Annotated in this window: 49 protein-coding genes and 1 other RNA gene (1 of these 50 running past the window's edge); 17 read left to right on the top strand and 33 right to left on the bottom strand. The window is 53.5% G+C overall.

What is annotated here, in order from left to right; genetic code table 11:
- Positions 1 to 735: the 3' portion of an ABC transporter permease gene (locus tag ACW8F6_RS12495; RefSeq protein ID WP_491576201.1), read on the top strand. It extends 243 nt beyond the left edge of the window; only the last 735 of its 978 coding nucleotides appear in the window; the start codon falls outside the window, past its left edge; its stop codon occupies positions 733 to 735.
- 69 nt (positions 736 to 804) lie between these two features.
- Here the strand turns inward: ACW8F6_RS12495 and ACW8F6_RS12490 are convergent, their stop codons facing one another.
- Positions 805 to 1,287, bottom strand: coding sequence for a YajQ family cyclic di-GMP-binding protein (locus tag ACW8F6_RS12490; protein WP_491576264.1), 483 nt, complete (start codon positions 1,285 to 1,287; stop codon positions 805 to 807).
- A 117-nt stretch (positions 1,288 to 1,404) separates the two neighbouring features.
- Between ACW8F6_RS12490 and ACW8F6_RS12485 the strand changes: the two genes are divergently transcribed.
- On the top strand, positions 1,405 to 2,358 hold the full coding sequence (locus ACW8F6_RS12485) for a hypothetical protein (protein ID WP_491576200.1): 954 nt from the start codon (positions 1,405 to 1,407) through the stop codon (positions 2,356 to 2,358).
- On the opposite strand, the gene ampE is transcribed toward ACW8F6_RS12485, so the two are convergent.
- The 3 genes from ampE to ACW8F6_RS12470 all read right to left on the bottom strand — a co-directional run bounded on the left by ampE (position 2,333) and on the right by ACW8F6_RS12470 (position 6,151).
- The gene (gene ampE / locus ACW8F6_RS12480; protein WP_491576199.1) at positions 2,333 to 3,205 is read right to left on the bottom strand and encodes a regulatory signaling modulator protein AmpE; all 873 of its coding nucleotides are present in this window, start codon (positions 3,203 to 3,205) and stop codon (positions 2,333 to 2,335) included. The two genes, ACW8F6_RS12485 and ampE, sit on opposite strands and share 26 nt — an antisense overlap.
- A complete protein-coding gene (gene ampD, locus ACW8F6_RS12475; protein WP_491576198.1) occupies positions 3,206 to 3,766 on the bottom strand; it encodes a 1,6-anhydro-N-acetylmuramyl-L-alanine amidase AmpD in 561 nt (186 codons plus the stop codon). It lies immediately after the preceding gene.
- Between the two features lie 78 nt (positions 3,767 to 3,844).
- The gene (locus ACW8F6_RS12470) at positions 3,845 to 6,151 is read right to left on the bottom strand and encodes a DUF1631 domain-containing protein (protein ID WP_491576197.1); all 2,307 of its coding nucleotides are present in this window, start codon (positions 6,149 to 6,151) and stop codon (positions 3,845 to 3,847) included.
- 233 nt (positions 6,152 to 6,384) lie between these two features.
- Between ACW8F6_RS12470 and ACW8F6_RS12465 the strand changes: the two genes are divergently transcribed.
- Both ACW8F6_RS12465 and nadC read left to right on the top strand, forming a co-directional pair.
- Positions 6,385 to 6,900 (top strand): retropepsin-like aspartic protease family protein, encoded by a 516-nt coding sequence (locus ACW8F6_RS12465; protein WP_491576196.1) that lies wholly within the window; start codon positions 6,385 to 6,387, stop codon positions 6,898 to 6,900.
- Between the two features lie 59 nt (positions 6,901 to 6,959).
- On the top strand, positions 6,960 to 7,826 hold the full coding sequence (gene nadC / locus ACW8F6_RS12460) for a carboxylating nicotinate-nucleotide diphosphorylase (protein WP_491576195.1): 867 nt from the start codon (positions 6,960 to 6,962) through the stop codon (positions 7,824 to 7,826).
- Between the two features lie 17 nt (positions 7,827 to 7,843).
- Here the strand turns inward: nadC and ACW8F6_RS12455 are convergent, their stop codons facing one another.
- From ACW8F6_RS12455 to ACW8F6_RS12440, 4 genes are all read right to left on the bottom strand, one after another.
- Positions 7,844 to 8,602, bottom strand: a complete 759-nt coding sequence (locus tag ACW8F6_RS12455) for a hypothetical protein (RefSeq protein WP_491576194.1) — start codon at positions 8,600 to 8,602, stop codon at positions 7,844 to 7,846.
- Positions 8,595 to 9,707, bottom strand: coding sequence for an acyltransferase family protein (locus ACW8F6_RS12450; protein WP_491576193.1), 1,113 nt, complete (start codon positions 9,705 to 9,707; stop codon positions 8,595 to 8,597). The genes ACW8F6_RS12455 and ACW8F6_RS12450 overlap by 8 nt, the downstream gene beginning before the upstream one ends.
- Positions 9,700 to 10,806 carry a hypothetical protein gene (locus tag ACW8F6_RS12445; RefSeq protein WP_491576192.1) on the bottom strand — a complete coding sequence of 369 codons (1,107 nt, stop codon included), beginning with the start codon at positions 10,804 to 10,806 and terminating at the stop codon, positions 9,700 to 9,702. Before ACW8F6_RS12445 ends, ACW8F6_RS12450 begins: the two co-directional genes overlap by 8 nt.
- Positions 10,807 to 10,928: 122 nt before the next feature.
- Positions 10,929 to 11,438, bottom strand: a complete 510-nt coding sequence (locus tag ACW8F6_RS12440; protein ID WP_491576191.1) for a pilin — start codon at positions 11,436 to 11,438, stop codon at positions 10,929 to 10,931.
- Between the two features lie 332 nt (positions 11,439 to 11,770).
- On the opposite strand from ACW8F6_RS12440, the gene pilB reads away from it, so the two are divergent.
- Genes pilB through yacG form a run of 5 tightly spaced genes read left to right on the top strand, consistent with a single transcriptional unit; the run spans position 11,771 to position 16,505 of the window.
- Positions 11,771 to 13,501 carry a type IV-A pilus assembly ATPase PilB gene (gene pilB, locus ACW8F6_RS12435; RefSeq protein ID WP_491576190.1) on the top strand — a complete coding sequence of 577 codons (1,731 nt, stop codon included), beginning with the start codon at positions 11,771 to 11,773 and terminating at the stop codon, positions 13,499 to 13,501.
- 5 nt (positions 13,502 to 13,506) lie between these two features.
- A complete protein-coding gene (locus ACW8F6_RS12430) occupies positions 13,507 to 14,739 on the top strand; it encodes a type II secretion system F family protein (RefSeq protein ID WP_491576189.1) in 1,233 nt (410 codons plus the stop codon).
- Complete coding sequence (locus tag ACW8F6_RS12425) at positions 14,739 to 15,626, top strand: prepilin peptidase (RefSeq protein ID WP_491576188.1); 888 nt, start codon at positions 14,739 to 14,741, stop codon at positions 15,624 to 15,626. The genes ACW8F6_RS12430 and ACW8F6_RS12425 overlap by 1 nt, the downstream gene beginning before the upstream one ends.
- Positions 15,623 to 16,213: a dephospho-CoA kinase gene (gene coaE, locus ACW8F6_RS12420; RefSeq protein WP_491576187.1), complete on the top strand. Its 591-nt coding sequence runs from the start codon at positions 15,623 to 15,625 to the stop codon at positions 16,211 to 16,213. The genes ACW8F6_RS12425 and coaE overlap by 4 nt, the downstream gene beginning before the upstream one ends.
- Positions 16,206 to 16,505, top strand: a complete 300-nt coding sequence (gene yacG, locus ACW8F6_RS12415) for a DNA gyrase inhibitor YacG (protein WP_491576186.1) — start codon at positions 16,206 to 16,208, stop codon at positions 16,503 to 16,505. The genes coaE and yacG overlap by 8 nt, the downstream gene beginning before the upstream one ends.
- A 128-nt stretch (positions 16,506 to 16,633) precedes the next feature.
- Here the strand turns inward: yacG and ACW8F6_RS12410 are convergent, their stop codons facing one another.
- From ACW8F6_RS12410 to rnpB, 21 genes are all read right to left on the bottom strand, one after another.
- Complete coding sequence (locus ACW8F6_RS12410) at positions 16,634 to 17,593, bottom strand: Nudix family hydrolase (protein WP_491576185.1); 960 nt, start codon at positions 17,591 to 17,593, stop codon at positions 16,634 to 16,636.
- A gap of 5 nt (positions 17,594 to 17,598) precedes the next feature.
- Positions 17,599 to 18,819 (bottom strand): bifunctional glutamate N-acetyltransferase/amino-acid acetyltransferase ArgJ, encoded by a 1,221-nt coding sequence (gene argJ, locus ACW8F6_RS12405; protein WP_491576184.1) that lies wholly within the window; start codon positions 18,817 to 18,819, stop codon positions 17,599 to 17,601.
- A gap of 138 nt (positions 18,820 to 18,957) precedes the next feature.
- Complete coding sequence (gene secA / locus ACW8F6_RS12400; RefSeq protein ID WP_491576183.1) at positions 18,958 to 21,654, bottom strand: preprotein translocase subunit SecA; 2,697 nt, start codon at positions 21,652 to 21,654, stop codon at positions 18,958 to 18,960.
- Positions 21,655 to 21,750: 96 nt separating this feature from the next.
- On the bottom strand, positions 21,751 to 22,683 hold the full coding sequence (locus ACW8F6_RS12395) for a peptidoglycan DD-metalloendopeptidase family protein (protein ID WP_491576182.1): 933 nt from the start codon (positions 22,681 to 22,683) through the stop codon (positions 21,751 to 21,753).
- A gap of 281 nt (positions 22,684 to 22,964) precedes the next feature.
- Positions 22,965 to 23,876, bottom strand: coding sequence for a UDP-3-O-acyl-N-acetylglucosamine deacetylase (gene lpxC, locus ACW8F6_RS12390; RefSeq protein WP_491576181.1), 912 nt, complete (start codon positions 23,874 to 23,876; stop codon positions 22,965 to 22,967).
- Positions 23,877 to 24,308: 432 nt separating this feature from the next.
- Positions 24,309 to 25,475 (bottom strand): cell division protein FtsZ, encoded by a 1,167-nt coding sequence (gene ftsZ / locus ACW8F6_RS12385; protein WP_491576180.1) that lies wholly within the window; start codon positions 25,473 to 25,475, stop codon positions 24,309 to 24,311.
- A gap of 86 nt (positions 25,476 to 25,561) precedes the next feature.
- Positions 25,562 to 26,794 carry a cell division protein FtsA gene (gene ftsA, locus ACW8F6_RS12380; protein ID WP_491576179.1) on the bottom strand — a complete coding sequence of 411 codons (1,233 nt, stop codon included), beginning with the start codon at positions 26,792 to 26,794 and terminating at the stop codon, positions 25,562 to 25,564.
- Between the two features lie 108 nt (positions 26,795 to 26,902).
- Complete coding sequence (locus ACW8F6_RS12375) at positions 26,903 to 27,655, bottom strand: cell division protein FtsQ/DivIB (RefSeq protein ID WP_491576178.1); 753 nt, start codon at positions 27,653 to 27,655, stop codon at positions 26,903 to 26,905.
- Positions 27,652 to 28,596: a D-alanine--D-alanine ligase gene (locus ACW8F6_RS12370; RefSeq protein WP_491576177.1), complete on the bottom strand. Its 945-nt coding sequence runs from the start codon at positions 28,594 to 28,596 to the stop codon at positions 27,652 to 27,654. The genes ACW8F6_RS12375 and ACW8F6_RS12370 overlap by 4 nt, the downstream gene beginning before the upstream one ends.
- 11 nt (positions 28,597 to 28,607) lie before the next feature.
- On the bottom strand, positions 28,608 to 30,029 hold the full coding sequence (murC, locus tag ACW8F6_RS12365) for a UDP-N-acetylmuramate--L-alanine ligase (protein ID WP_491576176.1): 1,422 nt from the start codon (positions 30,027 to 30,029) through the stop codon (positions 28,608 to 28,610).
- Entirely contained in the window at positions 30,022 to 31,095 is a 1,074-nt protein-coding gene (murG, locus tag ACW8F6_RS12360) for an undecaprenyldiphospho-muramoylpentapeptide beta-N-acetylglucosaminyltransferase (RefSeq protein ID WP_491576175.1), read from the bottom strand. The genes murC and murG overlap by 8 nt, the downstream gene beginning before the upstream one ends.
- Complete coding sequence (gene ftsW / locus ACW8F6_RS12355) at positions 31,088 to 32,359, bottom strand: putative lipid II flippase FtsW (RefSeq protein WP_491576174.1); 1,272 nt, start codon at positions 32,357 to 32,359, stop codon at positions 31,088 to 31,090. Before ftsW ends, murG begins: the two co-directional genes overlap by 8 nt.
- The gene (gene murD, locus ACW8F6_RS12350; RefSeq protein WP_491576173.1) at positions 32,356 to 33,699 is read right to left on the bottom strand and encodes a UDP-N-acetylmuramoyl-L-alanine--D-glutamate ligase; all 1,344 of its coding nucleotides are present in this window, start codon (positions 33,697 to 33,699) and stop codon (positions 32,356 to 32,358) included. The genes ftsW and murD overlap by 4 nt, the downstream gene beginning before the upstream one ends.
- 11 nt (positions 33,700 to 33,710) lie before the next feature.
- On the bottom strand, positions 33,711 to 34,793 hold the full coding sequence (gene mraY, locus ACW8F6_RS12345) for a phospho-N-acetylmuramoyl-pentapeptide-transferase (protein WP_491576172.1): 1,083 nt from the start codon (positions 34,791 to 34,793) through the stop codon (positions 33,711 to 33,713).
- A complete protein-coding gene (locus tag ACW8F6_RS12340) occupies positions 34,793 to 36,190 on the bottom strand; it encodes a UDP-N-acetylmuramoyl-tripeptide--D-alanyl-D-alanine ligase (protein ID WP_491576171.1) in 1,398 nt (465 codons plus the stop codon). The genes mraY and ACW8F6_RS12340 overlap by 1 nt, the downstream gene beginning before the upstream one ends.
- On the bottom strand, positions 36,187 to 37,683 hold the full coding sequence (locus ACW8F6_RS12335) for a UDP-N-acetylmuramoyl-L-alanyl-D-glutamate--2,6-diaminopimelate ligase (RefSeq protein ID WP_491576263.1): 1,497 nt from the start codon (positions 37,681 to 37,683) through the stop codon (positions 36,187 to 36,189). The genes ACW8F6_RS12340 and ACW8F6_RS12335 overlap by 4 nt, the downstream gene beginning before the upstream one ends.
- Positions 37,683 to 39,395 (bottom strand): peptidoglycan D,D-transpeptidase FtsI family protein, encoded by a 1,713-nt coding sequence (locus ACW8F6_RS12330; RefSeq protein WP_491576170.1) that lies wholly within the window; start codon positions 39,393 to 39,395, stop codon positions 37,683 to 37,685. Before ACW8F6_RS12330 ends, ACW8F6_RS12335 begins: the two co-directional genes overlap by 1 nt.
- A complete protein-coding gene (gene ftsL / locus ACW8F6_RS12325) occupies positions 39,392 to 39,694 on the bottom strand; it encodes a cell division protein FtsL (RefSeq protein ID WP_491576169.1) in 303 nt (100 codons plus the stop codon). The genes ACW8F6_RS12330 and ftsL overlap by 4 nt, the downstream gene beginning before the upstream one ends.
- Before the next feature lie 44 nt (positions 39,695 to 39,738).
- Positions 39,739 to 40,653 (bottom strand): 16S rRNA (cytosine(1402)-N(4))-methyltransferase RsmH, encoded by a 915-nt coding sequence (gene rsmH / locus ACW8F6_RS12320; protein ID WP_491576168.1) that lies wholly within the window; start codon positions 40,651 to 40,653, stop codon positions 39,739 to 39,741.
- A 12-nt stretch (positions 40,654 to 40,665) separates the two neighbouring features.
- On the bottom strand, positions 40,666 to 41,109 hold the full coding sequence (mraZ, locus tag ACW8F6_RS12315; protein ID WP_491576167.1) for a division/cell wall cluster transcriptional repressor MraZ: 444 nt from the start codon (positions 41,107 to 41,109) through the stop codon (positions 40,666 to 40,668).
- 319 nt (positions 41,110 to 41,428) lie between these two features.
- An RNA gene (gene rnpB / locus ACW8F6_RS12310) (RNase P RNA component class A) lies at positions 41,429 to 41,771 on the bottom strand.
- Between the two features lie 213 nt (positions 41,772 to 41,984).
- Between rnpB and ACW8F6_RS12305 the strand changes: the two genes are divergently transcribed.
- Entirely contained in the window at positions 41,985 to 44,372 is a 2,388-nt protein-coding gene (locus tag ACW8F6_RS12305) for a TonB-dependent receptor (RefSeq protein ID WP_491576166.1), read from the top strand.
- A 68-nt stretch (positions 44,373 to 44,440) separates the two neighbouring features.
- Here ACW8F6_RS12305 and ACW8F6_RS12300 read toward each other — a convergent pair whose 3' ends face one another.
- A complete protein-coding gene (locus ACW8F6_RS12300; RefSeq protein WP_491576165.1) occupies positions 44,441 to 45,325 on the bottom strand; it encodes an LOG family protein in 885 nt (294 codons plus the stop codon).
- A 353-nt stretch (positions 45,326 to 45,678) separates the two neighbouring features.
- Between ACW8F6_RS12300 and ACW8F6_RS12295 the strand changes: the two genes are divergently transcribed.
- Positions 45,679 to 48,333, top strand: coding sequence for a TonB-dependent receptor (locus ACW8F6_RS12295; protein ID WP_491576164.1), 2,655 nt, complete (start codon positions 45,679 to 45,681; stop codon positions 48,331 to 48,333).
- Between the two features lie 251 nt (positions 48,334 to 48,584).
- Here ACW8F6_RS12295 and rsmI read toward each other — a convergent pair whose 3' ends face one another.
- Complete coding sequence (rsmI, locus tag ACW8F6_RS12290) at positions 48,585 to 49,424, bottom strand: 16S rRNA (cytidine(1402)-2'-O)-methyltransferase (protein WP_491576163.1); 840 nt, start codon at positions 49,422 to 49,424, stop codon at positions 48,585 to 48,587.
- A 42-nt stretch (positions 49,425 to 49,466) separates the two neighbouring features.
- On the opposite strand from rsmI, the gene ACW8F6_RS12285 reads away from it, so the two are divergent.
- From ACW8F6_RS12285 to ACW8F6_RS12270, 4 genes are all read left to right on the top strand, one after another.
- Complete coding sequence (locus ACW8F6_RS12285; protein ID WP_491576162.1) at positions 49,467 to 51,356, top strand: penicillin-binding protein activator; 1,890 nt, start codon at positions 49,467 to 49,469, stop codon at positions 51,354 to 51,356.
- Positions 51,331 to 51,693 (top strand): YraN family protein, encoded by a 363-nt coding sequence (locus tag ACW8F6_RS12280; protein WP_491576161.1) that lies wholly within the window; start codon positions 51,331 to 51,333, stop codon positions 51,691 to 51,693. Before ACW8F6_RS12285 ends, ACW8F6_RS12280 begins: the two co-directional genes overlap by 26 nt.
- An 89-nt stretch (positions 51,694 to 51,782) precedes the next feature.
- Positions 51,783 to 52,370, top strand: coding sequence for an SIS domain-containing protein (locus tag ACW8F6_RS12275; RefSeq protein WP_491576160.1), 588 nt, complete (start codon positions 51,783 to 51,785; stop codon positions 52,368 to 52,370).
- Positions 52,370 to 52,945: a BON domain-containing protein gene (locus tag ACW8F6_RS12270; RefSeq protein ID WP_491576159.1), complete on the top strand. Its 576-nt coding sequence runs from the start codon at positions 52,370 to 52,372 to the stop codon at positions 52,943 to 52,945. Before ACW8F6_RS12275 ends, ACW8F6_RS12270 begins: the two co-directional genes overlap by 1 nt.
- 70 nt (positions 52,946 to 53,015) lie before the next feature.
- Here ACW8F6_RS12270 and ACW8F6_RS12265 read toward each other — a convergent pair whose 3' ends face one another.
- On the bottom strand, positions 53,016 to 54,197 hold the full coding sequence (locus ACW8F6_RS12265; RefSeq protein WP_491576158.1) for an acetyl-CoA C-acyltransferase: 1,182 nt from the start codon (positions 54,195 to 54,197) through the stop codon (positions 53,016 to 53,018).
- A 418-nt stretch (positions 54,198 to 54,615) separates the two neighbouring features.
- Between ACW8F6_RS12265 and ACW8F6_RS12260 the strand changes: the two genes are divergently transcribed.
- Together ACW8F6_RS12260 and ACW8F6_RS12255 are read left to right on the top strand one after the other, a co-directional pair.
- Positions 54,616 to 55,212: a LemA family protein gene (locus tag ACW8F6_RS12260; protein WP_491576157.1), complete on the top strand. Its 597-nt coding sequence runs from the start codon at positions 54,616 to 54,618 to the stop codon at positions 55,210 to 55,212.
- A 54-nt stretch (positions 55,213 to 55,266) separates the two neighbouring features.
- A complete protein-coding gene (locus ACW8F6_RS12255) occupies positions 55,267 to 57,132 on the top strand; it encodes a M48 family metalloprotease (RefSeq protein ID WP_491576156.1) in 1,866 nt (621 codons plus the stop codon).
- A 124-nt stretch (positions 57,133 to 57,256) separates the two neighbouring features.
- On the opposite strand, the gene ACW8F6_RS12250 is transcribed toward ACW8F6_RS12255, so the two are convergent.
- On the bottom strand, positions 57,257 to 57,671 hold a 415-nt coding region (locus tag ACW8F6_RS12250; RefSeq protein WP_491576155.1), incomplete at its 5' end, for a HEAT repeat domain-containing protein.

The following is a 57,671-nucleotide window of genomic DNA, read 5'->3' as shown; positions in this document are numbered from 1 at the left end:
ATTGCCCACCACCAATTGGATATGTTGATCGACGGCCAGCGCTACTGGGTAAATCCCAACAGTAAAAAAGGCCAAGTGCTGGAGGCATTGCTGCTGCGTCCCCTTGAGCGGCAAGAGGCGCAAGGCCAGGCAGTGCGCTACGTGGATTGGGTAGTACCCGGCATTTTGGGTATGAATTTAATGTTTTCCGGCCTTTGGGGTATCGGCTATGTGATCGTGCGCTACCGCAAGAACGGGGTGCTTAAGCGCCTGCAGGCGACCCCCACTCACCCGCTGGAATTTCTGGGCGCACAACTGGCTTCGCGCATGGTGATCATGCTGCTGGTGAGTAGCATTGTGTACCTCAGTTGCGACCTGATGCTGGATTTTTTAATGCTGGGCAGCTACTTGAATTTGCTGCTAGTGGCGCTCGCCGGCAACCTGAGCATGTTGGCCTTAGGTTTGGTGGTAGCCGCGCGCATTGCGAGCGAAGAATTTGCCAATGGCCTGCTGAACTTCATCAGCTTTCCACTGATGATGGTCTCCGAAGTCTGGTTTTCACTGGAGGGCGCACCCCAATGGCTGATAGCCCTGTCGAACCTGAGTCCGCTCACGCACATGGTTAAAGCCGCCCGCGCTGTTATGGTCGAGGGTGCCGGATTTTGGCAAATTGCCGACCACCTGGCGGTGCTGCTGGGCATGTCGCTGCTCTTGATGCTGTTGGCCGGGCGCCTGTTCCGCTGGCAAAGCAGCTAGCGCAAAGCGCCTGCCGGCCCACTTGCACCGGCCTCTGGCATCGGTGCTGAACCCATAATCGAGGCTGAACTAGTCGCGGAAATTTTCGTACTGGAGGGGCATGTCGATCTCCGATGCGCGCAACATGGCAATCACAGATTGTAAATCATCGCGCTTTTTGCCGGTCACGCGCACCTGATCGCCCTGGATTTGCGCCTGCACTTTCAGCTTTTTGTCTTTAATCATCTTGACGATTTTTTTCGCCAGCTCGCTTTCAAGCCCGGTGCGCACGGTAACCGGCATACGGGTTAACTTGCCGCTCATGACCGGGTCGCCCACCTCCAGGCAAGCGATGTCCACGCCGGCTTTATGCAGCGCACCCTGCAATATATCCAGCATCTGCTGCACCTGGAACTCCGCCTCGGCGATGAGAGTGACCACATAATCCTGCCGCTCGAATTTGGCATCTACGCCTTTAAAATCAAAACGGTTAGTAATTATCCGTGTGGCCTGGTCTACACAGTTAGTAAGGACTTGCTTGTCGACATCGGACACAATATCAAAAGAAGGCATCAGCATCAGACTCCAATAAACTCAGGGCGCGATCATACCAGAAGCTTCAAGGCCCGTAGCAGCTCTTGCCAAAGTCGCAATCTCAGCTATTTTTAGGTATCAGGCAGGGATTTCGCGATGACTAATAATTACAAACATTCAGACCTCCGGCTGCAGGCCCCAGAACCGCTCTTCAGTAGCGCCACTGACTATTGCGATGCGTTACAGGTCATCGGCGCACAGCGGGTGCCCGTGGTTGCCTTTGCGCTCTTCGAGCAGCAAATCCACCTGTTACTTAAAGCGCCCCCCGCTGAAGCCGAACATTTTTTAGGCCAACTGCTGAAGGCGTTTACTGGCGACGCCCAACACCCGTTGCACCAACACTGCCATATTATCGACCTGGCGCCCAATCAGCTGGTCGAGCGCGTATTACACCTGCATACACTGCCTCGCCACTATGGAGCCGCAGCCGACATCTACCCGTGGACAAGCCACGGTCACTATGCCGGCGAGCAGAATCGTTACAACTGGCTCGCAACTGACGATTTCTGGCAGCAGCTATGCCCCCGACGACAGGGGCGCGACAGAGCCTACCGACACTTGATGCATCGCAACATTCCGTTGCGGGCAGAGACTGCAACCCATCATGCCGCCGGCAGTTGCACTGCGCGTGTGCGCCTGGCGCAGCGAGAAAGCCTGGTATCCGATGTAATCGCCCGAGTGCTAAGTGATTTTCACTGCCCGCGCGCGCAACTTTTACACGCACGCATGCGCAGGCGGGCGACAGAACTCGCAGGTGTTGCCGCCGCCCTGTGTGAACTTTTGCAGTTAGAAGCCCATGAATCTATAGCCGAAGCCTTTGGGGTATCCCCTGGTTCGCTAAGGGGCTTTGGCAAGACGGCTTACCGACGTCATACACAATATATAATCCACACGGCAAATCAGCTAAAAACCACCCGAGAAGTCGTATCAGCTACAGCGGTTTCCACCACTGCCTTGGCTGTCGCGATGGAATCCCCCTTCCCACTGGAAACTTTCATTGGCCAGGTGGCCCAACAGCCGCTGATTAGCCCCCCACTAACAGAGCAATAAGCGCGGCTGCGCACACCCAAAGGATCAAGGCGCGCCCCATCAACCCCACCAGCTGATCAATTTCCTTCACGGCCTCCAGGTCGCCGCCGGCGACCTCGCGTACCAAGGCACCGTCTAGCCCTAGAGCGCCGCGATTGAAAGCCTCGACGACCATAGGCGTCGGGCTTTTCATACAGAGCCCCAACACCCGCCAGCGTTCTGCACAGGCCACAAAATCTCCCACTACAGCCACTGACAAATAGTAGAGTCGAGCCACGGGCCACTCCAAAATCCACAGAAGCCGGTGTGCCAAAGCGCGCGTTTCAGACTCAAATTCGGGCCTGCGCGCAGCGAGCGCGGCCAATCGATAAAAGAGCGCGCCCGGCGCGCCCAGCACCGCAAACCAGAATAGAACCGCAAACATTCGCTCGAAACCGCGATAGCTGATGGCCTGAAAGGCCTCGGCGTGAACACCCTGCCACTGCCCATCAGTTTGGCATGAGGCCTCACCGTCCAAACGCAGTGCATCCACTGCATCGCAGGCCGCCCCCTTGTCCTGATCGTGCCAAGCATCGGTGTAGTTTTGCACCAATAGGTCTAACCGGCCGCGCCCTAATGCGAACAACAGCACTGGAATATTGACCAACAATACAAATAGAGGCGACAAATAGTGCTGTAAGAGCAAGCATAAGCCGAGCAGCACCACTACAGGCACCACCACCACGGCCAAGGTCTGAAGGGCCGGTGACTTTACCCAGCGCTGTACGCCGTCGGCGAAAGCGAAGAAAAGGGCGTCGCGTTGCATCGGTCCACCAGACCCCCACCATTGCACCAATGCCAGCACACATAAAAGGCTGATAAACCCCATTTATTCTGCTCCTACAAGCGATCTGTAATAGTGCCAATCAAAGGCAGGGCCCGGGTCAGTTTTGCGGCCGGGGGCAATTTCAGAGTGGCCCACAATACGGGCCGGCGTCAACGCTGGGTACAAGGATAGCAACTGTCGGGTCACAACCGACAAGACATCGTATTGAGCCTGTGTATAGGCTAAATGATCGGCGCCCTCCAGCTCTATGCCCACCGAAAAGTCGTTACAATTTTCCCGGCCCTCAAAACAGGACACACCCGCGTGCCAAGCGCGCTGGTTGAGGGGAACAAATTGCACCAACTCGCCTGTGCGGCGAACAAACAGGTGGGCAGATACTTCGACACCGGCCAGCCCAGCAAAATAGGGGTGTGCACCAGTATCCAGTTGATTGCAAAAAAACGCTTCCACTTCGTCGCCACCGAATTGGCCTGGCGGCAAGCTGATATTGTGAATCACCAATAGTGAGACAGCGACATCCGCTGGCCGCGCATTGAAATTGGGCGACTCGCACCGACGCGCGCCGCTCAACCAAAGGTCTTCACTGGAATTTGTGGATATCACCGGCTGCCCTGCACTGATAAAAGGCGCTCGGGCCGATAAAGCCCGAGCGTGCAGAGAGTATATTAAGAAACGGGGCGATTAACGACCTCGGGTGGTGCGTAGATTGCCGATTACGGCTTCTAGCGCACGATCAAACAGCATACCGTCATCGAGCGATTGCAGCTCGCCATCTCTGAGTGCGTCGGCAAAAGCCTGAGCATTCATTTCAGCGACCTTCATACCGGCGCGATTCACGAAAATGTATTTACCCGTCGCTTTAATAATGGCAGCCAGGCGGCAGCGATAGTGTTGTCCGTCCTGGTGATGTTCAAACCAGCTACCGGGCGACATGCGCGCCACCTGTGCCAAAAACGGATTGCTGGCTTGCGCTTCCGGCTCGGGCTCCACCGCTACATCTTCTGGCAATGCGGCAATCACCGTCTCAACCATCGCTTGCGGTGTAGGCTCGGGCTCGGGCGTGGGCTCGGGTTCCCGCGCGGATTCGACAATTTCAGAAGTGGGCTCGTTGGCAGCGAGTGTTGCGGGGCCAGGCGTTTCTGCCACCTTCACCACAGGCGCCTTTAGACGCTGCAAATGCACTGCCTGCAATTGCTTGAACAGCTGAGTCATCTCAAAGGGGTTGTATGACACACTTTCCAAGCCCGCCCGCAAACGCTTGAGCAAGTCGGGCACTAATTGCAACATGCGCGCACGCGCGTCCTTGTCCAATTTGGCACTCACACTCCAAACCAGGTCTGCAGCGGTTTGGAGCGCATCTTTCCACTCATCACTGTCGGTGTCGTGCTTGAGGCAAATCAAGAATAAGACGTTGCCCCAAGCATCTTGCAATAGCTTCTGCACAGCCCCCGGCAATTCGCGATCGCCAACCAGCGCGGCGACACTTTGATTTACCAGTGCCCGGGCGCGTTCCGCCTTGGCCTTGCCATCTTCGGCATCCAAGGTTCGCTGTTCTAAAATAGACGCACGGCGCTTTTCTTTTTCCGTAAAAGACACGAAATCGGCCAGCATGTCATTAAAAATCGATACATCGCTGTCAAAATCGGTGATTAATTTTTGTACTATGCCGTCGATTTTCTTGTAGAGGGTATCCTTTTCACCGCCATCGCCCTGCCAACCCAATGCCGCTGTTGCCAGTTCATTCAATAATCGACGCGCCGGGTGCCCGCCTTTTGAAAAAAATGTTTTATCGGCGATGGCAACTTTTAAGAGCGGAATTTGCAAGCGACCCAGTAACGCTTTCATGGGCGACGCCAAGTTGCGGTCGTCCAGAATGAACTCAAACATCATATTGACCAAGTTGATGATGTCATCATCTAACTGGCCCAGCTTTTTGCCATCTTCGCGGGCTCGCAATACGTGGTCTAACACAGACTTCACGTTGTTCTGCCCACCGGGCAGACCGCGCTGCTGCAGTTGTGAAAGCAGCCGCATGACGTCGTTGGTCCCTATCGTGGGGCCGCTAAACTCTGGCGCCAGCTGATCGCCACCGTCGCCACGCTGTTGTGCCAACAGTTGCTGCAAGGTAGACAGCACCTCGTTGTTGGCCTCGCTATCGGCGGACTCATCGTAGCGCCCTGCCGCCTCATATCCACCACCGCCTTGGTTGCCGCCACCAGCTGGCGCGCGACCGGCGGGGCTCGCCCGCCGGTTTGCGCGCAACTGCCCCTTCAGAGAGGGCAGCACGTTGTGATCCACCAGGGTTTTGTTAGCTTCGTCGTACACTTTGCCAAGCTGGGTAACCACCAGCCGGTCAAATAACTTAAAAAGCACCAGTCGCGCTTTAATATCTAGGCTCATACAACCGGTAGCGGCAACGAAGCCGGCACACAAGACGTCAGGGCCCAAGGGGTTGTTCTTCTGATACACCTTCACGGGCACCAAACTGTCGATTCGAATGGCCAGATGTTGAATCGGTTCGGCAAAGCGCTCATTGGCTTTCTGAATCATTGAGTCAGTGGCCACCAACTCCTCCAGCTCATCATTTTGCACCAGCGACAGATTGTCCATGGACAGGTCGTCCGCGTAGCTGTCTTCCTCTGGTTGAGACTGCGCTTCCTGCGAGGCCAGGCGTGCAAAGGCGCCGTCGATGTGGTCGGCAAACTGGGTTTCTACATTCCGACGCTTAAGCCTAACTTCGCGCATAGACTCAAAAAACAGGTTTTGATCTTGGTTATTGACCGCGCGGTCGGCCAGCTCGAAGAGGGAGTCATCGGCCTTGTCGAACAGCGTGCGCAGTAGGCCGGCCAGCAGCTGCTTACCTTTGAGCTGTACCGCGTGTACAGGCGCAGGTAGGCGTGCCAACAGGGCGCGATCGACCCGCTTGGCATCAACTCTGGTATCTGGCTTTAATGGCACTACTTTCGCCCCTTGGGGTCCCGTCGACATGATTACACTCCAACGATAATCGCGCGTGGTTCAAATAGATCCCTGCTGAATACCCATAACGGAGTTTCAGCGGAATCTTAGTATAATCATTGTCCCAAACATACCCAGTGGCAGCTGCTCACTTCGAGAATTCCATCACACCGTGTTATAAGTAAAATGTCGTATTAGAACAAATGTACCCAGTAGATGCGCTAATTCAACGCATTAGGCTATAAAATCAGGACCCCACACCCATGGACTCCCCAAAAACCGCCCGAATGGGCCGCCACATGATTATTGCCGGCTGGATTGCCGCACTGGCACTACTGACGTTGATATTTGGCCGCTGGGAAGATACCCAGATAAACCCGAATCACCGCCCTGACAGCACCACAAGCGCCGCTCAAACCCGCGTGGTACTTGAGGCCAACCGTCAACACCACTATGTTGCAACTGGGACAATCAACGGTATAACCGTCACTTTTTTGCTGGATACCGGCGCAACACACGTCTCGGTACCGGCACATTTAGCCGACAGACTACAACTCGAACGTGGCAGACCTATGACATCCCAGACGGCCAACGGCCAGGTCACCGTCTACGCCACACACATCGAAGCGCTCAGCCTGGGCGGCATTCAATTGAAGGACTTGCGTGGCGCGCTGAATCCAGGCATGACAGGCGATGAAATACTGCTCGGCATGAGCGCGCTCAAACAAGTGGAATGGCACAGAAAAGGCAGCCAGCTAACGCTGATCCAGCACCACTAACCTGGCCATACTGGTACAATGCGCCCAACTTTACGATTCGACACCTGATACCCGTAAGCATGACTAACAACAAAACACTCGAACAACAAATTGCAGAAGACCGCATCCAGTCCGTTCGCCAGGCTTTGGCCGAAGACATTGGCACAGGCGATATTACCGCCCAACTGATCCCTGCGACACAGTCCGCCAAAGCTCGCATCATTACGCGTGAGGACTGCGTGATTGCCGGAGCAGAATGGGTCGATGAAGTCTTTCGGCAACTAGATCCATCTGTCACAGTAACCTGGCACACCCAAGATGGTCAAAAAGCCAAGGCAAATGATCTGCTGTTCGAGCTCGAGGGTAACGCCCGCTCGCTCATGACCGGCGAGCGCACTGCCCTAAACTTTCTGCAACTGCTATCAGGCGTTGCCACCAAATGCCGCGAATACGCAGACCTGGTTGCCGGCACCGGGGTCAAACTTTTAGACACCCGCAAAACAATTCCGGGATTACGCACAGCACAAAAATACGCCGTGACCTGCGGTGGCTGCTACAACCACCGCATCGGCTTATACGATGCATTCCTAATTAAAGAGAATCACATTATGGCGTGCGGCGGGATCGAGCAAGCCATCAACGTTGCCCATAAAATAGCACCCAGCAAACCGGTAGAAGTGGAAGTTGAGAACCTGGAAGAATTCGCAATTGCGCTGCGCGCCGGAGCGGATACTATAATGCTGGATGAATTTACGGATTCCGACACGTTAAAAGCTGTAGAAATCAACCGACGAAACACCACCTGCGCCAAACTGGAAGCCTCTGGTTCTATCACCCCCGAAAATTTGCGCAATATCGCAGGACTTGGGGTGGACTATATTTCTATAGGTGCATTGACGAAGCATTGCAGGGCAGTTGATCTGTCGATGAGAGTAGTTATTGCCTAACAGCGCTAGCTGAATCACTACATAGCAGCTATCTTCAAATAGCCTTTAGGGAAGCCTGTTTCAGCGTCCAACAAAACGACCCATTCATTTTCGCCACTAAATATTGGAAGCCATTTACAATTTCGACAAGCATTCAATACTTCAGTATGCCGCTCCTCGACAATCAAACTCATTCTAAGCAATTGTTCAATAGGGCGCGCAGCACTTTTCACTTCTTTAACATTATATTGAGTATAATATTTTGGCATAAGGTCTATATCTACACCCTCCAATGCCGAAAACAGAATCGCGTTCATTTCCTCTGCGTCATCCGGAAACCTAACTGAAATAAATCTAGGGCCAACGCCATGCAACCGATCGCCTAGATCAGCAGCTAGATCAATGGCGTCCCGCACTGCCCCATAGGCCACCACCTGAAATCGATCTTTTACAAAAATCACAAATTCTGGCTTGGCCATATAGGCCGTAAATACTCCATATATTAATGCCCCGCACTGAACAATCACAATCAGTACGTAATCCCTTACCAATTCTTCTTTCTTTTTTCTCGGGGAATATATAACAAGTGAAACAACAGGACCAAGGATCAGCTCAACCAACACCAATATGAAAAAAATATTTGAGCCACCAGCCAAATCAGAGTACACATTCGGGTACCAGACGCAGAATACCAGGAGCGCGACCACCCCAACTATCACAGCAGAAATCAGCAAATGAAGCAGACCTGCAAATAGCTTCGCTATTATAAGTGAGCGGACGTGTACATCTTTAAACACGATTCTTAATCTCTAAAAACGGCTTCTCAATTAACAAATGAATCACGCATGCGACTAGAAGTGACAACATTATATAGACAAAAAAATAACCAAAAAAACCACCCTCGATCAATCCTGACAGATAAACTGCAAGCGGAATCATTGGAACGTGCACCAGATAAAGGGCGTACGAAAGCTTTGCAATCAATCGCAAACACACCGAACCTAGCATGGTGCAATCCAAAACATTTGAGCTAACGCAAATTAATACGACGCAGGCAGAAATGACTGAAAACCCTAACTGAACAGCATCTACCAGATGCCAGACGCCCACCCCAGTCCAGTTAGCCCCTATCAAGAATAGTAAAAAAATAGCTCCAGAAAAAGCAATTCCGAACCTATTGCTACCAAAGGCGCTGAGATCAGGGCTACGAATCTTAACAACCGCTATCAACAACCCCAACAATATCGGACAAAGCGCATACCAAAACGGCGCCCGAAATAGCCAAAAATACTCGCTATAGGTCGCCACGCTCCCCATAAGCGTCCACTTTATCAAATAGACCGATGCAACAAAGAAGCATACTATACCAACCATCCGTCGCCAGTTCGGAAGTTTAATAAACAACAATATTAGCAGCGGAGCAATTAGGTAGAACTTCTCTTCTATCGCTATAGACCACAATGGCACAAGAATATTCGAGCCATAAAACTCTTGCAAAAAAAGCAGATAAACCAATAAATCCGAAGCACCCATTTCTGCCGGTTTCTCATAAAACGGAACCAGATCAAACCAAACACAACCAATTACAAAAAAATATAGTGGCAATATTCGCAACGCCCGTTTTAGATAAAATCGTTTCAAATAGCCTGACACTCTTTCTTTGGGCCAATGCAACAACAAATGATAGGCGATTAAAAAACCACTTAACACAAAAAATAGATCCACCCCTAACCATCCATTTACCCAAATATTGTAAACCGACCCCTCGGGCGGGTTAGGATGAAAATGGACCGCATGCCGCAACATCACCAAAACAATCGCAACAGCTCGCAATCCATCCAGCGCAGGAAAAGGGCCAGGAGGACCAGCCAGATTAAAGTAATCCTTTTGTAACCTAGACATAACGTGAAACCGAATTTGCCCTCAACTTCCATATTAACGAGTCGACAATATAGTGATGGAAGTTTATCGCCGCATAAATCACAACAGCCATTTCAAACAGGTTATCGGTAAAAAACTTATTGATAGAATAATCAACGCCCGAATAGACAACATACGTCACAAGCACAAAAAAGCCAAAGTAGATAACTCCTCGCCCGCGCTGACTTAGATAGGAAATTAGTCGCGAACCAGGCTCTACCCCTTGTCGATATCTATTACTATTAAACAGCCATACAAACATAATATACTGCGCGTTGTGCCAAATATTAATACAAAGCCACCCACTGTTTATCCTGTCAATCCACACATACGCCACTAAATAGATCAAATAGTGGCCAACCCCGTAGATAAATAGAGCGACTGAAGCTCGGCCAGAAATCCACTCACACCACCTTCGGTAGAGCCAAAAAATCGACAGCAATAATGCAACCGATAACATTGCCTCCGCAAATGTTTGGGATAGAGGCAGCACCCAGATCGGCATAAACAAGAACTCTGACTCGCCCCTAGACAACATATACATAAAGGTTGCCATTGGTAGCGCGTAAAAGGAGATTGCGTCTATCCTCTCGAACTTAACGAAGCTGCTCGTCTTCTTACTGTACGCCTTTGAGATTCCTTCACTTTGCCGCGTATAATGAAACCACTGCCAGTAAAGATATAGCGTTGCAATTGCTGCCACTCCTGCCACTTTCGTTAACACCATGACTCCCGCACACACCAATAGCGGTAGAATTGAAAGCAACCATATATGGCGCCTCCGCGCCTCTGCATCCATAACAAGGCGACTAAATGTGGCGATAACGTGGTGATAGCCTAACAACCACAAATCGATTAATAGTACCAACTCAAAATATACCGGGTAGACATATACGACCACACCCGAGAATATTGCCAACAGCGGCAATAAGACAAGAAAAGTGAAATCGCTCGCGCGACTTGCAAACAACCCACTCCAACCACTAATTGTTGACGCCATTAAAAACCCTTCCCAACTTAAAACTGTGGTGCCAAGGTACGCGATCACCTCAGCCTGCCCTACCATTACTACCGCCGGCACTCAATCAACTTTATAACCTGCGCCAAACAAACTTCCAGCCCAACTCCCGAACGGAGGCTGCAGCACTCTTCTACTCAAAAAAAAAGGCTGCATGAGCAGCCTTTTTTAACTTCGCGAAACGATTATGGCGCAGCAGCAGGACGGCAGTTAGCTGGACGATACTTAGCTGTCACTGTACCCCCAGTTGAGCAGCTCCAAAAGATCTGGTTGCCGGCTGACGCAGCAGCACTTAGATCAAGCGCAGCATTCGCACTTGTCAGCGGGGAGATCAGCAGTGTATTGGCACCTGCTGGCAACACGGCTGGCTTATAAGTAATGGTGATAATACCTGTACCATCGCTCGTGATAGAGGCAACATTCTTGTTGCTAGCCATAGTGCCCGCATCCATTGGCGAAGCACCTATTGCCGCACATGTAGCTGCATCGGTACAGGCCATTGATTGAGGACCCGCACTCTGAAAAGTCTCAGATATAGCGGTCTTCAGTGCAGACGACAAAGTCAAACCTTCAGAAACTTTAGCTCTGATTGTGTAATCTTGATATGCAGGCAGTGCCACCGCCGCCAGGATACCGATGATCGCAACTACGATCATCAATTCAATCAAGGTAAAACCTTTTTGTACGCTTTTCATAAAGTGTCTCCACAGACTTTTAGGGAAAAAGGTATTAATCGGAAAGCAATCTATGTGCCAACCTTAAAATTGTCGACACCAAAGCCAAGTTTAGACTGCCAGAGCGTATTTTTCGATGTCGTTGCAACCGATCAAGCGTCCAACTCAAAATACATCCTGTCACAAGGTGACAAAATTCGTCACTTTTTATTCGCAGAATAGCACTATAATGTTGGTTGACGATATTATTCAGCCTGCAATCACTAGAATAGGCTTGTTTTACAGAGGCTTATAAGCCAAAGTTAAGACAATTTTCAACTTTTGCTTAGATAATTTCAGGGCGATCTAATTCCATGAATGCACCCTCCCCCCAAATTAGCGGACTCGCACGCCGACTGGTTAAAGACGGGCTTTTAACGGAAGACCTTGCCAAAAACGCCATTAGCCAAGCAGCCAAGGAAAAGAAAGCGCTGGTACAGTACTTGGTTGCCAGCGGCACACTTGATGCCGATGCCATCGCCAATGCCGCCTCCGAAGAATTTGGCACCCCCCTGTTTGACCTAGCTAGCCTAAACGTTGAAGCAATTCCAAAAGATGCCATTGATCGAAAGCTAATCAACAAACACCAAGCACTTCCCCTTTACAAACGCGGAAATCGCTTGTTCGTGGCTATGGCGGACCCCACCAACCTACACGCGCTCGACGAAATAAAATTTCAGTCTGGTTGTAGTACAGAGGCAATACTAGTTCACGGTGACAAGCTCAGCATTGCCATAGAAAAGTTTCTAAATGCACAGGAAGAGTCAATTGGCGACGCCTTAGGTGGTCTCGATGACGACGATCTAGATGACTTAGATATTCAAGCAGTAGAAGAGGATGGGCAAGGTGACGACAAGCCAGGCAGCGAAGCAGATGAAGCGCCCATTGTAAAATTCATTAATAAAGTGCTCTTGGATGCCATTAAAAGCGGCGCCTCGGATATTCATTTTGAACCCTACGAGAAGGCCTATCGAGTCAGGTTCCGCACTGACGGCATATTGCAAGAAGTCGCCCGGCCCCCTGTTAACCTGGCAACCCGTTTAGCAGCACGCCTGAAAGTGATGTCGCAGATGGACATTTCCGAGCGTCGCGTACCGCAAGATGGCCGGATTAAGATGAAGATTTCTAAGACCCGCGCCATCGACTTCCGAGTGAATACGCTGCCAACCCTGTTCGGCGAGAAAATCGTTTTACGTATTCTCGACCCTTCCTCAGCCAAACTCGGCATTGATGCCCTGGGCTATGAAGACAGCCAGAAAAAGATCTATATGGATGCCTTAGCCCAGCCCCAGGGCATGATTTTGGTAACGGGCCCAACGGGGTCCGGTAAAACAGTGTCTCTCTATACCGGCCTAAATATACTTAACACGCCCGAGATTAACATCAGCACTGCTGAAGATCCGGTGGAAATCAACCTTGAAGGTATCAACCAGGTTCAAATGAACACCAAGGTTGGACTGACCTTTGCCGAGGCATTGCGCTCGTTTTTGCGCCAAGATCCGGACGTGGTCATGGTGGGTGAAATCCGAGATTTAGAAACCGCCGAAATTGGCATCAAGGCGGCACAAACAGGCCACCTCGTACTTTCCACCCTACATACTAACAGCGCGCCTGAAACCCTCACCCGTTTGCTTAATATGGGCGTACCGGCTTTTAACGTAGCCACCACTGTCAGTGTCATTATTGCTCAGCGACTCGCTCGTCGACTGTGTAGCAATTGTAAAAAGCCCGCCACTGATATACCCGATGAAATATTGAGTGAGGAAGGTTTTGACGATATTGGCATTCCAAGAGCAGAGTTTGAGCTCTACCACCCCGTGGGCTGCCCACAATGCAATAACGGTTACAAAGGTCGCGTTGGGGTATATGAAGTAGTTCGCATCACCCCAACCATCTCCAGCATTATAATGGAGGGCGGCAACGCCCTAGATATTGCCAAGGCCGCCAAAAAAGAAGGCTTCAATAACCTTAGAATTTCAGCGCTTAGAAAAGCCGCCTGGGGTGTTACCAGTCTGGCAGAAGCAAACCGCGTCACCAAGGATTAATCACTATGGCAACGGCAAAAGCCTCAGCACAAGCCAAACCCTCTGTTTTTATATACAAAGGTGTCGATAAAAAAGGCAAAAAAATATCTGGCGAGCTGGATGGTAGTAGCGCCGCACTCGTTAAGGCACAACTGTTAAAACAAGGCATTAAGGCCTCAACCGTTCGCAAAAAGCCTAAGCCTCTGTTGGGAGGCGGGAAAAAGTCAATAAATCCGCAAGATATCGCCATTTTCACACGCCAAATGGCCACCATGATGAAAGCGGGTGTGCCGCTTGTCCAAAGCTTTGAAATTGTTGCAGACGGCCAGGAAAACCCAACCCTTAGAGAGCTTATCCTGGCCTTGCGAGAGGAAGTCGCTGCCGGTAATGGCTTTGCCGTAGCGCTATCCAAGCACCCCAAGTATTTTGATGAGTTGTTTTGCAATCTCGTCGAGTCCGGAGAGCAATCCGGTGCACTAGAGACCATGTTAGATCGTATTGCGACCTACAAAGAAAAAACAGAAAAAATCAAAGCAAAAATTAAGAAAGCCATGACTTACCCAATATCTGTAGTTGTGGTGGCAATCATAGTGACAGGTATTCTACTCGTAAAAGTTGTACCACAGTTTGCTGAAACGTTCAGCTCATTTGGTGCAGACCTACCAGCTTTTACACTATTTGTTTTAAATCTATCTGAAGTTGTACAGGAGTGGTGGTTTGTAATTGTAATTGTCGCCGTAGGAAGCGTATTTCTTTTTAAAGAAATTGTGGCACGCTCTGAAGCAGCGGCGTATCAAGTAGATCGACTTGCGTTAAAACTTCCCATTGTCGGGGCCATATTGTACAACTCCATTATTGCCCGTTTTGCCAGGACTTTATCTACAACTTTTTCTGCAGGCGTCCCACTAATTGATGCATTAACGTCCGTCTCTGGGGCAACTGGCAATATGCTATACAAAGACGCAGTTATCAAAATAAGGGAGGAAGTCTCAACGGGCATTCAGTTAAATGTTTCACTGCGGGCCTCAAAGATGTTTCCTCCTATGTTGATACAAATGACTGCAATTGGCGAAGAGTCAGGTGCATTGGACGAAATGCTCGATAAAGTGGCAGAATTTTATGAAGATGCCGTGGACAATATGGTTGACAATCTTACATCTCTGCTAGAGCCCATGATCATGGCCGTTTTGGGTGTATTAGTCGGCGGCCTGATGATTGCCATGTACCTCCCTATCTTTCAGATTGGTCAAGTGGTGTAATGGCGCAATCCGAGTTTATTCGCGCCCTGCAGGAGCCTTATTTTTTTATCCCCGCAGTAACCATCTTGGGGTTAATGATTGGTAGCTTTCTAAATGTCGTCATTTACCGCCTGCCGTTGCAGCTTAAGCGCGGCTGGCGAGCAGAGTGCTGCGAATTAATGGGACTGGCGCCAAAGGAGAATCCAGAAGAATTTAATCTTGCATTTCCCAATTCCCATTGCCCTAAATGCAAAGCACCGATCAAGCCCATTCACAATTTGCCAGTAATTAGCTATCTACTGCTGAAGGGACGCTGCCACGCCTGTAGCACACCGATTTCCATGCGCTACCCGATCATAGAGGCAGTAACTGCGGCGCTGAGCTGTGCCATTGCCTGGCAATTTGGCCCGACTGTGACGATGCTGCTGCTACTGCCCTTCACCTGGTCTTTGATTGCACTCACTGTCATAGATGCAGACACAATGCTGCTGCCCGACGATATTACGCTCCCCCTATTATGGGCTGGATTGATCGCTAACAGCTTTGGCCTCATTACCGATTTCCAAAGCGCCTTCTGGGGTGCGGTTGCAGGTTACGGCCTTCTGTGGGGCGTATTTTGGCTGTTTAAGCTGGTGACTAATAAAGAGGGTATGGGCTACGGTGATTTCAAGCTACTGGCGGCCATGGGCGCCTGGCTTGGCTGGCAGGTACTACCACTCATTATTCTCTTGTCGTCTTTAGTCGGTGCGGTTATCGGTATCACTTTGATCGTAGCACGAGGACAGGACAAGCAAATCCCCATCCCCTTTGGCCCTTACCTGGCTATCGCTGGCTGGATTGCGCTCATGTGGGGCGAGCAAATTACCAACTATTACTTGACCGTGTCGGGTATCAGCCAAGCGTTATGAGAGTGTTTGGATTAACCGGCGGTATTGGCAGCGGAAAATCGGCGGCCGCGCAAGCGTTTAGGTCACTGGGCGTGCCTGTAATAGACGCAGACCAAGCCGCCAGAGATGTCGTTGTTCCCGGCTCTCCCGCATTAACGGCCATAGCAGAGCACTTCGGAACAGAGATTCTTTTGGAAGACGGCACCCTCAATAGAGCCGCTCTGCGAAGCATCATTTTTTCCGACACTAATGCTAAAACATGGCTGGAAAAACTATTACACCCAGCCATTCGAACATTGATTATGGCGCGATTGCGGCAGCCCACCCCTTCACCCTACTGCCTACTTGAATCGCCACTGCTGCTGGAAACCGACCAGCATCAACTGGTGGAGGCAATTATCCTGGTCGATGTCAGCCCAGAAACTCAAATACAACGCGCCATGCAGCGTGACAACGCGAGCCGCGAGCAGATCGAGGCCATTGTACAAAGCCAGTTGTCCAGACAGGAAAGGCTGGCCAGAGCCGATTATGTTTTAGATAATGACGCTTCGCTAGACGCCTTGTATCGCCAAATTAATCAACTGCACACCGCGCTGTGCAATGGTTAGCGAACGCACTATCCGTCCGGTGCCGTCCTATACCCGACCAACATCCAACCACCTGATTGCTATGACAGACAAGACACAGAATACCCTTAGTTTACCCTGCCCCATTTGTAAAAAGACGGTGCTTTGGAACGATCAATTTCCCGCACGACCTTTCTGCTCTGAGCGCTGCCGATTGATTGACCTCGGCGAGTGGGCTTCAGAGTCGCACCGCATCGCCGGCGATCCTGCCATAGATGATTTAATGAGCGATGATTTAAGCGGTGAACTCGACAGCTTTAATAAGCCTCATTAGGCGTGCAAAATTAGACTAACGCACAGACAGCCGCCAACAACATTTACCGCAGGTGTGTCGTGTAACCTGAACACCGCGAATAATTTGCCCCCCTTGCAAGCTACATCGCTACTGTATTAATCGCCACGCTAAGGCCACCACGCCCGAACCATGGCGATACCCTGACCGCCATGTTGCAGGCAGTCGCCCAAATCGTCTGGCCCAAGGCCACCCAGGCCATAGACTGGGAGCTTTACCGCACGAGCCAAGGGCGCAAAACCTGTCCATCTCAGCAAGGCTTCTGGCGGGTAGGTTTTGGTTGGCCGCACAGGAGAGAGCATTGCGAACTCAGCGCCAATACATTCGGTCGCTTGTAATTGCTCTGCGTTATGACAAGAAACGCTTAAAGGAACCTCTAGCTCACTAAAGGTACTTGCACTTTCGATCATCGCAGACGGAAGGTGCAAGCCCGCACCGATTTTCTCGACAAAGTTTATCGCCTTTAGCAAATTCCTCTCAAAAAAATCCGCATGCCAGAACCAGCGAATCTCGGTGAAATTTGCAAAAGACTCTAAGCCTTTTAACAGAGCCTTTGGACAACAGGGTAGATCCCACCGCCAGGGACGCAGGACCACCAGATTACTGCCGTTGTCGACGCCTTTAAGGCGGTCGAGATAGCCGGATAAACTAGGCGCATCTCCCGTGACGTAGCAGAGGTCTGGCAGCCTAGCGGCTTTAACAATCGGTAAATTAGCGTCGGGAAAACGGTAGCTAACCAAGGCATTGGCATCAACCCAACGGACTTCCTGCCCCTCTCGTCCAACGGCCTCGCCAGAAAAGCTACGCACGCGCCACACATCCAACAGCACCGACTTATCGGGATAATGGTGAAGCACTTGAATCAGTGGCGTGGCCTGGGATACCTGGATGGCCAGCTCCTCGTCTAACTCCCGCGCTAGCGCCACTTCAACGGGCTCATTGGCCTCTACTTTCCCACCGGGAAATTCCCAATAGCCGCCCATGTGCACGTGATCAGGTCGTTTGGCAATGAGTATTTCGCCCGCCGTATTATGAATAACAGCCGCAGCCACATGAGTAATTTTGCCCAAGCGGTTTAGCTCCGATAATCGGCATTAATCTTGATGTAGTCGTAAGAAAGATCCGTGGTCCAAACAGTGTCAGCGCAGCCTCCCATCCCCAAATCAATATTAATATCGATATAAGCCTGATTCATGACCGCCTGGCCCTGCGCCTCGGTATAGCTGGCAGCGCGGCCTCCCGCTTCAGCGATCAACACATCATTCAGGTGCACCCGAACTTTTTCAGCACTCAGCTGATCGACGCCAGCATAACCTATGGCCGCAACAATTCGGCCCCAGTTCGGATCGCTGGCAAACAACGCAGTCTTAATGAGCGGCGAGTGCGCCACTGCGTAGCAGACCTTGGTGGCATCTGCGCGACATGCAGCGCCAGTCACATTCACAGTAATAAATTTGGTCGCCCCCTCACCGTCGGCGACGATAGCCTTTGCCAATTGTTGATGAACTTCCAGCAACGCGCTACGCAATAAATGGTACAGGTCTCCCTCGGCCGCCGTAATTTCCGGCAAAGCGGTCTTTCCAGTGGCAACTAGCATCCCTGAATCATTGGTTGAAGTATCGCCATCAACAGTAATGCGATTAAATGACAAATCCGTCATTTCTTTTAGCAGTGATGCAAGCACCGGCTGGGCCACCTTGGCATTGGTGGCCACGTAACCCAACATTGTCGCCATATTGGGTTTAATCATGCCAGATCCCTTGGCAATTCCGGTCACTACGATTGTTTCACCCTGAAATTCGAAAGCTACACTGGCTCCCTTTGGGCGGGTATCAGTTGTCATAATACCTTGCGCGGCTGCCTCCCACCGATCTGGGGCCAGCGCCGCAACCGCGTCTGGAAGGGCAGCCAAAATCTTGTCTACCGGCAAGGGCTCGCCAATGACGCCCGTTGAAAATGGCAGTACCGTGTCCAGTGATACACCCAATTGCTCCGCTACAGCAGTGCACACGCGATTGGCATTGTCCAAGCCGGCCTGCCCAGTACAGGCATTAGCATTGCCGGTATTGGTTATCCAAACCCTTGGTTGCCCCTGTGCCAGTCGCGCTTTACACAAAGTCACTGGCGCAGCGCAAAAGGCGTTAGTGGTAAACACCCCCGCAATTCTCGCACCTTCCTCGGCCACCATGAGGACGACATCTCGCCGACCGGGCCGTTTTATACCTGCACTGGCAACGCCCAATTGAAATCCGGGTACGACGTGCATTTCAGGAAATTGCGCTTCTCCAACCGCCATGCTGATCACCTGCAATAAATGAGTGTATAGGGAAAGTTTAACGCACTTTTTTACAATAAAGCGCAATTTATCGGTGTTGTTTTGCCTTGCACAATAAAAAAGGCTGCCTGCGGCAGCCCTTTTTCATGCAGCGATAAGCTAAGACAATTTACCGTGGCATTGCTTGTACTTTTTGCCAGATCCGCAGGGGCAATTGTCATTGCGACCCACTTTCTGGCCAGCGCGAACAAATGGCTGAGCTTGACTTGGCGCCTCAGGTGCATCGCCCATGGCACTCATTTCGGCATGCTGAAGTTGCATTTTCTGCTTGGCAAGCGCTTCGGCACGTCGACGCTCCATTTCTTCAACCTGCTCCTGGGTAATGGGCTCAACGCGGGCAAGTATTTTGATCACTTCCAGCTTAATGGTGCCCAGCATACTCTGAAACAATTCAAAGGCTTCACGCTTGTACTCTTGTTTAGGATTTTTCTGCGCATAGGCACGCAATCCAATGCCCTGGCGCAAGTGATCCATACTCGCCAGGTGCTCCTTCCACTGCATATCGAGAACCTGCAGCATAACCTGGCGCTCAATATCCTTGATCACCTCGCCAATACGTGCCGACTTGTCGTCGTAAGCCGCTTGCGCCTGCGCTAGTACGCGCTCGCGAATGGTCTCTTCATGCACATTTTTGTCTTCGTCCAACCACTGCTGAATAGGTAATTTCAGGCCCAGCTCTACGTCTAGATTCGCCTCTAAGCCCGAAATATCCCATTGCTCTTCCATGCTTCGTGGCGGAATAAATCCGTCGATAATATCGTTGACAACATCGGCGCGAATCGCCGTGATCGTATCACTTATGGTTTCAGCCTCTAACAGACCATTGCGCTGCTGATATACGATTTGGCGCTGATCATTGGCTATATCGTCGTATTCCAATAACTGCTTACGAATATCAAAGTTGCGACCTTCTACCTTGCGCTGGGCCTTTTCGATGGCATTGGTAACCATTCGATGCTCAATCGCTTCGCCCTTCTCCATACCCAGCGCTTTCATAAAGTTGCGCACACGATCCGACGCAAAGATACGCATTAAATTGTCTTCCAGCGACAGATAAAAACGCGACATGCCCGGATCGCCCTGGCGGCCGGCGCGACCGCGCAACTGGTTATCTATTCGACGAGATTCGTGTCGCTCTGTACCTATGATGTGCAAGCCGCCTGCTTCAATGACTAAATCGTGGCGCTTTTGCCAGTCTTCCTTCAATGCTGCCACTTGGGCTTCGGAGGGATTATCCAAGGCCGCCAACTCAGCTTCCCAATTGCCGCCCAGCACAATATCTGTACCACGTCCAGCCATGTTGGTTGCGATGGTTACCGCGCCAGGGCGTCCCGCTTGCGCAATAATTTCGGCTTCCTTCTCGTGAAACTTCGCGTTCAATACCTGATGTTTAATACCCGCTTTTTTAAGCCGCGCAGACATCATTTCAGAGGTTTCAATGGACGCCGTACCCACCAAAACCGGCGCCTGCTTTTCGATGCACGACTTCACATCTTCTACGATTGCATCGTATTTTTCGTCTACCGTTAAGAAAATCAGGTCGTTCAAATCTTTGCGCTGAATGGGCTTATTGGTAGGAATAACTACTACATCCAAACCGTAGATTTGGCGGAATTCAAAGGCTTCGGTATCTGCGGTTCCCGTCATGCCCGACAGCCCGGAATAAAGTCGGAAGTAATTCTGGAAAGTAATGGACGCAAGAGTCTGACTTTCGTTTTGAATGTTGACGCCTTCTTTGGCCTCAAGCGCCTGGTGTAAGCCTTCAGACAAACGACGGCCCGGCATGGAGCGCCCCGTGTGCTCATCAATCAGCACCACTTGGTTGTCTTGCACAATGTAGTCTACGTTTTTCTGAAATAGCGTAAAGGCTTTCAGCGCTGCGTGCACATGGTGCAATAAACTGAGATTAGTTGCCGCGTAGAGACTATCTTCTGGCTCTAGCATGTTGGCCTTGACCAGCATGTCCTCAATGGCTTGATGCCCCTCTTCCGTCAGTTCTACCTGACGAGCCTTCTCATCTAACTGGTAGTGACCTGGATGCTCTTCTGTGGGCGGCTGCAATTTTGGAATCATGCCGTTCATCAGGCGATACAACTCGGAACTGTCTTCTGCAGCACCGGATATAATGAGTGGCGTGCGCGCCTCATCAATCAAAATGGAGTCGACTTCGTCAATCACGGCAAAATTCAAGCCGCGCTGAAACCGATCCTCCTGGCGCAATGCCATGTTGTCACGTAAATAGTCAAAACCAAACTCGTTATTGGTGCCGTAGGTGATATCAGCAAGGTAGGCTTGCCGTTTCTCTTCCGGATCTTGCATGGAGCGAATAACGCCCACGGATAAACCCAAAAAGTTGTAAAGCGGCGCCATCCAAGCGGCATCACGCGCAGCCAGATAGTCATTCACCGTGACAATATGAACACCTTTACCGGAAATGGCATTGAGGTAGGCGGCCAATGTCGACATCAGCGTCTTTCCTTCACCCGTGCGCATCTCCGCAATGCGCCCCTCGTGGAGGGTCATACCACCGATAAGCTGTACATCGAAATGGCGCATGGACATCACCCGGCGGGATGCCTCCCGACACACGGCAAAAGCCTCGGGCAACAAGTCGTCGAGCGTGGCGCCATCGGCATGGCGCTGTTTGAATTCTGCAGTTTTAGCGGTCAGCTGCTGGTCGTCAAGTTGTTGCAGCTGTTCTTCCAGGTCGTTAATTTTCTTAACAACCTTATTCATGCGCTTGAGTTCACGGTCGTTCTTTGTGCCAAAAATGGCCTTTAGCATCTTGCTAATCATGATATTTCCGAAGTACGTACAGGTTTTCCGCCAGCCGGCAGTTAAAGGGTGTCAAGTAAACAGAAAGGAGCCCTCGAACGCAAGGGCCTGGGGGCCTCAGCGGGCCGCGCGATGGATATAGGCAGCGGGGTCGACCGGGCGGCCGTGCTTGTAGACTTCAAAGTGCACATGGGGGCCGGTGGAGCGGCCGCTAGTGCCCATCAGAGCGATCACTTGTCCTTTTTTGACAATATCGCCCACTTTGACTTTCACATCAGAATTATGGGCATAGCGGGTAGAAAAGCCGTTGCCGTGATTGATCTCAACCAGGTCGCCGTACCCGTGACGCTTACCTGCCCAGGTAACAACCCCGGCTGCCACAGAGATTACGTCCGAGCCCATTTTGCCGGCGAAGTCCACGCCCGAATGCCAGGCCACGCGGCCAGAAAAGGGATCGGTTCGACGCCCATAGCGGGAGGACATCCAGCCCTTAGTCACAGGCCGGCCAGCGAGAAATACGTCATTTTGGATTTTACGTTTTGCCAGCAAGGCCTCTAGAATTTCAAGCTGCTGTTCCCGACTCTCGATTTGATCGGTTAATTGATCAATGGCATCAATAAACTCTGGCGCGGTGAAAGCGTCACCCAATGAAGCGGATTCCGGGCCACCCAGGGCAGGGGGCTGACTGAAGTCAAACTCCCCCTCGTCTAATTTGGCAATGGTTGTTAGGCGTTCACCTAGCGCATCAAGCCTGACCAACCGCGCCTGAAGCTCGGCCATACGCAGAGTGATGGCCGCCAATTGCTGCTGCGCATGGCGGCGTGTTTGCTCAATCTGCTCTTTTTGCTCAGCTAAATCCTGGTTCCAGGTTTTAGCAGTACCGGCGGTAAACAGGTCTGCGCCATCACCCCTAGACCATTCCAACCCTGCAACCACGCCAACGCCGGCCGGCAAGCCAATTAGGCAGGCGGACAACAAAGCACGGGTCCACCCACCCAGCGTAAAACTGCGGGTGCTGCCGTGACGTTGACTGACCAGGATTACTTTCATCAGGTCCACTTGGTTTGCATTAACAACGGTGAGTCGTCTTGTTGTTATGGGTTAAGGCTCATAACGCAAGTTAAGCACACAGCCCCAGCAAAGGCTCGGGGTGGCGCATTCTAGCGCGCCAGTACTCAGACTTCCGTCTATGGCATCACAATCACCGTAGGCGCTCAACTAAAGTACTAGTTGAGACACCCAAGCATGCCATATCTCAATTTTCGTAAATTGAAATATGGCATATAAATCAAGGAATTACCAATGGTACGCGAGTGACTACTTTAAAGGAACTACATTGCCAAGATAGGCTTGATATAGGAAATCGGCGCCACTTTTTCATCTTCAAAGGTGACTACTTCCCAGGCATCTTCCTGTGCAATGAGTTGACGCAACGACTTATTGTTTAACGCATGACCAGATTTATGGGCCTTAAATTCACCAATCAGGCTATTACCCAGCAGGTACAAGTCGCCGATGGCATCCAGTACCTTATGCTTCACAAATTCGTCTTCGTAGCGCAGGCCGTCTTCGTTCACAACCCGGTAGTCGTCCACAACAATGGCGTTATCGACGCTGCCGCCCTTGGCCAAGCCTTTAGAGCGCAGGTACTCGATTTCGTGCATGAACCCGAATGTGCGCGCCCGGCTCACTTCTTTTACAAACGAAGTACTGGAAAAATCCAAGCTTGCATTCAGGGTGCGCCCATTAAATACGGGGTGGTCAAAATCGATACTGAAGGTCACCTTGAAGCCGTCAAACGGCAGGAAGGAGGCCACTTTATCGCCCTCTTTAACAACCACAGGGCGCTTGATGCGAATAAACTTCTTGGCCGCATTTTGCTCCTCTATGCCAGCGGACTGGATCAAGAACACAAAAGGTCCGGCCGAACCGTCCATTATTGGTACTTCAGGCGCTGATACTTCCACCACCGCGTTATCAATGCCCAGGCCCGCCATGGCACTCAACAGGTGCTCAACGGTAGAAACCCGCACATCGCCCTTCACCAGCGACGTCGACAAGGTGGTATCGCCCACGTTGGCGGCCTTGGCCTCAATTTCAACAATGGGGTCCAAATCGGTTCTGCGAAAAACAATTCCGGTATCGATAGGTGCCGGCTTTAGCGTCAAATAGACCTTTTCACCGGTATGCAGGCCCACGCCTGTGGCGCGAATAGGGTTCTTTAAAGTGCGCTGTTTAATCATGTGTCACCGTATCTCAAAAAATGTTGATGGCGCATCCATTTCGCACGGTCGCCAGAGTCCAAATGCCCGTAGAGCAAGCATCCTAATTGTTGCAAGCACACACCGCGTGCCCGGCAACCCCTCAGTAACAGAGGGGAAGAGGAGTCACCTGTGAATCAGCTGCCCTTTTCCTAGCCTTGGAACTCTGGCACAAGCCCCTTTTTGGCCTGTTACAGCTAAGCATAAAATTCTGCACTCAGCTAAACACGCTCCTATCTGGGCCTGTCGAGAAATTCAGTACTGCGTTTCGGTCAAACGCTCGGGTCAATCTGGCCAAACCACCGAAACTACTGGAAAGCGGCGAATATTACCAAAAATATGACACTTAAACCAACACTTAAGTTCCAAACCTATTTTGGCAAAACCGCCTTCTTTCTCAACAGCTTACCGACCTCAATCGGCCTGACGACGCAGAAAAGCCGGAATATCGAACAACTCCATATCCTTTTCCTGAGCCGCCACCGCCGTATTGCCACCGCCAGCCGCCGCTTGTTTGCGACGCTGGTAGGTGGGTGTATCGAAGTCTTCCGGCGCATTAGCCTTTTGGCGCGGCGTATTATCCACCACTACCGACGCCTTGGGCTTAGGCGCCTCTTGCTTTACCACCGGGCCCAAGCCTGTTGCCACTACGGTTACCCGCAGCTCGTCCTTCATTTCTGGATCGATGACCGTGCCTACCACCACAGTTGCATCTGCCGAGGCAAATTCACCCACGGTATCGCCCACCTCAGTGAACTCGCCAAGCGACAGATCAATGCCCGCCGTAATGTTGACCAGGATGCCGCGAGCGCCCTGCAAATCCACGTCTTCCAACAGCGGACTGCGTATGGCGGCCTCTGCGGCCTCGCGCGCTCGATTTTCACCAGAGGCAACGCCAGTGCCCATCATCGCCATGCCCATTTCAGACATCACTGTGCGCACATCGGCGAAATCCACGTTGATCATGCCGGGGCGAATGATCAAGTCGGCAATACCCTGCACTGCGCCCAGCAACACATTGTTTGCAGCTTTAAAGGCATCCAGCAAACTGGTTTTGGTACCCAGTACTGACAACAGTTTTTCGTTAGGGATGGTGATTAAAGAATCCACCCGCTCAGACAGCTCGCGAATACCAGCGTCGGCAATGGCCATGCGCTTCTTACCTTCAAACGGAAAGGGCTTGGTAACCACTGCCACGGTTAAGATACCCATTTCACGGGCCACCTCTGCCACTACAGGTGCACCGCCAGTGCCCGTACCGCCGCCCATACCCGCCGTCACAAAGACCATATCAGCGCCTTCCAAAATTTCTGCAATGCGCTCGCGATCTTCCATGGCAGCCTGGCGACCAACTTCTGGATTGGCACCGGCGCCCAACCCCTTGGTCATGGAATTACCCAGCTGCAATACCGTCTTGGCATCGACATCTTTTAATGCCTGTGCATCCGTATTGGCACACACAAACTCGACGCCCTCGATATCGCTGGCAATCATGTGCTTAACGGCGTTACCGCCGCCGCCACCAACACCGACAACTTTAATAACCGCGTTTTGCGGTACGCTATCTACTAACTCAAACATGGTTTATCCCCTCTGTTGTAGCGATTTCCAAATCAATAAAATATGCCGTGCGCTTAAAATGCTTTTTCTTCATACAACACCACACACTAAAAATTTTCTGCAAGCCAGGCTTTCGCCTTGGCCCACCAACTGACGCCCTGATTTCTACTTGATTGCACAGATCTCCCTTCCTGTTGCTTCATGCCATAAAAAAGCAGCCCAACACCGGTTGAATAAATGGGATTATTCACGATATCGCTGAGTCCACGAATATTCTGCGGCGCCCCCAAACGAACGGGCATATGAAATATTTCTTCCGCCAATTCCACAACACCTTCCATTTTGGCGGTGCCACCCGTTAGTACAATGCCCGCGGCTACCAGATCTTCGTAGCCACTGCGACGCAATTCTGCCTGCACTAACGTAAACAACTCGTCGTAACGAGGCTCTACCACCTCGGCTAATGCCTGGCGAGATAACTCCCTAGGTTCTCTATCTCCCACGCTGGGCACTTTGATAGTTTCATCTGCACCCGTCAGCTTGGCCAAGGCACAAGCATATTTAATTTTAATTTCTTCAGCATGGGCCGTGGGTGTACGCAAGGCCATGGCAATATCATTTGTAACCTGATCGCCTGCGATGGGGATAGACTTGGTATGGCGAATGGAGCCATCGGTAAAAATTGCTATATCGGTGGTACCGCCACCAACATCGACGAGGCAAACACCCAGGCTTTTCTCATCGTCGGTAAGCACCGAATAGCTGGAAGCCAGTTGCTCCAGAATAATATCGTCCACTTCCAAGCCGCAGCGCTTAATACACTTTTCAATGTTTTGTGCCGCATTCACCGCACAGGTCACCAAGTGCACTTTGGCTTCTAAGCGCACACCTGACATACCAAGGGGCTCACGCACGCCCTCTTGATTGTCTATTAGATATTCCTGCGGCAATATGTGTAGTATTTTTTGGTCGGCCGGAATCGCCACTGCCTGTGCGGCGTCAATTACCCTATCGACATCCTGGGTAAAAACTTCGCGATCTTTGATGGCTACGATTCCGTGTGAGTTAAGACTACTAATGTGGCTCCCAGCAATCCCGGCATATACGGAGTCAATTTGGCATCCAGCCATGAGCTCAGCTTCTTCTACTGCGCGCTGAATCGAGTGCACCGTCGATTCGATGTTCACGACCACGCCTTTTTTCAAACCAATGGACTTATGCGAGCCAATGCCCACAATTTCCAGGTCACCATCGCCGGACACTGCGCCCACGATGGCCACTACTTTTGACGTGCCAATGTCCAGGCCAACAATCATGCGGCTCTCGTTTACCGGGGGCATAGTGTTAACCTCGTATTAGTCGTTGCCTGTTTTATCATGTCACAGCCTATAGTCATGCGTTCATCCTGAAATGCGCGAAGGCGCCATCCCTTACTCTTGAATCTTCCATTAACCTTTACTACGCCAACCAACGGCAGCGCCATTGTTATAGCGAACATCGACACTGGCGACGTCCGACCAATGATCGGCCAAACGCAAGTCATATACCTTTGCAAACAGCCGCATGCGCTCCTGTAGGCGGTGGCGGCCAAAAAAGACCTTTACGCCATCCCATAAAGTTACCCGCCAGCTTCCTCTGGCATCCAAGCGAATATGGGCCAATCGCAAATTTCTGCTACCCATTAATTCGGCAATAGTTTGATAGTTTTGCATTAACTTGCCCAGGGCACGATCCTCTGCTTCCAACATCGGCAGGTGATCTAACTTGCCGGCTACATTTGAGACCAGTATCAATTCGGCGCGGTTATTTACAAAACCTCGCTCACCCCAGCGCGCAATGGGTGTTTGCTCCTGCACTTCAATGACCAGCTTGTCTGGCCAACGGCGCCGAATAGCCACCGAGGCAATCCAAGGGTCCGACTCAAGCACTAGCTGTAGCGCCTGAATATCAATCTTCCAAAATCCCGTATGAATATTGTCAGCCAACAATTCGGCTATTTTTTCCCGCTCGATCAGCGCGAATTCACCTTCGATAGCCACCTCTTTCACCGGGCGATCCCACAGATCGATTGCGCGTGCAGAAATCAATGGCGCAAGCCACACCAAAACACCCGCCAATACGCTGAGTAAAAGTAAACGTCGAATTAACCCAGGTTTAGCCTGAGTCGTTGCTTTTTTCTTAGCGCCCCGTGCTGTGGTCACGATGCCATTGACTCCATCAGTATTTTGGCCACGAGGTTTTCAAAACTAAACCCAGCGGCTTTTGCGGCCATAGGCACCAGGCTATGGTCGGTCATACCCGGCACCGTATTTACCTCCAGCATGTAAAATTGCCCCTGCTGATCGGCCATCACATCTACCCGACCCCAACCTTTGCAGCCCACTGCTTTAAAACCTGCCATAGCTAAAGCCTGTAATGCCTGCTCGGCAACCGTTGGTAATTCGCATGGGCAGATATAGCGAGTCTGATTAGAGACATACTTCGCATCGTAATCGTAGAAAGAATTTGAAGCCTCTAAGCGAATCGGTGGCAATACCTGATCCCCTAAAATTGCCACAGTATATTCGGCACCCACGATTAACTGCTCCAGTATCACGGTGGTGTCTAAGGCCGAGGCTTTCTCGATGGCCTTGGCTAACTCACCGACATTGGTCACTTTTGACATTCCAATACTGGAGCCTTCATGACTGGGCTTAACCATCACTTGGCCACCCAACTGCTGCAGCACCATGGGCAGGTCCATACCAGGCTGCGCGATAACATACTCAGGTGTCGATAACCCTTCGCCGCGCCAGATCTGTTTAGTGCGCCACTTATCCATAGCGATAGCAGATGCTTGTACACCACTGCCGGTATAGGGAATTCCCATAAACTCCAGTAACGCCTGCATGCGTCCGTCTTCACCACCCGGGCCGTGCAGGGCAATAAAAGCGCGATCAATTCCCGCCGTCTGAATTTTTCCTATAGCATCGTGCTGTGTGTCAATTTTAACCACGTCAACACCCTGTGCCTGCAATGCAGCGTGAATCGCATTGCCCGAGCGCAGACTCACTTCGCGCTCCGACGAATTGCCGCCCAGCAGCACGCCCACGCGTCCTACACCCGTTAGATCTAACTTTACTTGCGGATTAAAATCTGTCATTCCGCGTTTCCCTACCATGTCATCGCTGAAAGCTCAGCGGAAAGTTGCCCAACATTGCCCGCACCTTGGGTTATAACAATGTCGTTGGGCTGAATTAGGTGTCGCAAGGCTTCGGCAACACCGTCTACTGTCTCGACAAACACGGGCTCCACGACGCCGCGGGTACGAATACTCCGACTTAAGCTGCGGCCATCAGCGCCGGTAATGGGGTCTTCGCCGGCGCTGTATACCTCTAACAACAAGAGCGAATCCACACCGCTCAGCACTTCGACAAAATCCTCATAAAGGTCGCGCGTACGGCTATAGCGATGCGGCTGATAGATCATTACCAAACGACGATCCGGCCAACCTTTGCGCACGGCTTTAATCGTGGCGGCCACTTCTCGAGGATGATGCCCATAGTCGTCAACCAACAGTGCACTGCCTTGCGCTCCCACCGGCATTTCACCGTAAACTTGGAACCGCCGACCAACCCCTTGAAATCCGGCCAAGCCCTCTTGAATGGCAATATCTGCCACGCCCTCGTCCGTAGCAACCGCAATTACAGCCAGCGCATTCAGCACATTGTGCTCGCCCGGCATATTCACAGTGACAGCCAGCGGTTCCAGATGATTGGCTCGAATGACATCGAAACTGGTGGTCATTTTGTCCTGGCGAATGTTAACCGCCCGCACATCGCAGTCCTCTTGCAGACCATAGGTCAATACAGAGCGCGATATCTGCGGCAGCAATTCGCGAATAATGGGATCGTCGCCACACAATACTGCCAACCCGTAAAAAGGCAGATTGTGCAGAAACTCCAGGAACGTTTTTTTCAATACATTAAAATCGCCACCATAGGTATCCATATGATCGGCGTCAATATTGGTCACTACCGACACCATCGGCTGCAGGTGCAGGAATGAAGCATCGCTTTCGTCCGCCTCCGCAACAAAGTAACGACTCTCGCCTAATTTTGCATTGCTGCCGGCGCTATTCAGCAAGCCGCCAATGACGAAAGTAGGGTCGCGACCATCCGCCGCCAAAACCGATGCCATCAAGCTGGTGGTCGTGGTTTTACCGTGGGTCCCAGCGATCGCAATGCCGTGGCGATAACGCATCAGCTCACCTAACATTTCCGCGCGCCGCACAACGGGTATACGCTGCTCTTTGGCCGCAATTAGCTCTGCATTATCCGCTTTAACCGCTGTGGAATTTACCACCACATCCGCACCGATCACATTTGTAGCGCTGTGTCCAATAAACACCTGTGCGCCCTTGGCCACTAGGTGATGCGTGGTTTGCGAGGCACGCATATCCGAACCCGATATCTCGTACCCCATATTCAGTAGCACTTCGGCAATTCCGCTCATCCCCGCGCCGCCAATTCCTATAAAATGTATGCGACGTATACGGCGCATTTCTGGAATTTGATACAGCTTCGACTTAACCATTGCATACCTCTTGGCAAATATCTGCCACTGCTTGCGCGGCGCCCGGCAAAGCCTGCGCACGCGCCTTATTGGCCATGTCAAGCAATCGCGCGCGATCGCTTGTCAAAGCTTGAATGAGCCCCGTCACCACGGTGGGCGCTACTTGATCTTGTTGCATGACCCAGGCCGCGCCGCAATCGGCCAACCATTGTGCGTTGGCGGTCTGGTGATCATCTATGGCGTGCGGAAACGGAATAAACAATGCTGCCAATCCAGCCGTAGAAACCTCAGATACTGTGAGAGCGCCGGCGCGACAAATCACCACATCGGCCCAACCGTAGGCCTCGGCCATATCGTCGATGAATGGCACCACCGAAACTTGGTCCGACGACACATCGCCATAGGCTGCTCGGCAGTCAGCAACAAGTTTTTCACCGGCTTGGTGACGAATGCAGATGGCGCCTCTGGGCAACTGACGAAACACGGCGGGCACTAATTCATTGATAAACTGTGCACCTAAACTGCCGCCCAGCACCAATAGACGCAAGGGGCCCTGACGACCGGCGAAACGTTCGGCGGGTACAGGCAAAGCAGCAATGGCCGGGCGCACGGGATTGCCCACTCGCTGGGCATTCGGCAGGCCCGCATCAAACGCTTCCAAAGTGCGTCGCGCACATTTTGCCAACCAACGATTGGTGGTGCCGGCTCGTGCATTTTGTTCGTGAATCACTAGCGGTTTACGCAGCAACCACGCGGCAAGCCCCCCTGGGCCCGACGCAAAACCGCCAAATCCCACCACCACACTTGGACGTACACGAGCAACCACACAGACTGCCTGCCATAAGGCAAAAACTAATTTAAAAGGTGCCCACACGAGTTGTGCCTTGCCCTTGCCCCGCAATCCTTGCACGCGCACTGTGTTCAACACGATGCCCGCTGCTGGAACAATACGCGCTTCGATGCCACGTGCAGTACCCAGCCATTGCACGTGCACACCGCGCGATTGCAGCTCTTGCGCCACGGCCAAGGCAGGAAATACATGACCACCGGTGCCTCCAGCCATGATCAATGCTACAGGCTTAACCATTGACGGCCTCCTGTGGCTTAGTACCAGGCTTAGCCATCACTTTTGTGGCTTTGCGCTTGGCTGTTTTTACGGTGGAACGCACCACCTGCACTTCAGACTCCCAATCCACGCGTAGTACCAGCCCCATCAACGCACAGCACAACAACAGGCTGCTGCCGCCGTAGCTGATAAATGGCAACGTAAGCCCCTTGGTCGGCAAGAATCCGGAGGCAACGCCAATGTTGATGAATGTTTGAACGGCAAACAGTACCGCAATACCAAACACCAACAGTGCAGCAAAACAATCGTTGTGCGCCATCCGGCTCTTGCAGCGTCGCAGTAACTCGAAGATAAACGCGGTAAAAACCAGAATAACCAGCAAACCGCCAAACAGCCCAAACTCTTCTGCCACCACGGCAAAGACGAAATCCGTATGAGCCTCCGGCAGGTAGAGCATCTTTTGAATGCTGTTACCTAACCCTTGACCGAACCATTGTCCATTACCAAAGGCAATGAGCGATTGAGTGAGCTGGTAGCCCGTATTAAATTGATCCGCCCAAGGGTCCAAAAACGTTACCAACCGCTGCAAACGGTACGGCGATAACAAGGCAACCGCAGTAAAGAGCCCGCCCCCGACCGTCATTAAACCGAGCATGACCCACAAGCGCAGTCCGGTAAAAAACAACATGCCCATAACCGTGGCCACAATCACCACCGAGCTGCCAAAGTCGGGCTCTAGGAGCAGCATAACTATAAATACGGCAAGTACCGACAATGCCCGCAATAGGCCCTTATTGTGTCGACTTAATTCCGGGCCGCGCTTGGTAAAATAGGCGGCAAAGAAAACGATGACGCAAAATTTCACGACTTCCGACGCCTGTAAGGTTAGCGGCCCCAAAACTAACCAACGCTGGCTGCCATTCACGCGACGGCCAATGCCGGGCACTAACACCAGCGCCAGCAACACAAAGGCCAATACGAGCAGCACCCAGGCATACTTTTGCCACACCGCCAGTGGAATCAACGCCACCGCTGTACAGAGCGTGAGACCCATGCATAAAAAAATCAGGTGTCGACGGGCAAAATACCAGCCATCGCCATACACCGAATCTGCAAATCCCACTGAAGAGGATGCCACCATGATAACGCCAAAGGTTACCAATGCCGCCCACAGCAACACCAACCGCGAGCTCAGCAGGCGCAACAGATCCGGACGCAATTGCGCCAACAACTCCGGCTGCCAGTGGTCGGCCAGCAAGGGTTTCAAGGCGACGCTAAGGCTCATCCCATCAACCCCCTTACGGCGGCAACAAATTGCTCGCCGCGATCGGCGTAATTTCTAAACATATCGAGCGACGCACAGGCCGGCGACAGCAATACCCTGTCGCCCGATTGCGCGAGACTGTGGGCCTGAGCAACGGCATCGCACATATCGCTGGCAAAACACACCTGCACATGATTTGCCGGCAAAGCAGCCAAGGCCTTGGCATCCTTCCCAATTACAACCAGCGCGCGTAGATGCGCATCGAAAGCCGCCTTTAAGGGACTAAAGTCCGCACCCTTGCCATCGCCGCCGGCTATCAACACCAACGCATTGGGGGCTGTGGCAAAACCTTCAATGGCCGCCAGCGTGGCACCCACATTGGTACCTTTAGAGTCGTTGATGTAAGCCACGCCGCGCACTTCTGCCACCCACTCACACCGATGAGGCAGGCCGGTAAATCCCTGCAGTGTCTGCAGCATACTGGGGATGGGCAGACCGGCGGCTTTGCCTATGGCGAGCGCCGCCAAGGCATTGGCCATGTTGTGACGCCCACGTATTTTTAAATCACGGGTTTTTAGTAGTGGTTCAAACTGAAAGGCCAAATACTCTTCGTCTGCACGGCGCATAACGCCGAACTCGTTAAAATCTGGCTTGCCCAGGCCAAAGCTCGATACCTTCATGGTGGCCGCCAGCGGTGGCCGGGTCAGCGGATCATCCCGGTTGACAACAACGCTGTCGGCGCCGTAGTAAATTCGTTGTTTGGCCGCATGATAAGCGGCAAAATTTTCGTAACGATCTTGATGGTCATCACTCAAATTTAAAATACTGGCCACTTTAGCGCCCACCCGCGCCGTAGTTTCCAGTTGAAAGGAGGATAGCTCCAAGACATAGAGTTCGATATCGTCCTGCAAAAGATCGAGCGCGGCAGTACCCAAGTTGCCGCCGACGCCTACTTTTACGCCAGCGTCGGCTGCCATCTCGCCCACCAGAGTGGTGACAGTGCTTTTGGCATTTGAGCCGGTTATCGCCACAATGGGTGCACGGGCATGTCTAACAAATAATTCGATATCGCCAATTACGGCAACACCTTTTTCCAGAACAGCTTGAATGGGCGGCAGTTTCAGCGACAACCCCGGGCTCAAGACGACTTCATCAAATTCTGACAGTAGGGATTCATCCAGCGGCCCCAAATGAATTTCTACATTGGGAAATTCCGATTTAAAGGTCTCTAGCTGAGCGGGCGCCATGCGCGAATCGAACAAGGCAAACGGGCTGCCCTGCTCTTTCAAAAAACGCGCCACAGAGAACCCGGTTATACCCAGGCCCACAACAGCGGTAATTTTACTCTTCGCGATTAACATTCAGTGATCCATTAACGAAGTTTTAGCGTGGCCAATCCGACCAACACCAGCATTACGGTAATAATCCAAAAGCGCACGATGACCCGCGGCTCCGGCCATCCTTTTAATTCAAAGTGGTGGTGCAGTGGCGCCATGCGAAATATCCGCCGCCCGGTAAGCTTGAACGATCCCACCTGTAAAATGACCGATACCGTCTCCATGACAAACACACCGCCCATGATAAAAAACACAATCTCATGGCGGATAATCACGGCTATTACACCCAGTGCCGCACCCAGTGCCAGCGCACCCACATCGCCCATGAATACCTGTGCGGGGTATGTGTTAAACCACAGAAAACCCAGACCTGCGCCCGCCAAGGCACCACAGAAGACAACCAATTCACCGGCACCGGGAACGTAGGCAATGTGGAGGTAGTTGGCAAACTCCACATGACCGGCAAGATACGCGATGATCCCTAGGGCGCCACCCACCATGACCGACGGCATGATGGCCAGGCCATCTAGACCATCGGTTAAATTCACCGCATTGCTCGAACCCACAACCACCAGGTACGTCAACACAATAAATGCGGGCCCCATAGCAATAGCCACGTCTTTAAAAAATGGGACGTAGAGCTGGGTTTCAGCGGGCAGAGTGGCGCTTTGATATAAAAAGACGGCGGCACCTAGGCCACCCACGGACTGCCAGAAATACTTCCAGCGCGCAGGCAATCCCTTCGAATTGGATTCCACCACCTTGCGGTAATCATCTACCCAACCCACCGCGCCAAATACGAGCGTGACCAACAACACCACCCACACATAGCGGTTGGTGAGATCTGACCACAGCAACGCACTGGTAAAAATGGCGGCCAGTATCAAGGTGCCCCCCATAGTGGGCGTACCCGATTTGCTTAAGTGTGTTTGTGGGCCGTCATCGCGAACGGATTGGCCAATCTGCAAATAATTGAGCCGACGTATCATCCAGGGACCCACTAACAGCGAAATACCCAGCGCCGTTAATACACCCAGAATTGCGCGCACTGACAGGTAGTTTACAACGCCAAAGGCATTAAAATATTGCTGTAAATAATCTGCTAGCCACAATAACATCAGGCATTCCTCTGGTTGTCATTCAAGGCCTGCACAATTTTTTCCATCTGTGCACTGCGCGACCCTTTTATAAGAATATTTATGCGCCCTACCTGGTTCGCAATGTGTCGCTGTAAAAACGCTACCGCAGCAGCGTGATTTTCAAAGGTGTGTCCACGGCCAAAACTTTTCGCAGTCAGGGCGCTGAGCGGACCCACGGTTGCAACACCGTCTAAGCCCGCCTGACGGGCATAGTGCCCAACGTCGGCGTGCATCGCTTGGGCATCATCGCCCAGCTCGCCCATATCGCCCAACACCAGCCAACGCGCGCCCTCAAACTGCATTAAGGTGTCGATGCCAGCTTTAACGGCTCCTGGGTTGGCGTTATAGGTATCGTCGATCAAGGTGAGCGAATCATTTAAACGCAGTACATTGAAGCGACCCTTTACCGCCTCAAAAGACGCAAGCCCTGCAGCGACATCCGCCAGTGATATACCCGCGCTTAGCGCGCAACACGCCGCCGCCAAACCGTTGGCCACATTGTGCAAACCGGAAACAGGCAGCGCTACGCTTACTTGCTCTCCCCTAGCGGATAACATAAATCGCGCGCCAGATTCGGTTAATACGATATCGCTGGCGGAGACACTCGCGGCAGTTGCACTTAATCCAAAAGTTATTCGATCACGCATGGCATTCTGATCAATAAAGCGATCGGCGTAACGATCATCCAAATTAATCACGGCAATGCCATTGCTAACTAAACCGTCGTAGATGGCGGATTTTGTTTGCGCTACACCATCAACACTGCCAAACCCCTCAACGTGCGCTGCCATCACGTTGTTGACGAGCGAGACTGTGGGCCTCGCCGTTGCCGCGAGATGTGCGATTTCACCAGGACCACTTGCACCCATTTCAATAATGGCGAAGCGGTGTGTGGGTGTTAGCTTCGCAAGCGTTAGGGGCACACCAATGTGGTTATTTAAATTACCTTGCGTCGCTAGCACGGCCTGCTCACCCAGTGATTGGCGAGCAATAGCGGCGAGCATTTCTTTCACTGTTGTTTTGCCGCTGCTACCGGTAATGCCGACCACTGGCCCATCGAACAACTGGCGAACGGCTTTGGCGATGTCCGTTAGCGCCACCAGAGTGTCTTGCACGACCCACACTGTGTGATGAGCTAGCAGTGAAGTATTCGCCGCAACCCAACTCTCTTGTAACACCAACAAGCCAGGCTGCTTGGGCAGAATGTCGGCAACAAAGGTATGGGCATCGTGCTTTTCGCCCACAAGCGCAATAAAAGTTTGCCCCGCTTGAACCTTGCGGCTATCGGTGCATATTTCACCCAGACTGAGGTGCCCATCACCCAAGTGGCGACCGCCGTAGCGCTGCACTAGCTGCTCGACCGTTAATGGCATCATTGGGCAGCCTCCGCGCGTTGCGCCAACGCTGTCAGTGCGTGGGATTTATCGCAGAAGTCAATTTTTTCGGTGCCAATGATCTGGTAATTTTCGTGCCCTTTACCGGCAATGACCAGCAGATCGCCCGCCTTTGCTTGGCGCACCGCCAATTGAATCGCTTGGCTGCGGTCAACTATTTTCTGTACCCGTTCCGGCATTTTAAAGCCGTGCATTATGTCTTCCAATATTGTTTCAGGAGGCTCGGTACGCGGGTTATCACTGGTAACTACACAGTTGTCTGCGAGCTGTTCGGCCACCTCAGCCATTTGCGGACGCTTGCCCTTGTCGCGATCACCGCCACACCCAAATACGCACCAAAGCTGACCCGAGCAGTGCACACGCGCGGCCTTCAATACCGCGCGCAGAGCGTCGGGCGTGTGGGCATAGTCCACCAGAACTTGAATGTCTGTCGCGCTGGGTATCCGTTCCATGCGGCCAGCCACCGGCTCAAATGTTGCCGCCGCCGCCAGCACTTCTGCCAACGTAAAACCTTCCGCACAGGCCGCTGCAACCACCGCCAACAGATTTGCTAAGTTAAATTCGCCCAGCAGACCTACTCGCAGCTCGCCACGTCCCCAGGGCGTCACTAACTCCGCTTGAATACCCGACTCTAAATACTGAACTTGCGTGGTGTAGACGTCGGCCTGACTATTGACGAGGCTGTAGGTGTAGAGCGCCACAGATTTGGGCACGCTCGCCACAATGCGCGCGCAAAACTCATCGTCGTAATTCACGACACATTGCTGCAGGCCCAGGTGCTTGAACAGTTGCAACTTGGCGTCGCCATAGGCAGCCATGGTGCCGTGGTAGTCCAAGTGATCGCGCGTTAAGTTGGTAAAAATCGCAGTGCGAATAGGCACCGCCGCCACCCGCCCCTGTGACAGCGAATGGGAGGACACCTCCATTGCCAGATGGCGCACCTGCTGCTCGTGTAAATCGCACAATATTCGCTGCACACTGATGGCGTCTGGCGTCGTCATGCCCGTATCGATTAAAGCCTGTCCAATGGCGCCATAGCCCAGGGTGCCCAACACCCCACTGCGCTCGCCAAGCGCGTGATAAAGCCGGGCCAACAATTGCGAACAGGTGGTCTTGCCATTGGTGCCGGTGATCCCCGCAATGTGCATAGCTTGTGCCGGCATACCGTAAAAGCGCGCCGCCACTTCACTCATCTTTTGCTTTAACGACGGCAGCTGTACCACCGGACCGCCAGTTGCCGCGAGCGACACCTCGAAGCTGTCACCCTCCACCAAGGCAAGCAAGGCGCCCGCTGTAAACGCCTGCGAGAGAAAATCGCGCCCCTTGTGCTGGACACCGTCAAGGGCAAAAAACAAATCGCCTGCACGCACTCTGCGGCTGTCTAAACTCAAGCCGGCAACGTGTTTGTCTGCCCATTCCATTGGCCATTGAATCTCTGGCAATAGCAAGCGCAACGGCAGCGACCTAGTGACCATCACCGCGACCCTCCGCGCGCTGCCACCAGGGCTTTTGCCTCTGGCGGCACTTGCAACATACGCAGCGCACCCTCTGTAACCCGCGCAAAAACAGGCGCGGCCACATCGCCGCCAAAATATTTGCCAGCGCCCGGCTCGTCAATCACCACCACGATGGCCAAGCGGGGATCATTGGCTGGCGCCATGCCAGCAAACAATGAGCGATATCGGCTAGCTTCGTAACCGTTTGGCCCAACTTTGTGTGCGGTACCCGTCTTGCCCGCTACGGTGTAACTATCGAGCTTGGCGCGCGTGGCTGTGCCGCCCGGCTCAACCACAGTCTTTAACATGTCAATGAGCTGCCGGGTAAAGGGGCGAGCAATTACCTGTTCGCCCTCGGTGCGCGTATCGGCTTTCAGCAGCGACACAGGGCGCAACACGCCACCACCGGCCACAACTGCGTAGGCCTGGGCCAACTGCACGGCGGTTACCGTTAAGCCGTAGCCAAAGGCATAGTTGGCTTGCACGATGGGCTGCCAGCGACGGTGATTTGGCAATTGCCCCGCACTTTCACCGGGGAAACCGGACTCAGAGGTTTTACCGAAGCCCAGGCGCACATACATATTGCGAATTTCCTGTGGCTCCATTTTTAACGCCACCTTGGTCAAGCCTACCTGGCTCGACTTGGTGATAATTTTAGTCACGTCTATCAACCCGTAATTAACAGGGTCTAGTAAGGTTTTTTTGCCCACGCGAATGTAACCAGGCGCCGTCTCAATGGGCGTGTGAGCTTGCACGTAACCTGCCTCAAGGGCGGCCATTACCGTTAAGGGCTTTACCGTCGAGCCCGGTTCAAACTGGTCGATCATTGCGCGATTGCGCATGGCGGCAGGCTTGAGGTTAGTGCGATCATTGGGGTTGTAGCTGGGCTGGTTTGCCATCGCCAATACTTCGCCACTGGCCACATCCACAACCACTATCGACCCGCCGCGCGCCTGATGCGCCTGCACCGCGGCCTTCAGTTCGCGGTACGCCAGATACTGTAAGCGCAGATCTATGCTCAACGCCAAATCATTGCCCGGCTCAGCGGCACGCAACAACTGCAACTCTTTAATATTTCGTCCGCGCAAATCCCGCTGTACTTGTTTGGCACCGGGCGTGCCGGTTAGCCACTGGTCATACGCCAATTCCAGCCCTTCCTGGCCGCGCTCATCGACATTGGTAAAACCCACCAGGTGCGCAGTTACCTCGGCGGCCGGGTAGTAACGGCGGTATTCGAGCTCGGCACTGACACCGGTAATATCGAGCGCCAACACGGCATCGGCATCCTGCGGCGGCAAATGACGCTTCAAATAAATAAACTCGCGCCCCGCGTTGGCACTAATGCGCTTCGCCAAGTCCGCCGCGCTAATACCCAAGGCGCCTGCCAGGCGAGGAATCTCATTTTCTGCAATTAGTTGAGGGTTTAACCAAAGTGACTTTACCGGCGTACTGACGGCCAATGGCTCGCCATTGCGATCGGTAATCACGCCGCGATAGGCGGCAATGCGCTCCTCGCGCACAGTGCGTGCCTCGCCCTGGTGCTGCAAAAACTCAAAGCCCTTTTCTTCACCGGGCATGACTTGCACGCGTGCGAGATGCCACACCATAGAGAGCACCAACGCCACTAAGACTACTATGGCAAAGTAAAAACGCCAGGGCGCCAACTGAAAGGGTTTAGCCAGCTTTTTCACGGCGCCACCATCACAATTTCAGCAGGCTCTGGCACGCGCATGTTCAATTTTTGTTGAGCCAGCTTCTCAACGCGGCTGTACGCCGCCCAGGTACTTTGCTCTAACAAATACTGACCGCGCTGCACCTCCAGCTCTGCAGCTTCCCGGCGCAAAGACTCCAGCTGAAAATACGACAGCCGGGCGCCATGAGTGGTATTAACCACCAAAAGCGCAGACGCAGCCACCAGCACCCACAAAACCACCGTCGTAATCAGTAGTGTGGCGCTGGGCTGCGACTTGACTGCAAGCGTATTTTGCACTCTTTGCCCCTGTTTTATTGTGTTAGCTCAATAGTTGCCGGCACTTAGGCCAGCTTTTCTGCGCACCGCATAACAGCGCTGCGCGATCGCTGGTTCTCTGCCAGCTCTTGCGGGCTGGCTTTGATAGCCTTACCCAGACTCTTCAGTCTTTTGTTCAAATCTTTATCCATGACCGGTAGACCTTTAGGTAGCTGCTGGCCCCGTTCGTGATTGCGAATAAAGCGCTTCACTAAACGATCTTCCAGGGAGTGGAAGCTAATGACCACCAAGCGACCACCGACCTTTAGCGCTTCGAGTGCAGCAGTTAATACCCGCTCAAGATCCTCCAACTCGCTATTGATAAATATGCGAATACCTTGAAAGGCGCGCGTAGCCGGGTGCTTGCCTTTTTCCCAGGCCGGATTTGCCTCGGTAATAATTTTTGACAGTCGGCCCGTGGTGGTAATAGGTGCAAGTTCGCGCTCGCGCACGATGGCCGCAGCCATCCGCTTGGCAAAACGCTCTTCGCCAAATTCCTTTAATACAAAGGCGATATCCTCGGCATCTGCGTTCGCCAGCCACTGGGCCGCACTCTGACCCCGGGTGGTATCCATTCGCATATCCAGCGGCCCGTCCTGCATAAAACTAAAACCGCGTTCCGCCTGATCCAGCTGGGGCGACGAGACACCCAGGTCCAGCAATACGCCGTCCACGGAGCCGGGCGCCACCCAGGTCAACAAGTCGGCAAAAGAACCGTGCTGAATGGCAAAGCGCGCATCCGCAGCCGCCAGCGTGTTGGCCTCGGCGATCGCCTGTGGGTCTTTATCAATCCCCACAAGTCGCCCGGCATCGTTTAGGCGGGCCAGCACGGCGCGGCTGTGACCACCGCGACCAAAGGTGCCATCCACATAGATGCCATCGGGTGCAGACACCAGTGCATCTACCGCCTCGTGCAATAACACCGTGTAATGAGCGCTCAAGTTGGCACCCAGCTACAGGGACAAGGATTGCATTTCATCTGGCATCTCACCGTCGTCGTCATCGTTGTCCAGCCAGGTGGCCCAGCTCGCTTCACTCCAGAGTTCCAACTTCTTACCCTGGCCAATTAACATCAATTTCTTATCCAGCTGGGCATAGTCGCGCAGTGTCGGCGGCAACAAGATACGACCATTGCCGTCCACTTCCAGCGGCGTGGCATAGCCGATTAACAGCCGCTGCGTTCTGCGGGCAACTTTATTAAAACTGGGCAGTGCTTCTATTTTGGGAAGAATTTCAAGCCACTGAGGCTCCGGATACACCAGCAGGCAGCGCTCTTCGGTGTGCGCAGTGATCACTAACTTGCCGGCACACAGCTCCATCAACGACTCGCGAATACGCGCCGGTATCGCCAGACGCCCTTTGGCGTCCATGCTGATGGAATGACTGCCGAGAAACACTATTTCCCACTCGCCCTATTGCTCATACCACTAAATTCCACTTTTACCCACTTTTTACCACATTCACACACTATAAATCCGCGCCCTTTAAAGTCAAGAGAACTGACGCGAACTTGCCTGCAAAATCAGTAATTTAGAGTGGAACTCGCAGTTAAAATTCAGAAAGCGGAACAGTAGCAGACTAGGAAGATCACAAATTACAAGCACATAGAAGCCAAACTTAAAGTGATACTTTAAGTTTGAGAACTAATAGGGCTAAATAACAACAGGGATATAACCATTTGCGGAGTGCGACGGGCCTTTCCCCACCGCACTGAAAGAATTGAGCCAGCCGATAAGCCGGGTTCTGTCGTGGACAGTCATTCATCTGGGACAGATGTCACCATCTGCCTCAAGCAACCTACCCGCCTTCAGTGCGGGTCGCACCATAGAAGGCCTATTTGGTCTTGCTCCGAGTGGGGTTTACCTTGCCACAGACTGTTGCCAGCTGCGCGGTGCGCTCTTACCGCACCATTTCAACCTTACCGGCGCCGAAGCGCTTAGGCGGTATATTTTCTGCTGCACTTTCCGTAGGCTCGCGCCCCCCAGGTGTTACCTGGCACTCTACCCTGTGGAGCCCGGACTTTCCTCCCCCTTGCGGGAGCGACTGTCTGGCTGGCTCAGCGCAACAATAATCAAGGCTGCAGCGAGTTTCAACCGGTATTTGCAGACCACCCCGCAACTGCTCAAAAAGTAAGCTATGTTTTAGTTCTAAGGTGTGTAGCAAAGCGCGCTGCTTCGCTGCATACTTTCCTAGGCGCCGCGCATTAGCCGTGCCTGCGCTCGGACATTAGCGAAACCGCACTAATTACAATAATGAAGTTTTGGAGCCGTAGATGATCAAACCGCTGAAATGCCTGTTACCCCTCGCCATTGGTAGCACCCTGTGCAATCCCGCCTGGTCGCAAGACTTTGATTTAGTCCTGGAAGAAGTGGTAGTCACCGCGCAAAAACGCGTGGAGAAACTGCAGGATGTCCCTATCTCCGTCAATGCCGTTTCCGGCGCCAAGATGGACGAAGCCGGCATCACCAATCTAGAGGGTATGACCGCCTACGTGCCCAACCTCACCATGAACCAAACGGGCATTGGCACCATTATCGCCATCCGGGGTATTAGCTCTGGCATTAACCAGGGTTTTGAGCAATCCGTTGGGCAGTATGTGGACGGCGTTTACTACGGCCGCTCGCAACTGGCCAGGGCGCCCTTTATGGATTTAGAGCGCGTTGAAGTCCTACGCGGCCCACAGAGTATTCTGTTTGGTAAGAATTCCATTGCCGGTGCCATCAGCATGGTAACCGCCAAGCCCACCGAAGAGTTCGAGGGCCAAGTCACCGCCCTTTACGAACCCAGCCACGGCGAGAAAGATCTGCGCATAGTGCTATCTGGGCCGCTGACCGACACCCTGCGCGGCCGCCTCTCAATTTTGGGGCGAGACATCGATGGCTACTACGAGAACACCACGCTAAATCGCGATGAATCCGCCGAAGAAGAGCGCGTGCTGCGCGGGCAATTGAGCTGGGATGCCACCGACAATCTCAGTATGAATCTCAAAGTGGAAAGCGGGTCTTTTGACACTAAAGGGCGATTTCTAGAACCCGTGAAGCCCACAGTACTACCCAGTGGCGGCATCGCCTACGCCGATGCCCTATTTGCGGCTACGGGGGGTAGCTACGTACTGGATACAACCCAAGATTTTAAACGCCAATCCAATGGCGATATTTCTGAAAATAATACCCAAAATGCCACCCTCACGATCGACTACGCACTGGGCGACTACACCCTAACCGCTGTCACCGGCTACAACGCCTACGACTATGAAGAGGTATGCGACTGCGACTTTACCGGCGCAAATATCTTTACCGCAGACAGCCGGGAAGACTTCAGCCAGTTCAGCCAGGAAATTCGCATTGCCTCGCCCCAGGGCGAAACCATTGATTACATTGGCGGTCTGTTTTACCAGTCAAGCGAAATGACCTTCGACGACGCTATTCGCGTGCCCACCAACAGCCTGCTCGCCGGCCTATCTTCACTATTACCCGGCACTGCCTCCCAACGCGACTTTACCCAGGACTCCACCTTGTGGGCAGGTTTTGCGCAGGCCACCTGGAATATCAATACGGAATGGCGCTTAACGGTTGGCGGGCGATACACCAGCGAAAATAAGGAAGCCACTCGCACCCAACACCACACCAACTCGCTGGGTGTCGATGTTGGCAGCTCCGACCTTTTGCTCAACACGGTATACACCGCCTTCCTGATCGAGCCTTACCCCGAAATAAAAGACGATCGGTCTGAGGGCGCCTTTACCCCCTTAGTCACCCTGCAGTGGGATGCCACAGACGACGCTATGATTTACGCCACTTATACGGAGGGCTTTAAATCGGGCGGCTTTGATGTGCGCTCAAATGCGCACCCAGATCCAACTTACGGCGTGAACATCATCGCCAACCAATCGCCGCTGGTGATTGTCCAAACGGTAAAAGATCCTTACGGTTTTGATCCGGGCGTATTCGAATATGAAGAAGAGAAAGCCTCAAGTTTGGAACTCGGCACAAAAATGACCCTCGCCGGCGGCGCAGCTGAGCTAAACATTGCACTGTTCCGCACCGAGTACACAGACCTGCAAACCAGCCAGTTTGACGGCGTACTCGGCTTTAATGTCACCAACGCCGGTGAAGCCACAACCCAGGGGCTGGAGTTAGACGGCCGCTGGCTAGTGGCGCCGGGCCTGACGCTGAGTGGTTCCTTGGGTTTGCTGGACTTTACCTTTGACAAGTTCCCCAACAGCCAGTGCTACTTTGGCAAGCCAAGCGACAGTGCAGAGTACCCTGGCCTGTGTGATTTGTCCGGTAAAACTCGGGAATTTGCACCGGAATTCCAGGGCACCTTGTCTGCCGATTACAGCCGCACCTGGGGCGACGACCTGGAGTGGCGCATTACCGGCGACATTAACTTTAGCGACAGCTATTTTGTTTCGCCCACCCTTGATCCCAATCTCGAGCAGGACGCCTTTGCCAAGTTGAATTTGCGTTTTGCCTTGGGCGCGCAAGATGGCCAATGGGAACTGGCGTTGGTGGGTAAAAACCTCACGGATGAAAAAGTGGCCACCTTTGGCAACCAGCTACCGGTTTCAACAACACTCACCGGCGGCACAGGCACGGCCTACTACAGTTTCTACGATCGTCCGCGCAGTCTGGCCCTGCAGGGTACGCTGCGCTTTTAGCGGCGAGATCACCCACGAAAAAAAAGGAGAGCCCCGCTCTCCTTTTTTGATTCTCCTCGCCTCAGCGATTAGCTCATCAGCTCTTCCAGACCAGATTGAATCAGCGCCCAGGCCTCTTCGGCCGTATCCACATAGCGAAACAAGTGAATATCCTCCGGGCTGATCATGCCATCTTCGACCATTAGCTCGAAATTGATTAAGCGCGACCAGTACTCCTTACCGAAAATCAAAATGGGCAGGGGCTTAATTTTTTGGGTTTGCACAAGCGTTAAGGTTTCAAACAATTCATCCAAGGTGCCAAATCCACCCGGAAAAACCACCAGCGCCTTAGCGCGCATAAGAAAGTGCATCTTGCGCATGGCGAAATAATGAAAGCGAAAGCATAGCTCCGGGGTAATGTAGGGGTTAGGGTACTGCTCGTGCGGCAATACAATATTTAATCCGATGGATTTTGCCCCCTGCTCCATGGCACCGCGGTTGGCTGCCTCCATCACTCCGGGCCCACCGCCAGTTATAACGTGCATCTCACCGTATTGACTCGCCGGCGACTCGCGCGCAATGAGCCCCGCCAGCTTGCGCGCTTCTTCGTAGTAGGCCGCGCCCTTTTCCAGCGCCCGGCGCTTGCGGCGTCCAGCTTCGGTATCCGGCAAAACGGCCAGTTGCGCGGCAGCCGCCTGACTGTCTTGCGTACGCGCACTGCCAAACATCACAATGGTTTGTTGAATACCATTGGCGCGCAATTCAGATTCCGGTTTACTGAGCTCCAGCATCAGGCGCACGGCGCGCATTTCTTCGCTGAGCAGAAAGTCTTCGTCGGCAAATGCCAGGCGATAGGCCGGCGCCTGGAGAAGCGGGTGGGTCTGAGCCTCTTGATCCATTTCCCGCGCGTGCTGCACGTCGTCTGCGGCACTGTTAAATAGGTGCTTACGCTTACCCGATTTCCTACGATCCATTACTGCTTCCTCTATTGACGCACCTTTGCTTTTAGGTGCCGTGACTCCGATCAGACCCAAAACACGGGACCAAGTTCGCACTGAATGGCTGTCGCTGCGCTCGCTGTGTGTCGAAAGCGCGCTCGCACAGACCGATGAGACAGCGTTACTCCCAATCCTTTCGGCCTGTACAACAGCACTATTTATGCGATCTCCCCCAGGCATCCGACTAACGTCGTGCGACCTAAGTCGCAGATATTTCAGCGCGCCGATCGCCTACACTGGCCTCGCCCCAATTAACTGCACAAGTGTACAGCTAATTGAGCTACCGCTAAGCCTACTATCCATAAATGACAATAATAGAGGTGCAATCAATGAGAGCGAATAACCCACACCCTTTGGCACTGGCCGTCGCACTGGCCTGCTGCAGCCCCTGGTTACAAGCCCAGGATCACCAAAGCATAGAGGAAGTCCAGGTATTGGGCTCCTACATCAGTACAACTGATACTGCTGCAGCCAATCCCGTCTCGGTCATAAACGCCGATGAGATGCAGTACGCCGGCGCCACCGATGTCACCGATATGATCAATATGCTGTCTGTAAACAGCGGTGCCGAAAACCGACCAGACACCTTTACCAGTTTCTATTCTCAGGGCACCTCGAATGTCAACCTGCGCGGCCTGGGGCTGTCTTCCACCCTGGTACTGATTAATGGCAAGCGCCAGACTATCAGCGGCGCCAAAGCCCAGGATGGCAGCACTTTTGTGGATACGGCGTCAATTCCCGCCATTGCCGTCGAGCGCATAGATGTCTTGAAGGAGGGCGCTGCCGCAGCCTATGGCTCAGATGCCGTGGCCGGTGTTGTCAATTTTGTCACTCGCGATGACTTTGAAGGCATCAAGCTCGACGGCTCCTGGCAGAGCACCGCACAGGACAGCCAGACTGACAAAAACCTGAGCGTCATGGCCGGCTTTGCCAGCGGCGATACCCATATGGTATTTGCAGCATCGGCACTGCGCCGCTCCAACCTCAACGCCCGCAAGCGCCCAGAGCTGGTGGGCGCCGCAGTAAGCAGCCTGGGTACAAGCTTTGTCATGTCCGAAGACGTGGTCGTGCCTGCGGGCGACTGGGCCGGCACCTACAGCGCTGGCGAAAATGTTGGCAACCCCAAGTGCGAGGGCGAAATAAATGGCGTGGTCATTGACCGCGGCGACAATGGCAATCGCTGCGGCTTTGCTTACGGCCTGCACTACAACATCGTCAACGAAGAGGAGCGCGAACAGTATTACACCAGCATCACCCACAACTTCGCCGACAATATCGAGGGCAAGGTCCAGGGCTTTTACAGCAACTATCGCATTATCGATAACTACACTGTGCCGGCCTATCCGATCCTGACGTTCCCCACTATTGCCGCAGATCACCCCGACAATCCTTTTGGCACACCGGTCACCTACCTGGGTCGCATCAACCCCACCCTGGACCCAGCACAATCGCCGGCAGCACCGCGCGACAACGAAACAGCGCGCGTGGAAATGAGTCTAAACGGAGGTTTCAACAATGGTTGGGACTGGCTTACATCACTGTCTTACAGCCAGAATGCCTACACTATTGTGCAGCCCGAGATGTCGATTGAGCGCATCAACGCAGGCTTGGCCGGTACCGGCGGTGCCACCGGCGATCAATACCTGAACCCCTTCGACCCAACGGCTAACAGCCCAGAAATACTCGACTGGCTCAAAACGTCTTTCGGCTCGACCACCGAAACATCGCTGTTGACGTTCGATGCCGTGTTTAACGGCGAAATAGCCGAAACCCGCGCTGGTGCGATCAATATGGCCGTTGGCGCACACGCGCGCCGCGAGAGCTACCAGGTTGATCCCAACGAAGCGAGCACCATTCGCCCCGACCCCGACACAGGTATAAATTCGCGCGCCGATTTCATTTTCCTTGGCGGCGTTAACGAAGTGGACGAGGCGCGCAGCGTCAGCGCGCTATTTACCGAAATTGAAGTGCCTGTATCGGACGCACTCACCGTCAATGCCGCGCTGCGCTATGAGCAACTCAGCCAAGACAGTAGCCTTAACCCGAAACTGGCTGTACTTTATCAGGCTACCGACAAGTTGATGCTGCGCGCCTCTGCCAGTACATCGTTCCGCGAACCGTCGCTCTCGCAGTACTACGCCGACACAGTCAGCACGTTAAACGTACAGGATTATGAAGTGTCGCCCGACGGAGAGCTGGTGCTCGATAGCAACGGCCAACCTATCCCCAAGGGCGGCTCACTGTTCATTCGTCGCGCCACCACGGGCAGTACAGACCTAAAGCCAGAGCAGGCCACCAACTACAACCTGGGTGTTGTTTGGGTGGGCGATGCCCTGGATGCGCGCCTGGACTACTGGCGTGTGGATTATGAAGACGTCATCACCATTGAAGACGCTCAAGGCAAACTGCTCGCCGACCCGGACGGCCCGGACATTGAGCGACTAGACCCCAATGATCCCAACAGTGAACTGGGCGGGATTTCCACTAACTATTTCAACGCCGCCACGATTAACGCCAGTGGCATCGATGCGGAAACCAGTTATAACTTCAGCTGGGACGACAGCCAGCTAACCCTGGGCTTAGGTCTGTCACACTACCTGGAGTACGAGATTCCGCTCAACGGTGTGATGACCGATGTGTCGGGCCAATTCAACCGGGGTAATTTTGCCCGCTCTATGCCAAAAACCAAGGGCAATCTATCGGCGCACTGGCAAAGCCAGGCACACAGCGTTTACGCGAGGGTGAACTATACCTCCAGCTACAAAAATGACGACGACACCATCGACAGTTTCGCGCCCTTTGATGTGCAGTACCAGTATACGTTGGCGCTAACCGATGCCACGGCGACACTCAGCTTGGGTGCCATCAACTTATTTGATGCGCAACCGCCCTTTGTGGTGGACGGAGCCAACTTCAGCTACGACCCCAAACACCACGACCCGCGCGGGCGCATCTTTTACCTAAAAGGGAGCTACAGCTTCTAGCGCAACCTTGCCATTAAAAGCCCACTCCGTGGGCTTTTTTTATTCACCACTAACCCTAACATCACTTTCCTACCAGGGCGCCGCCGTACCATTGGCCCGGTGCGGAGTTCGTCGAGTGGGAGTGGTCCTCGAATCACTTCGATGGTTGCAAATCACCCAAGCCCCGGCGCCCTCTGCCAATGCGGATTAGGGCACTACCCGGTAGCTTGCGTATACTCACCGATCCCTAAGAAACTGGTTAGGTACAAGGTCTATTGGGATTGCGCCACATACCATTGGTACAGCACTTTTTTCTTAACGCCGGTAATTTGCTCGGCCAATGCACTCGCGCGCTTGGGCGGAAGCTCGGCTGCCAGCAATGCCATAATGCGCTGCGCCTCGCCATCTATCGCCACCGCCGGTGCAGCGGGCGCCCCTCTGACCAACAGCACAATTTCCCCGCGCTGTTGATTGCTGTCTTCTGCTACCTGACGCAGTACTTCTCGGGCACTTCCGGACAAAAAAGTTTCAAAGGTTTTGGTCAGCTCGCGCGCGACCACCACGGGCCTGTCGGCACCCATCGCGTCAACCAGATCGGTGAGTGTCGCCAAAATCCTGTGGGGCGCCTCATAAAAGATCAAGGTTTGCGTCTCGGAAGCCAGCTCGGCCAAGCGCTTGCTGCGCGCCACCTGTTTGGCAGGCAAAAACCCTTCAAAACTGAAGCGGTCTGAGGGCAAGCCCGAGGCCGAGAGCGCGGCGATCACCGCGCAGGCACCCGGCACTGGCACTACCCGCACACCCGCCGCCCGCGCCGCCGCCACCAGCTGATAGCCTGGGTCAGATACCAGCGGCGTGCCCGCATCGCTGATTAACGCCACCCGCTCGCCGCCCTGAATGCGCGCCACCAACTGGGCGGTACGCTGCGCGTCCGAGTGGTCGTGATAGGCCACCAGGGGGGTTTTGATGTGAAAATGTTCCAGCAGCTTGGCGCTATGACGTGTATCCTCAGCGGCTATTACGTCCACCGTTTGAAGAGCCTCAACGGCTCGCGGTACCATATCGCCCAAATTCCCAATGGGCGTGGCGACGACATATAAAGCGGGTTCATTCATGGACAATGGCTTGGCAACAATAGGTAGGAACCGGATCATAGCATGATACATAACATCTCTCTGAACAGCGTGGGCTGGCTGCCCAGGTGCGCGCTCGCCGGCCTGTGCCTATGGCTGGCCGCCTGTAGTGCGCCCACCAAGAAAACGGATGCAGAGCCCGCCCAAGCACTACCGACCTATTCCCTTGAGACTGTCCAAGCGCTGTTGCTGGAAGCCCGTGTAGCCAGCTCGCCCCGCAAAGAGCAGTTGCTGCTGCGCTCGGCAGAGCAGCTAAGCCAACTGGACGACAAAGACTGGGCTCGCAATTTACTGGGCTCCATCGACCCAGAAGCCCTGGAGCCCTCAGACCTTTGGGCCTACACCCGGCTTTACAGCGATTTGGCATTGGAGCAAGAGGCCTATTTTCAGGCGCAATCCATCCTGATGAACCCGCTGCTCACCAGCCAATGGGAACTGATGCCGAAAGACGACTATATCGACCTGCGCAGCCGGCGGGCCGAACTGATGGCCAAACTTGGTGAAACTGAGCTGGCCGTGCAGGAGTTTATTGCACTGGAGCACGCCAACTTAAGCCCCGAGCGCCGAGCAGAGAATCAAGACAAACTCTGGCAGACACTGATGGGGCAACCCTGGGAACAGCTCCAGACACTCGCCCGCACCAACCCAGATCGCGAGCAGCAGGGCTGGTACCAGTTGGCTGCGCTGTCTAAAAACAATCAACATCAACTGGAATCACAATTGCGCGGCGTCGACGACTGGCTCATGCGCTGGCCCGGCCACCCCGCCGCCAGCCGCCTGCCCAGAGACCTACAGCTCCTGCAAAAATTGATAGCCGAAAAACCTCGACACGTCGCGCTGCTGCTGCCAGTGAGCGGCAAGCTAGGGCGTGCTGGACGCGCGATACGCGACGGTTTTTTTGCCGCCCACTACCAATCTATGCAAGCGGGTAGCCCGGCGGCACGGGTCACCCTGTACGACACCAACCTTGGCGACATTCAAACCTTATACCAGCAAGCGGTGGATGCCGGCGCCGAAATGATCATCGGCCCACTGGATAAAGATAAAGTGAGCGAGCTGGCCCTACTTCCCGCACTGCCCGTACCCACACTGGCGCTGAACCGCATCGAACAGCCCACCGGCTTGCTGCCCCCCAACAACCTCGTACAGTTTGGCTTGGCCGCAGAAGACGAAGCCAAGCAGGCCGCGCGACGCGCTTGGCTCGAGGGTCATCGCCTGGCAATGGTCATTGCGGTAGAGGCCAGCTGGGCAGACCGCGCAGCGCTGGCGTTTATCAGCGAGTGGCAGGCCCTGGGCGGCACAGTGGTAGACTACGCCAAATTTACCGGCAAAGCCGATTACTCAAAGGTGATTCAACGCGGACTGCTCATCGATCAAAGCAACCGTCGTGCCGCCAATGTGCGCAATATATTGGGCCGCGCCATGGAATTTGAGCCGCGCCGGCGGCAAGACATAGACATGATATTTGTCACCGCACTGCCCAATCAGGCGCGACAAATCAAGCCTACCTTGAAGTTCCACCAGGCCAGTAATATCCCCGTATTCGCCACCAGCCACATCTATACTGGCGAGCCAGACGCCAAGCTCGATAGCGATCTCAATGGCATTCGGTTTAGCACCCTGCCCTGGCTGTTCGACGAACAAAGTGAAGAGAAGAAAAGTATCGAGCGGTTTTCCACGGACCCTGCCTTTAATCGCCTCTACGCTATGGGCGTTGACGCCTACCACCTGTATCCACGGCTGCGACAGTTGCGGGAAATTCCCAACGCTCAAATCTTTGGCGCCACAGGTAATTTGAAGCTGACCCCAGAAGGACACATTGAGCGCGAACAGATGTGGGCGTTTATCCGCCGGGGTCTGGCCACACCGCTGCCGATGGTAATAACCAATGACGCAGAAGTCAGTGGTAGTTAGTCGGGGCGACGCCGCCGAAACCAAGGCGGCGGATTTCCTTGAGCGGCAGGGTTTAACGCTGCTGGAAAAAAACTTTCGCGTGCGCGGTGGAGAAATTGATCTAGTTATGGACCACCAGGGTACCACCGTTTTTGTCGAAGTGCGGTTGCGCACCAACAAACAGTTTGCCAGCTCACTGGAGTCGGTGACCGCCGGCAAGCAACAAAAAGTGCAACTGGCGGCACAGCACTTTCTACATCAACATAGCCATCGGCAAAACACGCCTTGCCGTTTTGACGTCGTTGCCTTTGCCGACTTACAGCAAGCACCAGAATGGATCAAAGCGGCCTTTAACTAGCCAAGTTTAGCCGCGGCTTCAACGCCCCAGGTAAACGCATTTTTAGCGCCACAAAGGCACTGCACTTTTACAGAGGAATCCCCCAGGTTATGGAACAGCGCGTTATTCAACTGTTTCACGAAAGTATTGAAGCCACGATGAACGCGGGCGAGCTTTTTGCGCCTCTACTCGCCGATGCCAGCCAAATGATCGTAAACGCCTTGCTGCAAGAGCGAAAATTGCTGGTGTGCGGCAATGGATTAGCTCACGCTAACGCCCAAATATTAACGGCCTGTCTGGTTAATCGCTTTGAACAGGAGCGCCCCAGCTTACCTGCCATGACGCTAGGCTGTGACGCTACAGTCATTAGCGCCGTGGCCAATGAACACAGTTACAACGAAGTTTACGCAAAACAAATTCGGGCACTGGGCAACGCAGGGGACATATTGGTAGTATTCGCGGCGGGCGGCAACAGCAGCAACTTGGTGCAGGCCGTGAGCGCCGCACACGATAAAGAAATCACGGTGCTCGCCTTTACCGGGCAGAATGTCGGCGATACCGCAGCCATTCTGGACGCGCATGATCTAGAGCTCCGCGTACCTGCTGAAACCCCTTCGCGCATACAAGAGGTGCACTTACTGAGCGTTTTTTGTTTATGTGATTTGATCGATCGACAACTTTTTGGAGGTCACGCCTAATGCGTTACTCTGCGCTATTACTGTTTTCTGTATTTATCATGGCATTTACCACCGGCTGCAGCCATGTGGTGGGTGTCGCTTCTGAAGAACCCGTCGCCCAAGACCGCAGCGTGCGCACGTTGGGTGCGGCATTGGACGATGAAAAAATTGAAGTGGCCGCCCTGGTGAATCTCCGCAAGGCGTCACCACTGTTAGAGAATGCCAATATTTCCGTTACCAGTTTTAACGGCATTGTGCTTATCACCGGCCAAGTTCAAGCCGAAGACATGAAAGCCCTGGCCGAGAGCGAGGTGCGCAAGATTCACCGGGTGCGCGAAGTGCACAATGAATTGAGTATTCGCGGTAATGCCTCCTTGCTCACTGCTACCAGTGATACCTGGCTAACCTCTAAAGTCAAAACTAAGATGATCGCGGATATGAACTTAGACAGCGGCCGCGTGAAAATTGTGAGCGAATCGGGGGTGGTCTATTTGATGGGATTACTCACCCGTAGCGAGGCAAACCGAGCTGCAGAAATAGCGCGCAATACGGGCGGGGTTCAAAAAGTGGTGAAAATAGTCGAGTACATCGATTAATTTAAGGCATTCCGTCAGCCACAAAAAAGGGCAACTTTCGTTGCCCTTTTTTGTACCTACTGCTACCTAGTTACGCTAAGCGCTCAATGGCAATCGCTGTGGCCTCGCCCCCGCCAATGCACAAACTGGCAATACCTTTGCGACCGCCCTGACGCTCTAGCGCGGCCAAGAGGGTCACAATAATACGCGCACCCGAGGCGCCTAACGGATGCCCTAAGGCACAGGCACCACCGTTGACATTGACTTTGTTGTGCGGCAAATCCAGCTCTTTCATAGCCGCCATCGCAACCACGGCAAACGCCTCATTGACCTCCCACAAATCCACGTCAGAGGCACTCCAGCTCACTTTTTCCAGCAATTTTTTCATTGCAGTCACTGGCGCCGTTGTAAACCACTCGGGCTCGTGTGCATGCTGACTGGCACCCCGGATGACGGCCAAAGGCTTGAGACCCTGCGCCTCCGCCGTCGACGCGCGCATTAACACCAGCGCCGCGGCACCGTCTGAGATAGAGCTGGCATTGGCCGCCGTCACTGTGCCGTCTTTCTTGAATGCAGGCTTCAGCTGCGGGATTTTATCCGGTCGCGCATTGCCCGGTTGCTCGTCTGTGTCTACCTGTTGCTCGCCCTGGCGCGTGGCAAAATGCACAGGTACGATCTCACGGGTGAACCGCTTTTCTTCAATAGCCCGGGTCGCCCGTGCCAGTGATTCCAACGCATAGCTATCTTGCTGCTCGCGCGTAAAACTGTACTTGCCTGCACAGTGCTCTGCAAAGTTGCCCATCAAGCCGCCTTCGTAGGCATCCTGTAGACCGTCTAAAAACATATGGTCGAGTAGTTCGCCGTGACCCAGTCGGTAGCCTGCACGAGCCTTAGCCAGCATGTAAGGCGCGTTGGACATGCTTTCCATGCCCCCCGCCACCACCACATCCGCATGGCCTGCAGCTAGGGCATCTGCGCCCATCATGACGGTTTTCATGCCGGAACCACACACTTTATTGACGGTGGTGCAGGGAACACTATTGGCGAGCCCCGCCTTCAACGCAGCCTGACGCGCTGGCGCCTGCCCGAGCCCCGCAGGCAATACACAGCCCATCAGAACCTCGTTCACCTGATCGGCGCTCACTTTGGCGTCGGCCAGCGCGCCTTTGATGGCCGCTGCGCCCAATTCTGGCGCACTCAAACTGCTCAGTGCCCCCTGCATACCGCCCATTGGGGTGCGGGCAATACCTACAATTACAATCGGATCACTCATTTCTCATTCCTCACGGTTGCGCGCCTTGTGAGCGCATACGCCTAATAAAAGGCCGCCAATCCGCACATGCTGGGCGGTTGTTACCGCCTCTTAGTCACTTGCCACGCAAAGTTCACGGCGCGGCTGCTCTGGCACCAGTATACCAGACTCCCGCTGCGGCCCTCCGAGCACTCGCTCCACCTTTGGTATGAGATCGACGGAAAAAAAGCGGCTCGGCAACAAGCAATCAATTTCCTTGCCAAGACGAGTAGTTCTTGCGGGACCATGGGATTTTTACGCCTAAGTTCGCAAGCCAAACCAAGGTTTTTCCTCGTTTACCCGCCGTTATCTGAACCGCAGATTCGGACGAAATTTGCGCCCAGATGTCGAATGTCCGACGCCGTGCTACCATGGCCGCTCCATTCAAGGAGGACGTATTATGGGCACATCTGCCATCGTTACATTGGTCATTATCGCCGTTGTCGTATTTTATGTTATCAGCGTGTACAACCAGCTGGTCGCCCTTAAAAACCGTTTTGAAAACAGTTTTGCGCAGATAGAAGTGCAGCTTAAGCGGCGCTACGACCTCATTCCCAACTTGGTAGAAACCGCCAAGGGCTACATTAAACACGAGCGAGAAACCCTTGAAGCCGTTATCGCTGCCCGTAATCAAGCCATGGCAGGGCTGCAGGCTATGGCAGGGCAAGTGGGCGATGCCGGCAGTGTGGCACAACTCAACCAAGCCGAAGGCATGTTGTCGCAAGCCCTCGGCAAACTCAATGTGGTTGTGGAAGCCTATCCAGACCTGAAAGCCAACCAAAATATGATGCAACTGTCGGAAGAACTCACCTCCACAGAGAATAAAGTGGCCTTTGCCCGCCAGGCATTCAACGACGCGGTGACAGCCTATAACAGCTACAAACAAAGCTTCCCGCCCGTAGTGTTTGCCGGTATGTTCGGCCACGCACAAGATGCCAGCTTGCTAGAATTTGCCGACAGTGCCGCCATTCAGGCTGCCCCTCAAGTATCCTTTTAAGACCCACCACATGCGCGCCCTCGCTAAGGGGCGCGCAGGTAACGGATTGCGGTTATGAACTTTTTCGAACACCAAGATCAGGCCAGGGCACACACCAAGCGCCTGGTATTTTTGTTTGCGTTGGCAGTGCTCGCCCTGGTCGCCATTACCACCCTCTTCACCGCACTGCTACTGCATTTCAGTCAGGGCGCAGCGGTTCCCAGCCCCGAACAAGGCGCCTTTTGGTCTGATTTTTTTGCGCGCATGGACTGGCAGCTGGTGGGCATCGTCGGACTGGGCGTGGTGATACTGGTGGGATTGGGTAGCCTGTACCGCCTATCACAACTGAACCGGGGCGGCTCCGCCGTGGCCGAATCCCTCAACGGTCGGCAACTTAACGTCTCCCAGTGCGACGTCAAGGAGCGCCGATTGCTTAACGTAGTTGAGGAGATGGCCATTGCCGCCGGCGTACCGGTGCCGCCCGTGTACCTGCTGGACGAACCCGGCATTAACGCCTTTGCTGCGGGTTATAAACCTCAAGATGCCGTCATCGGCGTGACCCGCGGCTGCATAGAGCAACTCAATCGAGACCAGCTGCAAGGTGTGATCGCGCACGAGTACAGTCACATTTTGCACGGCGATATGCGCCTAAACCTGCGCCTTGTGGGCGTACTGCACGGTATATTATTAATTGGCTTGCTGGGCGAGATGCTCATGCGCTCGGGCAGCCGCTCGCGTAAAAACGGCGGAGGCTTAGTGCTGTTTGGCTTGGGGCTGCTGGTTATCGGCTATGCCGGTACCTTTTTCGGCAACCTCATCAAAGCCGCGGTTAGCCGCCAACGGGAATTTTTGGCCGACGCTTCGGCTGTTCAGTTCACCCGCAACCCCGCAGGTATCAGTGGCGCCTTGAAGCGGATTGGCGGTTATCCCGACGGATCACAAATGCAGGCCGCCAACGCGGCGGAATACAGCCACTTTTACTTTGCCAGCGGCCTGTCCAGCTGGCTCGGTGGCGCCATGGCGACGCATCCGCCGCTGGCACATCGCATTAAACGCATCGATCCGCGCTGGCAGGGCGAGTTTGACACTCAAGCACCCGTAAACAATGACGAATCACAGACCGAGGGTGTGGCCAATTTTGCAGGACAGTCCACAACGGTATCGGCCGACAACCTGGCCGATCAAGTGGGCAACCCCGCGCCGGCCGCGTTGGCGGAGGCCGGCGCCACCCTGGCGGGCCTAAACCCGCTCATTCGCGAAGCGGCCCACAACTCTGCCAGCGCGATGGCTATAATTTACGGCCTGCTTTACTGCGCCGAGGCCGCCGAGGAACAGCAGGTGCTCATTAACACCCATGCGCCTGAACCCGTGGCTCGCCTCTACAAGCAGCTGCTACCCGCCATTCAAGCACTGCCGGTTAAAGACCGATTGCCGGTCATTGAGCTGTGCATGCCCGCCCTGAAGGCGCTGTCTGACCCCCAACGCAAGAGCTTTCGGAAACACGTAATAGCGCAAATCAAGGCCGACAATGTATTCAGCCTGACCGAATGGTGTGTTTACCGGCTGCTGCAACATAACCTGTTCCCGCCGGCCCGCACACAAGCGGCCAACCTGTCGCTCGATAAGGTGGCAGATTCCGTGCGCAGCCTCGTCACGCTCATGGTGCTGCAGGGCGAAAACGCACATCGGCAGTCGGCCTACCGGCAGGCATTGGAAGCCATAGGCCTGCCCGTGGACACTTTAATGCCCGAAGCTGACCCCTTTCCCGCCATCGATAAGCACTTGACTCGCCTGCATCGGGTTAAACCCCTGCAGAAACCCCGCTTGTTAAAGGGTCTGATGCTGGCCATTCAAGCCGACGGCCAGGTCCAAATCGCCGAGTACGAACTGCTGAGGGTGATTGCCGACTCGCTGGACTGCCCGATGCCCATTCTGCATTAATCGCGCCTGCGCTTTAGCAATCTCAGGCACGGTGCACAAGTGGCGCGCCGCCGTCGCAACACTTGGCATCACGCACAAAAAAGCCCGCACTTGGCGGGCTTTTTTCAATGGGCTCGGGCCTAATTTAGGGGGCAAGGTTTTCCGGGACTTCAAATTTTGCCACCGCCGGATTATAGATGGTACGCGTGTCAAAGCCCCGTAAATCCTGCTTATCAAACATACCAAAGCTAAGCAGGTTCACCCAACTACGCTCATTAACATCAATACTGTATTGGTAGTTAAAGGCGCCGTCTTCGTCAAAGTTAGGGTAATCGGGAAAATTGTGCTTCAGCACGGCAACCGCATCCTCGGCCAGCTCATCCATACCCAGCAAATGGTAGCCCTGCTTCCCCAGCCCGCGCAGGACCGCCTGGCGGATCACCTCATTGTGACTCTCCCGCGCGAGCAGAGGCTCCAGCGTCTCCCGCGCCTTCGGCGGCCGCAGTCCGGCCCAGGCCTCGATCGCCGCCGCCTCGACCCGGTAGCTCGGATCGCCCTTG

This window comes from Simiduia sp. (genome assembly GCF_058345725.1).
This window is presented reverse-complemented; position numbering and strand designations above follow the sequence as displayed.

Bases quoted from the DNA above. Each gene is read 5' to 3' on its own strand.
- ACW8F6_RS12430 (WP_491576189.1), top strand. From the start codon at position 13,507: ATGGCAACGGCAAAAGCCTCAGCACAAGCCAAACCCTCTGTTTTTATA.
- ftsW (WP_491576174.1), bottom strand. From the start codon at position 32,359: ATGAGCCTTAGCGTCGCCTTGAAACCCTTGCTGGCCGACCACTGGCAG.
- pilB (WP_491576190.1), top strand. From the start codon at position 11,771: ATGAATGCACCCTCCCCCCAAATTAGCGGACTCGCACGCCGACTGGTT.
- ACW8F6_RS12265 (WP_491576158.1), bottom strand. From the start codon at position 54,197: ATGAGTGATCCGATTGTAATTGTAGGTATTGCCCGCACCCCAATGGGC.
- ACW8F6_RS12490 (WP_491576264.1), bottom strand. From the start codon at position 1,287: ATGCCTTCTTTTGATATTGTGTCCGATGTCGACAAGCAAGTCCTTACT.
- ACW8F6_RS12275 (WP_491576160.1), top strand. From the start codon at position 51,783: ATGGAACAGCGCGTTATTCAACTGTTTCACGAAAGTATTGAAGCCACG.
- ACW8F6_RS12260 (WP_491576157.1), top strand. From the start codon at position 54,616: ATGGGCACATCTGCCATCGTTACATTGGTCATTATCGCCGTTGTCGTA.
- murD (WP_491576173.1), bottom strand. From the start codon at position 33,699: ATGTTAATCGCGAAGAGTAAAATTACCGCTGTTGTGGGCCTGGGTATA.
- ACW8F6_RS12370 (WP_491576177.1), bottom strand. From the start codon at position 28,596: ATGACAGATTTTAATCCGCAAGTAAAGTTAGATCTAACGGGTGTAGGA.
- ampE (WP_491576199.1), bottom strand. From the start codon at position 3,205: ATGGGGTTTATCAGCCTTTTATGTGTGCTGGCATTGGTGCAATGGTGG.
- ftsA (WP_491576179.1), bottom strand. From the start codon at position 26,794: ATGCCCCCGGTAAACGAGAGCCGCATGATTGTTGGCCTGGACATTGGC.
- ACW8F6_RS12300 (WP_491576165.1), bottom strand. From the start codon at position 45,325: ATGGATCGTAGGAAATCGGGTAAGCGTAAGCACCTATTTAACAGTGCC.
- coaE (WP_491576187.1), top strand. From the start codon at position 15,623: ATGAGAGTGTTTGGATTAACCGGCGGTATTGGCAGCGGAAAATCGGCG.
- yacG (WP_491576186.1), top strand. From the start codon at position 16,206: ATGGTTAGCGAACGCACTATCCGTCCGGTGCCGTCCTATACCCGACCA.
- argJ (WP_491576184.1), bottom strand. From the start codon at position 18,819: ATGGCGGTTGGAGAAGCGCAATTTCCTGAAATGCACGTCGTACCCGGA.
- murG (WP_491576175.1), bottom strand. From the start codon at position 31,095: ATGGTTAAGCCTGTAGCATTGATCATGGCTGGAGGCACCGGTGGTCAT.
- lpxC (WP_491576181.1), bottom strand. From the start codon at position 23,876: ATGATTAAACAGCGCACTTTAAAGAACCCTATTCGCGCCACAGGCGTG.
- ACW8F6_RS12280 (WP_491576161.1), top strand. From the start codon at position 51,331: ATGACGCAGAAGTCAGTGGTAGTTAGTCGGGGCGACGCCGCCGAAACC.
- ftsZ (WP_491576180.1), bottom strand. From the start codon at position 25,475: ATGTTTGAGTTAGTAGATAGCGTACCGCAAAACGCGGTTATTAAAGTT.
- nadC (WP_491576195.1), top strand. From the start codon at position 6,960: ATGACTAACAACAAAACACTCGAACAACAAATTGCAGAAGACCGCATC.
- ACW8F6_RS12395 (WP_491576182.1), bottom strand. From the start codon at position 22,683: ATGAAAGTAATCCTGGTCAGTCAACGTCACGGCAGCACCCGCAGTTTT.
- murC (WP_491576176.1), bottom strand. From the start codon at position 30,029: ATGGTTAAGTCGAAGCTGTATCAAATTCCAGAAATGCGCCGTATACGT.
- secA (WP_491576183.1), bottom strand. From the start codon at position 21,654: ATGATTAGCAAGATGCTAAAGGCCATTTTTGGCACAAAGAACGACCGT.
- ACW8F6_RS12470 (WP_491576197.1), bottom strand. From the start codon at position 6,151: ATGTCGACGGGACCCCAAGGGGCGAAAGTAGTGCCATTAAAGCCAGAT.
- ACW8F6_RS12450 (WP_491576193.1), bottom strand. From the start codon at position 9,707: ATGTCTAGGTTACAAAAGGATTACTTTAATCTGGCTGGTCCTCCTGGC.
- ACW8F6_RS12485 (WP_491576200.1), top strand. From the start codon at position 1,405: ATGACTAATAATTACAAACATTCAGACCTCCGGCTGCAGGCCCCAGAA.
- ACW8F6_RS12340 (WP_491576171.1), bottom strand. From the start codon at position 36,190: ATGATGCCATTAACGGTCGAGCAGCTAGTGCAGCGCTACGGCGGTCGC.
- ACW8F6_RS12465 (WP_491576196.1), top strand. From the start codon at position 6,385: ATGGACTCCCCAAAAACCGCCCGAATGGGCCGCCACATGATTATTGCC.
- mraY (WP_491576172.1), bottom strand. From the start codon at position 34,793: ATGTTATTGTGGCTAGCAGATTATTTACAGCAATATTTTAATGCCTTT.
- ACW8F6_RS12425 (WP_491576188.1), top strand. From the start codon at position 14,739: ATGGCGCAATCCGAGTTTATTCGCGCCCTGCAGGAGCCTTATTTTTTT.
- ACW8F6_RS12255 (WP_491576156.1), top strand. From the start codon at position 55,267: ATGAACTTTTTCGAACACCAAGATCAGGCCAGGGCACACACCAAGCGC.
- ACW8F6_RS12305 (WP_491576166.1), top strand. From the start codon at position 41,985: ATGATCAAACCGCTGAAATGCCTGTTACCCCTCGCCATTGGTAGCACC.
- ACW8F6_RS12295 (WP_491576164.1), top strand. From the start codon at position 45,679: ATGAGAGCGAATAACCCACACCCTTTGGCACTGGCCGTCGCACTGGCC.
- ACW8F6_RS12335 (WP_491576263.1), bottom strand. From the start codon at position 37,683: ATGGTCACTAGGTCGCTGCCGTTGCGCTTGCTATTGCCAGAGATTCAA.
- rsmI (WP_491576163.1), bottom strand. From the start codon at position 49,424: ATGAATGAACCCGCTTTATATGTCGTCGCCACGCCCATTGGGAATTTG.
- ACW8F6_RS12285 (WP_491576162.1), top strand. From the start codon at position 49,467: ATGATACATAACATCTCTCTGAACAGCGTGGGCTGGCTGCCCAGGTGC.
- ACW8F6_RS12440 (WP_491576191.1), bottom strand. From the start codon at position 11,438: ATGAAAAGCGTACAAAAAGGTTTTACCTTGATTGAATTGATGATCGTA.
- ACW8F6_RS12270 (WP_491576159.1), top strand. From the start codon at position 52,370: ATGCGTTACTCTGCGCTATTACTGTTTTCTGTATTTATCATGGCATTT.